Source organism: Pseudomonas sp. 58 R 12 (genome assembly GCF_900005865.1).
Lineage (GTDB): Bacteria > Pseudomonadota > Gammaproteobacteria > Pseudomonadales > Pseudomonadaceae > Aquipseudomonas > Aquipseudomonas tritici.
The window spans coordinates 56,021-113,459 of sequence record NZ_CVTP01000008.1 but is presented as its reverse complement, the minus strand read 5'-3'; the positions used below and the strand labels follow the sequence as shown (position 1 = coordinate 113,459).

General features: G+C 58.3%; 51 protein-coding genes and 2 pseudogenes (2 of these 53 cut by a window edge). 25 read left to right on the top strand and 28 right to left on the bottom strand.

Annotated elements, in window-relative coordinates; genetic code table 11:
- Positions 1–400 carry the 5' portion of an APC family permease gene (locus tag BFP95_RS03955; RefSeq protein WP_065909314.1) on the bottom strand. The gene continues 965 nt to the left of window position 1, outside the view, so 400 of the gene's 1,365 nt are visible here — the first part of the coding sequence; it begins with the start codon at positions 398–400; its stop codon lies off the left edge, out of view.
- A gap of 199 nt (positions 401–599) precedes the next feature.
- Here BFP95_RS03955 and BFP95_RS03950 point away from each other — a divergent pair, with 199 nt between their 5' ends.
- Positions 600–1,385: a helix-turn-helix transcriptional regulator gene (locus BFP95_RS03950; RefSeq protein ID WP_065873146.1), complete on the top strand. Its 786-nt coding sequence runs from the start codon at positions 600–602 to the stop codon at positions 1,383–1,385.
- A 3-nt stretch (positions 1,386–1,388) separates the two neighbouring features.
- Here BFP95_RS03950 and BFP95_RS28745 read toward each other — a convergent pair whose 3' ends face one another.
- The 5 genes from BFP95_RS28745 to BFP95_RS03930 all read right to left on the bottom strand — a co-directional run bounded on the left by BFP95_RS28745 (position 1,389) and on the right by BFP95_RS03930 (position 5,735).
- Positions 1,389–1,871: an REP-associated tyrosine transposase gene (locus BFP95_RS28745; RefSeq protein WP_083224191.1), complete on the bottom strand. Its 483-nt coding sequence runs from the start codon at positions 1,869–1,871 to the stop codon at positions 1,389–1,391.
- A 90-nt stretch (positions 1,872–1,961) separates the two neighbouring features.
- Positions 1,962–3,041 (bottom strand): polyamine ABC transporter substrate-binding protein, encoded by a 1,080-nt coding sequence (locus tag BFP95_RS03945; RefSeq protein ID WP_065873148.1) that lies wholly within the window; start codon positions 3,039–3,041, stop codon positions 1,962–1,964.
- A 60-nt stretch (positions 3,042–3,101) separates the two neighbouring features.
- Positions 3,102–3,443, bottom strand: coding sequence for a cupin domain-containing protein (locus tag BFP95_RS03940; protein WP_065873149.1), 342 nt, complete (start codon positions 3,441–3,443; stop codon positions 3,102–3,104).
- Between the two features lie 26 nt (positions 3,444–3,469).
- Positions 3,470–4,876, bottom strand: coding sequence for an NAD(P)/FAD-dependent oxidoreductase (locus tag BFP95_RS03935; protein WP_065880482.1), 1,407 nt, complete (start codon positions 4,874–4,876; stop codon positions 3,470–3,472).
- Between the two features lie 49 nt (positions 4,877–4,925).
- Positions 4,926–5,735, bottom strand: coding sequence for a helix-turn-helix transcriptional regulator (locus BFP95_RS03930; RefSeq protein ID WP_065873151.1), 810 nt, complete (start codon positions 5,733–5,735; stop codon positions 4,926–4,928).
- A 257-nt stretch (positions 5,736–5,992) separates the two neighbouring features.
- Between BFP95_RS03930 and BFP95_RS03925 the strand changes: the two genes are divergently transcribed.
- Positions 5,993–6,265 carry a DUF1652 domain-containing protein gene (locus tag BFP95_RS03925; RefSeq protein ID WP_049708382.1) on the top strand — a complete coding sequence of 91 codons (273 nt, stop codon included), beginning with the start codon at positions 5,993–5,995 and terminating at the stop codon, positions 6,263–6,265.
- A 69-nt stretch (positions 6,266–6,334) separates the two neighbouring features.
- On the opposite strand, the gene BFP95_RS03920 is transcribed toward BFP95_RS03925, so the two are convergent.
- Positions 6,335–8,782 (bottom strand): UvrD-helicase domain-containing protein, encoded by a 2,448-nt coding sequence (locus BFP95_RS03920; RefSeq protein WP_065873152.1) that lies wholly within the window; start codon positions 8,780–8,782, stop codon positions 6,335–6,337.
- Positions 8,783–9,001: 219 nt separating this feature from the next.
- On the opposite strand from BFP95_RS03920, the gene BFP95_RS03915 reads away from it, so the two are divergent.
- Entirely contained in the window at positions 9,002–9,697 is a 696-nt protein-coding gene (locus BFP95_RS03915; RefSeq protein WP_065873153.1) for a pirin family protein, read from the top strand.
- A 109-nt stretch (positions 9,698–9,806) separates the two neighbouring features.
- Here the strand turns inward: BFP95_RS03915 and pgm are convergent, their stop codons facing one another.
- From pgm to BFP95_RS03895, 4 genes are all read right to left on the bottom strand, one after another.
- Positions 9,807–11,450 carry a phosphoglucomutase (alpha-D-glucose-1,6-bisphosphate-dependent) gene (pgm, locus tag BFP95_RS03910; protein WP_065909312.1) on the bottom strand — a complete coding sequence of 548 codons (1,644 nt, stop codon included), beginning with the start codon at positions 11,448–11,450 and terminating at the stop codon, positions 9,807–9,809.
- 105 nt (positions 11,451–11,555) lie between these two features.
- Positions 11,556–12,962, bottom strand: coding sequence for an aminotransferase-like domain-containing protein (locus BFP95_RS03905; RefSeq protein ID WP_065873155.1), 1,407 nt, complete (start codon positions 12,960–12,962; stop codon positions 11,556–11,558).
- On the bottom strand, positions 12,959–14,383 hold the full coding sequence (locus BFP95_RS03900) for a hypothetical protein (RefSeq protein WP_065873156.1): 1,425 nt from the start codon (positions 14,381–14,383) through the stop codon (positions 12,959–12,961). Before BFP95_RS03900 ends, BFP95_RS03905 begins: the two co-directional genes overlap by 4 nt.
- A gap of 705 nt (positions 14,384–15,088) precedes the next feature.
- Positions 15,089–16,111: a zinc-dependent alcohol dehydrogenase family protein gene (locus BFP95_RS03895; RefSeq protein WP_049708388.1), complete on the bottom strand. Its 1,023-nt coding sequence runs from the start codon at positions 16,109–16,111 to the stop codon at positions 15,089–15,091.
- Between the two features lie 247 nt (positions 16,112–16,358).
- Between BFP95_RS03895 and BFP95_RS03890 the strand changes: the two genes are divergently transcribed.
- From BFP95_RS03890 to BFP95_RS03880, 3 genes are all read left to right on the top strand, one after another.
- A complete protein-coding gene (locus BFP95_RS03890; protein WP_065873157.1) occupies positions 16,359–17,273 on the top strand; it encodes a LysR family transcriptional regulator in 915 nt (304 codons plus the stop codon).
- Positions 17,274–17,446: 173 nt separating this feature from the next.
- Entirely contained in the window at positions 17,447–17,959 is a 513-nt protein-coding gene (locus tag BFP95_RS03885) for a thioesterase II family protein (RefSeq protein ID WP_371914449.1), read from the top strand.
- Positions 17,960–17,962: 3 nt separating this feature from the next.
- A complete protein-coding gene (locus BFP95_RS03880; RefSeq protein WP_083224190.1) occupies positions 17,963–18,355 on the top strand; it encodes a hypothetical protein in 393 nt (130 codons plus the stop codon).
- On the opposite strand, the gene BFP95_RS03875 is transcribed toward BFP95_RS03880, so the two are convergent.
- Positions 18,345–19,433 carry a hypothetical protein gene (locus BFP95_RS03875; RefSeq protein WP_065909310.1) on the bottom strand — a complete coding sequence of 363 codons (1,089 nt, stop codon included), beginning with the start codon at positions 19,431–19,433 and terminating at the stop codon, positions 18,345–18,347. The two genes, BFP95_RS03880 and BFP95_RS03875, sit on opposite strands and share 11 nt — an antisense overlap.
- Positions 19,434–19,624: 191 nt before the next feature.
- Here BFP95_RS03875 and BFP95_RS03870 point away from each other — a divergent pair, with 191 nt between their 5' ends.
- The gene (locus tag BFP95_RS03870) at positions 19,625–19,831 is read left to right on the top strand and encodes a sigma-70 region 4 domain-containing protein (protein WP_057010985.1); all 207 of its coding nucleotides are present in this window, start codon (positions 19,625–19,627) and stop codon (positions 19,829–19,831) included.
- Between the two features lie 85 nt (positions 19,832–19,916).
- On the opposite strand, the gene BFP95_RS03865 is transcribed toward BFP95_RS03870, so the two are convergent.
- From BFP95_RS03865 to BFP95_RS03855, 3 genes are read right to left on the bottom strand one after another with little or no spacing between them, the layout of a single operon-like run.
- Positions 19,917–20,939 carry a hypothetical protein gene (locus BFP95_RS03865; RefSeq protein WP_139115288.1) on the bottom strand — a complete coding sequence of 341 codons (1,023 nt, stop codon included), beginning with the start codon at positions 20,937–20,939 and terminating at the stop codon, positions 19,917–19,919.
- A complete protein-coding gene (locus tag BFP95_RS03860; protein ID WP_065873162.1) occupies positions 20,936–21,958 on the bottom strand; it encodes a hypothetical protein in 1,023 nt (340 codons plus the stop codon). The genes BFP95_RS03865 and BFP95_RS03860 overlap by 4 nt, the downstream gene beginning before the upstream one ends.
- Positions 21,951–27,107: an AAA domain-containing protein gene (locus BFP95_RS03855; protein WP_083207140.1), complete on the bottom strand. Its 5,157-nt coding sequence runs from the start codon at positions 27,105–27,107 to the stop codon at positions 21,951–21,953. The genes BFP95_RS03860 and BFP95_RS03855 overlap by 8 nt, the downstream gene beginning before the upstream one ends.
- Positions 27,108–27,340: 233 nt before the next feature.
- Between BFP95_RS03855 and BFP95_RS03850 the strand changes: the two genes are divergently transcribed.
- On the top strand, positions 27,341–27,658 hold the full coding sequence (locus tag BFP95_RS03850) for a hypothetical protein (protein WP_065873164.1): 318 nt from the start codon (positions 27,341–27,343) through the stop codon (positions 27,656–27,658).
- 9 nt (positions 27,659–27,667) lie between these two features.
- On the opposite strand, the pseudogene BFP95_RS29345 reads toward BFP95_RS03850, so the two are convergent.
- A pseudogene (locus tag BFP95_RS29345) lies at positions 27,668–27,826 on the bottom strand (hypothetical protein); the annotation flags it as partial.
- A 146-nt stretch (positions 27,827–27,972) separates the two neighbouring features.
- Positions 27,973–28,956 (bottom strand): 5'-nucleotidase, encoded by a 984-nt coding sequence (locus BFP95_RS03845; RefSeq protein WP_065873165.1) that lies wholly within the window; start codon positions 28,954–28,956, stop codon positions 27,973–27,975.
- Positions 28,957–29,258: 302 nt separating this feature from the next.
- Here BFP95_RS03845 and BFP95_RS03840 point away from each other — a divergent pair, with 302 nt between their 5' ends.
- The 4 genes from BFP95_RS03840 (at position 29,259) to BFP95_RS03825 (ending at position 32,386) form a co-directional block, all read left to right on the top strand.
- The gene (locus tag BFP95_RS03840; RefSeq protein WP_057010991.1) at positions 29,259–29,549 is read left to right on the top strand and encodes a type II toxin-antitoxin system ParD family antitoxin; all 291 of its coding nucleotides are present in this window, start codon (positions 29,259–29,261) and stop codon (positions 29,547–29,549) included.
- 2 nt (positions 29,550–29,551) lie between these two features.
- Positions 29,552–29,908: a type II toxin-antitoxin system RelE/ParE family toxin gene (locus BFP95_RS03835; protein ID WP_065873166.1), complete on the top strand. Its 357-nt coding sequence runs from the start codon at positions 29,552–29,554 to the stop codon at positions 29,906–29,908.
- 676 nt (positions 29,909–30,584) lie between these two features.
- Positions 30,585–31,418 (top strand): oxidoreductase, encoded by an 834-nt coding sequence (locus BFP95_RS03830; protein WP_065873167.1) that lies wholly within the window; start codon positions 30,585–30,587, stop codon positions 31,416–31,418.
- 26 nt (positions 31,419–31,444) lie between these two features.
- Positions 31,445–32,386 (top strand): AraC family transcriptional regulator, encoded by a 942-nt coding sequence (locus BFP95_RS03825; protein ID WP_065873168.1) that lies wholly within the window; start codon positions 31,445–31,447, stop codon positions 32,384–32,386.
- A 154-nt stretch (positions 32,387–32,540) separates the two neighbouring features.
- On the opposite strand, the gene BFP95_RS03820 is transcribed toward BFP95_RS03825, so the two are convergent.
- The 4 genes from BFP95_RS03820 to BFP95_RS03805 form a co-directional block, all read right to left on the bottom strand.
- Entirely contained in the window at positions 32,541–32,933 is a 393-nt protein-coding gene (locus tag BFP95_RS03820) for a RidA family protein (protein WP_056860328.1), read from the bottom strand.
- 951 nt (positions 32,934–33,884) lie between these two features.
- Positions 33,885–34,655, bottom strand: a complete 771-nt coding sequence (locus BFP95_RS03815; protein WP_056859946.1) for a molybdopterin-dependent oxidoreductase — start codon at positions 34,653–34,655, stop codon at positions 33,885–33,887.
- The gene (locus BFP95_RS03810; protein ID WP_065873170.1) at positions 34,648–35,271 is read right to left on the bottom strand and encodes a cytochrome b/b6 domain-containing protein; all 624 of its coding nucleotides are present in this window, start codon (positions 35,269–35,271) and stop codon (positions 34,648–34,650) included. The genes BFP95_RS03815 and BFP95_RS03810 overlap by 8 nt, the downstream gene beginning before the upstream one ends.
- Positions 35,272–35,342: 71 nt before the next feature.
- A complete protein-coding gene (locus BFP95_RS03805; protein WP_056859944.1) occupies positions 35,343–35,954 on the bottom strand; it encodes a hypothetical protein in 612 nt (203 codons plus the stop codon).
- Between the two features lie 215 nt (positions 35,955–36,169).
- Here BFP95_RS03805 and BFP95_RS03800 point away from each other — a divergent pair, with 215 nt between their 5' ends.
- Both BFP95_RS03800 and BFP95_RS03795 read left to right on the top strand, forming a co-directional pair.
- The gene (locus BFP95_RS03800; RefSeq protein ID WP_056859943.1) at positions 36,170–36,865 is read left to right on the top strand and encodes a heavy metal response regulator transcription factor; all 696 of its coding nucleotides are present in this window, start codon (positions 36,170–36,172) and stop codon (positions 36,863–36,865) included.
- A complete protein-coding gene (locus tag BFP95_RS03795) occupies positions 36,838–38,232 on the top strand; it encodes a heavy metal sensor histidine kinase (RefSeq protein WP_065873171.1) in 1,395 nt (464 codons plus the stop codon). Before BFP95_RS03800 ends, BFP95_RS03795 begins: the two co-directional genes overlap by 28 nt.
- A 60-nt stretch (positions 38,233–38,292) precedes the next feature.
- Here the strand turns inward: BFP95_RS03795 and BFP95_RS03790 are convergent, their stop codons facing one another.
- Both BFP95_RS03790 and BFP95_RS03785 read right to left on the bottom strand, forming a co-directional pair.
- Positions 38,293–38,799 (bottom strand): nuclear transport factor 2 family protein, encoded by a 507-nt coding sequence (locus BFP95_RS03790; RefSeq protein ID WP_083207141.1) that lies wholly within the window; start codon positions 38,797–38,799, stop codon positions 38,293–38,295.
- A gap of 79 nt (positions 38,800–38,878) precedes the next feature.
- Positions 38,879–39,637: an SDR family oxidoreductase gene (locus BFP95_RS03785; protein WP_065909537.1), complete on the bottom strand. Its 759-nt coding sequence runs from the start codon at positions 39,635–39,637 to the stop codon at positions 38,879–38,881.
- 222 nt (positions 39,638–39,859) lie between these two features.
- On the opposite strand from BFP95_RS03785, the gene BFP95_RS03780 reads away from it, so the two are divergent.
- Positions 39,860–41,317 (top strand): MFS transporter, encoded by a 1,458-nt coding sequence (locus BFP95_RS03780; protein ID WP_065873172.1) that lies wholly within the window; start codon positions 39,860–39,862, stop codon positions 41,315–41,317.
- A 1-nt stretch (position 41,318) separates the two neighbouring features.
- On the opposite strand, the gene BFP95_RS03775 is transcribed toward BFP95_RS03780, so the two are convergent.
- Positions 41,319–42,179 carry a LysR family transcriptional regulator gene (locus BFP95_RS03775; RefSeq protein WP_065873173.1) on the bottom strand — a complete coding sequence of 287 codons (861 nt, stop codon included), beginning with the start codon at positions 42,177–42,179 and terminating at the stop codon, positions 41,319–41,321.
- Between the two features lie 119 nt (positions 42,180–42,298).
- On the opposite strand from BFP95_RS03775, the gene BFP95_RS29910 reads away from it, so the two are divergent.
- The 3 genes from BFP95_RS29910 to BFP95_RS03755 all read left to right on the top strand — a co-directional run bounded on the left by BFP95_RS29910 (position 42,299) and on the right by BFP95_RS03755 (position 45,387).
- A complete protein-coding gene (locus BFP95_RS29910; protein WP_256534127.1) occupies positions 42,299–44,161 on the top strand; it encodes an NAD(P)-binding domain-containing protein in 1,863 nt (620 codons plus the stop codon).
- Between the two features lie 88 nt (positions 44,162–44,249).
- Positions 44,250–44,597 carry a chorismate mutase gene (locus BFP95_RS03760; protein WP_065873174.1) on the top strand — a complete coding sequence of 116 codons (348 nt, stop codon included), beginning with the start codon at positions 44,250–44,252 and terminating at the stop codon, positions 44,595–44,597.
- Between the two features lie 136 nt (positions 44,598–44,733).
- A complete protein-coding gene (locus tag BFP95_RS03755) occupies positions 44,734–45,387 on the top strand; it encodes a hypothetical protein (RefSeq protein ID WP_127927330.1) in 654 nt (217 codons plus the stop codon).
- A 488-nt stretch (positions 45,388–45,875) separates the two neighbouring features.
- Here BFP95_RS03755 and BFP95_RS03750 read toward each other — a convergent pair whose 3' ends face one another.
- Positions 45,876–46,769 (bottom strand): DMT family transporter, encoded by an 894-nt coding sequence (locus BFP95_RS03750; protein ID WP_065873176.1) that lies wholly within the window; start codon positions 46,767–46,769, stop codon positions 45,876–45,878.
- Positions 46,770–46,922: 153 nt separating this feature from the next.
- Between BFP95_RS03750 and BFP95_RS03745 the strand changes: the two genes are divergently transcribed.
- On the top strand, positions 46,923–47,504 hold the full coding sequence (locus BFP95_RS03745; RefSeq protein WP_065880471.1) for a helix-turn-helix domain-containing protein: 582 nt from the start codon (positions 46,923–46,925) through the stop codon (positions 47,502–47,504).
- A 147-nt stretch (positions 47,505–47,651) separates the two neighbouring features.
- A pseudogene (locus BFP95_RS03740) lies at positions 47,652–48,110 on the top strand (transketolase C-terminal domain-containing protein); the annotation flags it as partial.
- Between the two features lie 18 nt (positions 48,111–48,128).
- On the opposite strand, the gene BFP95_RS03735 reads toward BFP95_RS03740, so the two are convergent.
- Entirely contained in the window at positions 48,129–48,524 is a 396-nt protein-coding gene (locus BFP95_RS03735; RefSeq protein ID WP_065873178.1) for a RidA family protein, read from the bottom strand.
- A 117-nt stretch (positions 48,525–48,641) separates the two neighbouring features.
- On the opposite strand from BFP95_RS03735, the gene BFP95_RS03730 reads away from it, so the two are divergent.
- Positions 48,642–49,574, top strand: a complete 933-nt coding sequence (locus BFP95_RS03730; RefSeq protein ID WP_065891013.1) for a LysR family transcriptional regulator — start codon at positions 48,642–48,644, stop codon at positions 49,572–49,574.
- A gap of 9 nt (positions 49,575–49,583) precedes the next feature.
- Here BFP95_RS03730 and BFP95_RS03725 read toward each other — a convergent pair whose 3' ends face one another.
- Positions 49,584–50,585, bottom strand: coding sequence for an NADP-dependent oxidoreductase (locus tag BFP95_RS03725; RefSeq protein ID WP_065909307.1), 1,002 nt, complete (start codon positions 50,583–50,585; stop codon positions 49,584–49,586).
- 29 nt (positions 50,586–50,614) lie between these two features.
- Positions 50,615–51,403 carry an SDR family NAD(P)-dependent oxidoreductase gene (locus tag BFP95_RS03720; RefSeq protein WP_065909305.1) on the bottom strand — a complete coding sequence of 263 codons (789 nt, stop codon included), beginning with the start codon at positions 51,401–51,403 and terminating at the stop codon, positions 50,615–50,617.
- Positions 51,404–51,595: 192 nt separating this feature from the next.
- On the opposite strand from BFP95_RS03720, the gene BFP95_RS03715 reads away from it, so the two are divergent.
- The 4 genes from BFP95_RS03715 to BFP95_RS03700 form a co-directional block, all read left to right on the top strand.
- Positions 51,596–52,183 carry a TetR family transcriptional regulator gene (locus BFP95_RS03715; protein ID WP_065909303.1) on the top strand — a complete coding sequence of 196 codons (588 nt, stop codon included), beginning with the start codon at positions 51,596–51,598 and terminating at the stop codon, positions 52,181–52,183.
- A 121-nt stretch (positions 52,184–52,304) separates the two neighbouring features.
- Complete coding sequence (locus BFP95_RS03710) at positions 52,305–52,829, top strand: sterol desaturase family protein (RefSeq protein WP_065880466.1); 525 nt, start codon at positions 52,305–52,307, stop codon at positions 52,827–52,829.
- Positions 52,830–53,091: 262 nt separating this feature from the next.
- Positions 53,092–54,330: a multidrug efflux RND transporter periplasmic adaptor subunit MexE gene (gene mexE / locus BFP95_RS03705; RefSeq protein ID WP_065873183.1), complete on the top strand. Its 1,239-nt coding sequence runs from the start codon at positions 53,092–53,094 to the stop codon at positions 54,328–54,330.
- Between the two features lie 15 nt (positions 54,331–54,345).
- Positions 54,346–57,439 carry the 5' portion of an efflux RND transporter permease subunit gene (locus BFP95_RS03700; protein ID WP_065909299.1) on the top strand. Its footprint extends 86 nt past the window's final position, so 3,094 of the gene's 3,180 nt are visible here — the first part of the coding sequence; it begins with the start codon at positions 54,346–54,348; the stop codon falls past the right edge of the window.

The following is a 57,439-nucleotide window of genomic DNA, read 5'->3' as shown; positions in this document are numbered from 1 at the left end:
GGGCGACGGTTTGGGAATCGAACGTCGTACCCAGAGCGTTATTCAGGTAAGTCGCCGCGCCCGTGGCGAGCACCGGCGGGATAAACAGCAACATCACCAGCACGGTCAAGAACGTCGCATAGCCCGCCATGCCACCGAACACACGCTTGGCGTACACATATTCACCTCCAGCACTGTTGTGGGCGCGGCCCAGTTCGGCGTAGCAAAAGGCGAACATCAGCGCGAGCAACCCGGCCATCACAAACGCCGGGAACACGCCACTGCCGGCTTGCTGGATGGCAAAGGGCGCGATCACAAACACGGAACTGGCCGGGGTCACCGCAGATACGGTGATGGCGACCACATCGAAGACACTCAAGGTGGGTTTCAACACGCCGTCGGGCGCGGGGGAAGTGCTCATATCGTTATCCTCTGTCGTTGTTCTTGGTGTGAGGCAGAAACGAAAAATGATGTTTTTTCGGGATATCTTTCCCGTTGAATGATCACGAACATAAACATTGCGCTTATGTCAGCCAATTCCCCTATTGGCGTACTCCCCTTGACGACACCCGGCAAAAGCCGAACCCTTGGCCGATCTTTTGCTGGTGGGAGCCATTGATATGAGCCTGTTCCGGGAAGTCGGCATGCACGCAGGCCTGGGCCGCACTGTCGCGCACATCGGCACCGAACGCTTTTGGAAACAACTGGTGCTGTTGTTGCACCAGTGCCTGCCCTTCGATAACGCCCTGGCGATCTTCTATCCGCTGGATGGCGCACCCCAGGCCCTGGAGGAATACGACGCCCAGCCCAGCAGCAAACCGGCGTCGATGCTGGTGTACCTCAATGGTTTGTATCTGCTCGACCCGTTTTTCCAGGCCTGTCGCGAGGGGTATGCCAGCGGCGTGTACCGCCTGGAGGAAGTGGCGCCGGATCATTTTCGCCAGAGCGAATACTTCCTCAATTACTTCCACGACAACGTGCTGGAAGACGAGGTGCAGTTCATCCTGCAATTGCCGGGCGCGGGGACGTTATCGCTGTCGCTGGGCATGCAGCGGCCCTTCAGTTTTGAGGAAACCGGGCTGATGACGACAGTAGCGGCGTGGGTATTGCCGTTGATGCAACAGCACTGGCAACAAAGCAACCGGCGGGCGCCGGCGATGGACAGCCAGATCAAGGATGCATTGAGCCAATTTGGCTGCGGCGTGCTGTCAGACCGCGAACTGGAAATCGCCCGCCTGGTGCTGCGCGGGTTTTCCTCCAAGGCCATGGCCGAACGCCTGAAGATATCGCCGGACACGGTGAAGGTGCACCGTCGGCATTTGTACGCCAAGCTGGATATCTCGTCACAACCGGAGCTGTTTTCGTTGTTTATCCAGTCGTTGGGGCATGATTTGGAAAACCCTTAGCTGTCAGTGAGATCGGCGGTGCGGCCGACGCAGCCACCAAACATCCCAAAGCGGATAATCATGAACGCGTTTCACCAATCCCGCGCGAATCGGATTACACACCACGTAACGCGCAAAGTCTTTCAAGTCTTCCTCACGCCGAACGCCACGATCATGATAGCCCTTCTGCCATAGCCGACCTTTGCGGCCTAAGGCACGGTTAACCGTCAAACTGCTGCGCGATTTAATTCGGCACATGAGTTCCGACAACGTCTTGTCCTGAAGCTGAACAAGCCAATGAATATGGTCTGGCATCACTACAAATGCCAACGAATCCACCCACTCATCTTCATGTGCCTCGCGCAGTTGCCGTACCACTAGGCGCCCCAACCACCAATCATCGAAGATGGGCTCTCGCCGGTCCACCACGGCTGTCAGCAGGTACACGCCACCCTCCGCTGAAGCTCTGCCTAGGCGCAAACGTCCAGACCTGTTTGATATGAGCATTCCTTGCTCCCTGTTCAATCAAAGGAGTCAAGGAAGCTACAGGCAAAAACGACTTAACAGCGAACCCAAGGCGCGACCAAATATTACCAATCAGCGCCCGGTACGAATGGTGTTCCACACCCGCGTACGCACCCGGTCGATATTCAACGGCATCGCCTCCAGCGCAAACAACTTGCCCATCATGTCCGGGCTCGGGTACACCTTGGTATCCGCCTTGATCGCCGGGTCTACCAGGCTGTCTGCCGCGCTGTTGCCATTGGCGTAATGCACATAGTTGGTGATGCTGGCCATCACTTCCGGGCGCAGCAGGTAGTTCATGAACGCGTAACCGGCTTTTTCGTTCGGGGCATCGGCGGGCATGGCGACCATGTCGAACCAGATCGCGGCGCCTTCCTTTGGAATGTTGTAGCCGATATTCACGCCGTTCTTGGCTTCCTTGGCACGGCTTTCCGCCTGCAGGATGTCGCCGGAGAAGCCGACCGCCACGCAGATATCGCCGTTGGCCAGGTCGGCGGTGTATTTCGAGGAGTGGAAGTACGCCACATAAGGTCGCACTTTCATCAGCAGCGCTTCAGCCTTCTTGTAGTCTTCGGCTTTCTTGCTGTGGTGCGGCAAGCCCAAGTAATTGAGCGCGGCCGGCAACAGCTCCGGGCCGTTATCCAGAATCGCCACCCCGCATTTCTGCAGCTTGGCCATGTTTTCCGGCTTGAAGATCAAGTCCCAGGAATCGACCGGCGCGTTGTCGCCCAGCACGGCCTTGACCTTGTCGATGTTGTAGCCAATACCGGTGCTGCCCCATAGGTAAGGAAAGCCATGGGCGTTGCCCGGGTCGTTGTTTTCCACAGCCTTGAGCAACACCGGGTTAAGGTTTTTCCAGTTGGGCAACTGACTCTTGTCGAGCTTCTTCAACGCGCCGCCCTGGATCTGCCGGGCCATGAAGTGGTTGGACGGGAACACCACGTCGTAGCCGGATTTACCGGTCATCAACTTGCCGTCGAGGGTTTCGTTGCTGTCGTACACGTCGTAAGTGAAACCGATGCCGGTTTCTTTCTGGAAGTTCTTGGTGGTGTCCGGCGCGATGTAGTCCGACCAGTTGTAGATTTTCACCGTCTCGGCGGCCTGGCTGATAGAGGCCACCAACATCAAGGGCAACAGGGCAATGGCTTTCATGGTTCGATTTCCTGGCGGTTTTAGGGCTGTTGTTATGGCAGGCGATCAAGGATCAAAGCGTTACAGGATCAATACATAGGTCTTGCGCACGGTTTTCTGGATATCCCAGATGCCCGTGCTGTTGGCCGGCAACATCAGTGCATCACCAGCTTGTATGTGGACGATTTCACCGTTATCAGGGGTGAAGGTGCAGCGGCCCTGGATGAAGTGGCAAAACTCCTGGGATTTGATCTGTCGACGCCACACGCCTGGGGTGCATTCCCAGATGCCGGTTTCGACGCCATCGCTGCGCTCAACGCTCAGGGTCGAGGCCACGGCGATGGGCTCGCCCAAGGGCACGGCCACCGGTGACGAGTCCGGCAAGTGGGCGTTCAGCGTGTCTTTGAATTGAGTGATGCTCATGGGTTTTCCCGTGTGAGTGAAACGACTTAGTGCATGAAACCTTCCATGAACCCGGCCACGCCGGTGGCCAGCTTGCGGCGCCAAGGGGCGGTATTGGGGTTGGCCAGCACCTGGTCTTCATGGACGAAACTGCGAATGATCGCGTTATAACCCAACCAGCGGCAGGGCTCGGGCTCCCAGGGCTTGAGCGCATCCAGGCCGCGTTCGCGGATCACCCAGGGTTGGTGGACTAACGGAGTGTCCCGGCCCAGGATCAGGTCGGCCAACGTGCGGCCACCCAGGTTGGTAGCGCCGACGCCCTCCCCGCCATAACCGCCAGACAGCGCGATGCCGGTCTTGGGGTCACAGAGCATGTGCGGACGGAAGTTGCGCGACATACCCAGGTTGCCGCCCCAGGAATGGGTAATCCTTACGTTCTTGAGCTGTGGGAAAAGCTCACCGAACAGATAGCGACGCAGCTCCACTTCGCTGTCGGTCAAATCAAAGTCATGCCGCAGTTTGCCGGCGAATTGATAACCGCCCCGCGCGCCGAACACCAAGCGGTTATCCGCCGTGCGCTGTCCGTAGGTGACTTGGCGGCTGCTTTCGCCAAAGGCTTGGCCATGGCGCAGGCCGATTTCGTCCCAGGTACTGGCCGGCAACGGTTCAGTGGCGACGATCAGGCTTTGCACCGGCAATTGGTAACGGCCCAGTGGCGGCAAGGTCGTGGCATAACCTTCTACCGCTGGCACCACCCAGGCCGCCCGAACAGCCGCCTTGGCGGTGCGCAGGCTGCCGGACTGCCAGTGAGTGACCGGGCTGTTTTCGTAGATCGTCACGCCCATGCTTTCAACCACCCGCGCCAGGCCGCGCACCAGCTTCGCGGGGTTGATGGTCGCGACGTGAGGTGCATAGATACCGCCATAGGGCTTGGCGATGCGGATTTGCTCGGCCAGTTGTTGCGGGCTGAGCCAGCGGTAGTCGGCTTCGGTCAGGCCCTGGGCGTGAAGTTTGTCCAGGTAACGGCGCAGGCTGCCTTCCTGCTCGGGGTAACGCGCAGCGCAGTACAGGGCGCCGCCCTTGCGGTAGTCGCAGTCGATACCTTCACGCGCCAGCACCTGGGCCACTTCATCCGGGATGGCGTGTAACAGGTCAAAGGAGGCACGGCGCTGTTCGGGATCGAGGCCGGCCAACAAACGGTCTTCACCCAGCAGGTTGCCCATCAGCCAACCGCCATTGCGACCGGAGGCGCCGAACCCAGCGGTTTGCGCCTCGATGATAGCGATGTTCAGCTCGGGCGCCTGGCGTTTCAGGTAATACGCGGTCCACAGCCCGGTGTAACCGGCGCCGATAATGGCCACGTTGACGTCCAGGTCATGCGCCAGCGCCGGCCGCGCTTGCAGCGGGTCGTCCAACTGGTCCATCCATAAGCTGATAGTGCGCCATGCCGGCATGCCAGGTTCCCCTACCTCGTTTCGATAGGGTGGATCCTAGAGCGCGCTGTCAGGGGCTGTCTTGCGCGCGTGCACGCAGGGAAATTTGTTTGACGTAGGCTTTGGGCGACTGGCCCGTGTGCTGGCGGAACGCGCTGTAGAACGCCGACAGTGAGTTGAAACCGGCGGCAAATGCCAGGTCGTCGACCTTGATCGGCGGTACGGCCTTATCCAGCGCGGCCAGCAAATGCTGGAGCCTGGCCTGGTTGACGTAGCGGTAGAAGCTCTGCCCCAGCACTTGGTTCAGCAGGTAGGAAATCTGATTGCGGCTGTAGCCACACTCCTTGGCAACCCGTTGCAGGTCCAGCTCCGGGTCCAGGTAGGGTTGCTTGCGCTCAAAATAGTGCTGCAGGTCATTGGCCATGTGCCCCAATTGCTGCGGCGACAGGCCCAGACGGCTGACCGACGGCCGCGCGGCTTGGGCCGGCTGCTCATGCACCAGGGACGCGTACTCGTTAACCCGCCAGATCAATCCATCCCGTACGGTGATGGCCTCGCTGGTGCGAAACGACACCAGCCCCTGGCCGCCACGCAGGGTGATGCGGTACTGGATGAACGCGGTGTCACCCTCGGCGCGAATGCGGTCGGTATGCTCAATCGCCTCGTCAGCCTCGCGGGGCATGCTGGCTTGCAGGTATTCGCGTAATTCAGCGAAACCGACGACACGGTTCTGGAAAAAATCGTGGTACTGGATGTCCGGGTGGTAGTAGGACATCACGCCCTCCAGATCCCGATGGCGCCAACACAGGTGGTGGCGCGTCACCAGTTCACGTGTGACCTGGGATTGCTGGGTGTCATCGTCAGCAGCGATGTCAGGCATGGCAGGCTCGGCGGCGGGTAAACCGTGGAGAGTGCCGAATTTCGCTGGGGCCTTCAATGGTCAATTGGAACTTCTGACTAGTGGCCTTTCGCCTACTTTCAAGCAGGACATGACCCACATCAACCGAATGGAAAACAACTGCCGAACGGGACCAAAAAAGTCACCTTGCGATTGCGAACGAATGCTATTTTTAGTGCTTCGACGCCATGACCAGTGAAGGTCCTGGCCCCCCTGCCACGAGCTAAAGGAAGCGCTCAATGAACAAGGTGGGCAATATGAACAAAGTGACGTTCCCCAACGCCTGCCAGCTGATGCGCTGGCATTTTCATCCGATGGGCTTTGAGGGCAGCATGGACGCGCCCGGCAGCATGATCGTCCGCCTGTTCGACCGCGCCAGCGGCGAGACGCTGATTGCCATCGCCGGAATCCCTTGTGCAACGGTGATGAATGCGGCGGATGTGGAGCGGATTATTGAAGCGGTGGAGGATGAGCTGGAGTCGTTTGTGCCGCCGCAGTCATTGCGGGCCTGACCCACCTCTATCGGACATTGAATTACCCATGTGGGAGCGGGCTTGCTCCCACATTTAGTCCGGTGTGTCTCAGCTGCGTTGATCGTCAAAAAACGCTTTCTTGCCATCCACCCGCTCCGATGCCTTCGGCATATTCACCGCCTGTGCTTCGGGCTTTTCCACATACCAATAGCAGTGGCTCACCGCCCGGGTAATGCCCACGTAGGCCAAGCGCAGCACCTCGTCTTTTTGCGCATTGTCATACGGCTCGCTATCACCGTCCTTACCCAGGCCCGCCATGCGGTACACCTGGTTCTTGTAAGGCGAGCTCGTGACATGCTGGCAATCACCAAGCAGAAATACCGCATCAGCCTGCAAGCCTTTGGCACTGTGATAGGTCAGTTGCTTTAACCTGCGCATCGGCGGCGGCAAGCTAGAATCCACATTAATTACAGACTGAATATGCTCTTGAATCAACAGCTTATCGCTACTTTTTCGATACAGCATCAACACTGACTCACCCTTCTGGTAGTGCTCCAGCAACAGCCGCCCCAATGCCGCGTCGTCCCGTTCCAGCACCTTGACCGGCACCAACGCCTTGGGCGCGCCACTGGCCTTGGCCTTCTTGCCGGGGATCGCCGGCGCGGCACGCACAATATGCTCGGCCGCGTCGATGATGTGTTGATGACTGCGGTAGTTCTCGCCCAGCATCACGCGGGTGGTGGCCGGTGAAGGGAATTCGTTGTTGAACGCCATAAAGTATTTTGGCGAACTCCCGCGCCAACCGTAGATTGACTGCCAATCATCCCCCACGCACAGCAGCGATGAACGCTGGGCGCCACGCCCGACGTGCATGGCCGGGCCACGGCTGCGGATCTCGCGCAGGCTGGCGCGGATCCACGAGACAATTTGCGGCGAAACGTCCTGGAACTCATCGATCATCAAATGCGACAAGGGCCGCAACAGCGTGTCGCTGAGCAGCTTGAGGTTTTCCGGCGTATTTTCGCCAAACAGCGAGAACATGCGGTTGTAGGTCATGATCGGTGGCGACTGGTCCAGCAGGTGATCTTCCAGGGCTTTCCAGAAGATGCTCAGGGCTTCGAAGAAAAAGCGGTCCGGGTCATCCTTGGCGAAGCTCATCTTCCCAACCGCAGTCGGTACGTCCAGGCCAAGGTTCTCGATAAACCCGGCAGCCATCACGAAACTGTCCAGCAACGGCGCCGAAGCCAATTCACCTTTAACCTTGTAATCAAAACCTGGCCCTGCCGTGGCATCACCGGCCAAGCTGCTTAAAAGACGCCTTGATGATTCATAACTATCAAGCCATATCAAAGGCTTACGGCAGAAAGCTTGAAAAAGGGTGCGCTTTACGGCCCATTCTGCGCGTAGCGACAGCTTTGCGTTGGGCCGGCTGATCTGGGCGTTTTCCCGTGAATCAAAGCCCAGCACCACCCAGGCGTCCAGCTCGCGGATATAGCCATGGCAGTGAAATTGCGCGCCGTTAATCTCCACAGGCTGCCGATTGGGCTCAATGCCTTTGATCGGCCAGGCGCCCGCACGGAACCACAGGTCCTCGATCGCATCGCAGAGTTCTTCATCGCGCTTGGCCGCCAACTCGGTCACGGCCATGCGCTTTTGCACATCCGGATGATCCCGCTCCAACGCTTTGAGCTGCAGCCCGTGGCGCGCGAGTGGCGCAATCAGCTCACGAAAACGCGCGTGCTGCCCGTGCAGGCGGTGATAGCAGGCATTCATCTGCTGGCGCTGGGCTTCGTTGATACGCAGGTCGAATGGGTTGCTGTCAGCGTCTTCGACGCCCGAGTTCAGGTTCTCGAACGCCTGCAGGCGCTCGAAGCCCGGCAGGCTGCGCACCATTGGCAGGATGCGCGAGTGAAAAGTGCGCACCACGGCCTGAGCTTCTTTCATACCAAGGGGTTGGCCCCACAGGCTAAGAATTTCCATGAGCTTGTTGATGAAGTCTTTGCGTGACTCGCGGGTGAAGGTCACCACCGTCATTGAGCTCAGCTCAAAGCCTAGGTAATAGGTGAGCAGCAAAATACGCAGTACCAAGGAGGTGGATTTGCCGGCACCGGCACCGGCAATCACCGAGGTAGACGGTGTATCGCTGAAAATCATCTTCCATTGCGCGGCGCTGGGCTGGGCGTGAGCCGGCAGCAATCGCGCAACATCCGCTTTGATGCGCTTTTTCAACTCGGCGGTGAGCGGCAGGCGCCAGTCATCAAACAGACTGTCATCAACTCCCGGCGCACGGTGCTCGTCCGGGCGGAAGTCGCGAATCAGCAGCACTTGCCGACCTTCCTCAAGGCCGTCAGCCTTGCCCTCGCGATAGCCATATTCCACACCCGCTTCATGCCCGCTGCGAAAACCGTCGGCCTGACCGTGCAGCCATGAAAACCGGTGCTGGGCGCGCAGGCGAGTCAGACCATGGCCAAACAGGCGCGCGGCCAGGCGCTTCAACCAAGGCATTTCAGCCAGAGGGCGCAGTTCGGGGGGCAAATCAGGCGGTTGTTGCGACACGCGGACTCCTGCGGTGAACAAGGTGTTTACATAGGGCCCCATGGTCGCCGGAATCGACGTTCAGTTCCAGCCAATTGCTTTGCAGTCATGCAGTTAGGCGATGAACTGAAAGTCAAAACGTCACTAACCAATCAAGTAAATCGATAGGAATCAGGCATTTTTTACGCTTTTTATCGATCATGGGCTGCAGGATCATAAGCGCATCCACAGGAGACGATCATGCTTGAACTTCGACCTTTCACTTCCTTGGGCGGCGCCCACCACGGCTGGCTTGACGCTCATCACCACTTTTCATTTGCCGAGTACCACGACCCCAACCGCATGCACTGGGGCAACCTGCGCGTTTGGAACGACGACATCATCGCGCCGGGGACCGGGTTCCCGCAGCACCCACACCGCGATATGGAAATCATCACCTATGTGCGTGAAGGTGCGATCAGCCATGCCGACAACCTCGGCAACAAAGGCCGCACCGAAGCGGGAGATGTACAGGTCATGAGTGCAGGCACCGGGATCGCTCACAGCGAGTACAACCTGGAAGATACGCCGACCCAGATTTTCCAGATCTGGATTATCCCGAATGAAGCCGGATTGCCGCCTTCCTGGGGAGCCAAGCCGTTTCCGAAAGGTGATCGCGAAGGATTTGTAACACTGGCCAGTGGCAAGGCAGGCGATAGCGAAAGCCTGCGGATCCGGGCGGATGCGCGGCTGGTTGCGGCAAATCTGAAGGCTGGGGAAAGTGCTGAGTACCGGCTGGACAGCGGTCGACGGGCTTATCTGGTGCCTGCGACCGGCGTGATTGAAGTCAATGGCTTGCGTGCGCAAGCTCGAGACGGCATTGCGGTAGAGGATGAGCAGGTGTTGCGGGTGACTGCGATTGAAGACAGCGAAATTGTCTTGGTCGACCTGGCCTGACGCTGTCCCAATAGCGGGCTTGCTCGCGAATGCGGAGTGTCAGTCGCCAATGTGCTGACTGATCTACCGCATTCGCGAGCAAGCCCGCTCCCACACTGGTTTTGGGGTGTTACTGAGAAATGGCGCCGTCTACCAACACCTGCGCTTCTTCCACCAATTGCTTGAGGTGATCTTCGCCAATAAAGCTCTCGGCGTAGATCTTGTAAATGTCCTCAGTACCCGATGGCCGTGCAGCAAACCAGCCGTTTTCGGTCATCACCTTCAAGCCGCCGATCGCCTGGTTGTTACCCGGTGCGTGGGTAAGGATCTGCTGGATGCTTTCCCCGGCCAATTCAGTGGACGTCACTTGGTCCGGTGACAGCTTGCCGAGCAAGGCTTTCTGCGCCGGCGTGGCCTTGGCATCCACGCGAATCGCAAATGGCTCGCCCAGGGCGTCGGTCAGGCCGCGGTAGATCTGGCTTGGGTCCTGGCCTTTGCGCGAGGTCATCTCCGCTGCCAGCAGCGCCGGGATCAAACCGTCTTTGTCAGTGCTCCATACGCTGCCATCCTTGCGCAGGAACGAGGCGCCGGCGCTTTCTTCGCCGCCAAAGCCCAACGAACCGTCGAACAGTCCATCGGCAAACCACTTGAAGCCGACCGGCACTTCGTACAGGCGACGGCCAATACGTCCAGCCACGCGATCAATCAGCCCGCTGCTGACCACGGTCTTGCCCACGGCGGCGTCAGCGCGCCAGTCAGGACGGTTCTGGAACAGGTAATCGATGGACACTGCCAGGTAATTGTTCGGTGCCAACAGGCCACCGGACGGCGTGACGATGCCATGGCGGTCGTGGTCCGGGTCGCAGGCGAAGGCCACGTCAAAGCGATCCTTGAGACCGATCAGGCCCTGCATCGCGTAGCTGGAGGACGGGTCCATGCGGATCTGACCGTCCCAGTCAACGCTCATGAAGCGGAACGTCGAGTCGACTTCCGTGTTCACCACGTCCAGGTTCAGGCGGTAGTGCTCGGCAATCGCCGACCAGTAGCGCACCCCTGCTCCGCCCAGCGGGTCCACACCCAGGCGCAGATCGGCGCTGCGGATGGCGTCCATGTCGATCACATTGACCAGGTCAGCCACATAGCTGTTGAGGTAATCATGGCGATGGGTGGTGTCGGCCTTGAGCGCCTGTGCATGGGTGATGCGCTTGACCCCGGCCAGTTTGTTGGCCAACAGTTCATTGGCCTTGGCTTCGATCCACTTGGTGACGTGCGTATCTGCCGGGCCGCCGTTGGGTGGGTTGTACTTATAGCCGCCACTCTGCGGCGGGTTGTGCGACGGCGTGATGACGATGCCGTCGGCCAGGCCGCTGGTGCGGCCACGGTTGTAGCAGATGATCGCGTGGGAAATTGCCGGGGTCGGCGTGTACTCATCGCCTTCGGCCAGCATCACGTGCACGCCATTGGCAGCCAGCACTTCCAGCGCGCTGGCACCGGCGGGCGTGGACAGCGCGTGGGTGTCGAGGCCGACAAACAGTGGGCCGTTGATGCCCTGGGCTTCACGATACAGGCAGATGGCTTGGCTGATGGCGAGCACATGCCATTCGTTGAAGCTCAATTCGAATGAGCTGCCCCGGTGCCCGGAGGTACCAAAAGCCACACGTTGGGTGGAGATTGCTGCATCAGGCTGGCCGGTGTAATAGGCCGTGACCAGTCGCGGGATATCCACCAGCAACTGGGCTGGCGCCGGCTTGCCCGCAAAAGGACTGATTGTCATGCATAAACCTCGGAAAGAAGAATTTGGAAAAAATGGCAGTTTACTGAGAGTTGGACTGCTGCGCGACGTTATCGATCCTACAACAGTAAGAGAAACTTCACGCGATCATCCGGTCTGCGCCTGATGCAATGCTTCGCTTATAGCAGCCAGGGCGATATCCAGGTCGGGTTGCCCGTGAAAGGCGTAGCTCAGGCGCAGGTTCTGTTGATGCAGGCCACTGACACTAAACAGCTCGCCGGGTGCAATCACTATCTGCTGGGCGAGCAGGCGCTGGAACACCTGGCGCATATCCACGGGCTTTGTGGCGCCCAACCAAAACGTCGCCCCGGCAGTCGGCACGCGGTAGGCCACTTGGTCCCCCAGATGCTGATCCAGGCGGTGACGCATTTCCTCTGCCTGCTGGCGTAACTGCAGGTGCAGTGTGCGCAGGTGCTGGTCGATGCGCCCGCTTTGATAAAGGCGGGCAATCGCTCGCTGGCGAATCGACGACAACCGAAAGGAACGCAGCAGGAACTGGCGCTGCAATTCACTGCTCATGCGCCGAGACAGCAGATAACCATAAGGGGCTTCCGACCCAAGGACTTTCTCGAAAGAGGAAAACACCATCAGTCGCTCGGGGTTCACCAGTTCGCGCAAGGCTGCCTGCGGTTCTGTGAACCCCAATTCGCCATAGGTGTCGTTTTCCAATAGCCAGCAACCGTACTGATCGAGCATTTGCGCAACGGCCAGGCGGTCCTGGGTCGGCATAGCCACACCTGCCGGCAGGCTGACGGCCGACGACAGCAACACCAGGTGCACCGGCTCATCGCACAACAATTGGTCAAGAGTCACCAGGTCCAGGCGCCCCTGCAGCGTCCAGGGCAACTCGATAATACGTACCCCGGCATCTTGGAGCAGGCGCAAGACCAGCCAGTCGCAGGGTGATTCCACAATTACCGTCGTCCCCCTCAGGCCCAAGACTTCGACAAGGATGTCCAGCACACCGCGCAGGTCGGCGCCGATGTAGACGTCATCGGCATGCCAACAGCGAGTGGGCGAAGAGGTATAACGCGCGGCCAGCGCTGCGCGCAGTTCCCAGACACCGCAGGGCTGGGCCCAGGGTTGCAGATGTTGCGGGTATTGGCGCACCAACTCCCGCTCCAGGCGCAACAGGTTGCTATCCAGTGACACCAGCAACGCAGGTTCATCGCCACTGAGCACCACCATGCCCGGGCGGCGCGCCGCTGCGTAAAGCCGATCGAGCAGGTCGCCAGCCGCCCACGCCAGCGGGTTTGCCGACATAGGCCAGGCGTAATAGCCCGACTTGGCCACCGAATAGACCCTGCCCTCCTTCTCAAGCAGCGAGTACGCGTACTGGACCGTCGAGATCGACACGTTCAGCCGCCCCGCCAATTGCCGCAGGGACGGCAGCTTTACCCGCGCGTCAGTACTGACGTCGTTGATCAGGTTGATCATGTAGCGGTAAACCGCCTGATACGCGAAATCCGCCCGCCGTTCGCCGCGCAGTATCATTGCCCGGACAATTGACAGGCCTGCGCGCTGTCATGGGCCGTGGCACCCGCACTGCGCAATTTGCCGCCCGCATTGACCAACGGACGTTTGCGATAGAGCTGCTGCAGCAAGGGCATTGGCAAGCCGCTGGTGTCAGTGATCCATTGTTGCAACATCTCAGCGGACGGCTTGCCCTGCAGGACCTTGTGCAGCTCGGGCAAAGCAACCAGCATGCCCGGATGGCACTGGCGCAAATAGCCTTCCAGGCGTTCACCATGATGGATAAACGGCGAGAACAGCAGGCAAATCAATTGAGTCTCGTCCAGACCGAAGAACTGCTGGGCGTGGGTGCTCGCCTGGCTGCGCCCTTCACGGGTCCCCGCCTGCGTGAGTAACTCTTCGGGCATGTGCATGCGCCTCAAAAAGTGTCCTGCCTGTTGGATAAAGCCTTGCACCCCTTCTTCATAGTCCATATCTCGCAGGCATTGAGCCTGCAACCCGCGCAGATGGGCCATCAGCAGCGGGATGGAATAGCTTGGATGGCTGAAATGAAACCCCAGCGGATCAGGGGCAAAGGCCATGAACTCGGTGAGCATGGGCGAGGATGAGAGGTCTACGTTGTCCAGCAAATCGGCAACGCCGATGTAGGACAGGTTACGGTGGCCGGTCTTGCTGGGGTTGTCACTGGCGACATAATGCTCCCCGTATGCATCACGGTAATAACCGGTACTCCATTCATCCATACGTGCGAACAGCGCGGTAAGCGACGACGGCCAGGCCTCAGGCATCGCCATCCCAGCGCCCACAGCCGTGTTCTTGAGCCAGGCAATAAACTGACTCTGCTTGCGCGGGGAGTCCCCGCTGACCAGTGCGTGTACCCCGCCATTCCAAGAGGTAACGCGCTGGTAAAAATCCCCCAACGCCAGGTAGGTGTCACTGCACACCGTGGCGCGGCAGTCACCGGAACTCAGATGGCCGACAATCAACCTGTTGCGCTGGCTGCTTTCTCGCCCAACGACAGAGGCGGGTCGCAGGTGGTTGAAGGGCAATACTTCCTCACGATCCACCATCAGTAGATCAACCCGTGGATCATCGTGCAGAAACAGGCGGCCATAGCCTTGATTGAGGCTGTCGAGCCTGCCCTCGGTCATGCCAGCATGCCGCAGCGTCGCAACCCGCAAGTGAAAGGTATGCGGGGCGCGGCCAGCGATCGTCAACTGCGCGGCACGCAACAACGCCAAGGTGTAGCTGCTCACTTCGCCACCACCATGCGCCACCAGCACCTTGTAACCTCCCACTTGCTCCATGCCGCCGGCTGCCACGACGATTCGCTGGACCAGCAATTGGAGTGCCGTGCGTTCTGCGCGAGTAAAGTGCCCGATCAAACGCTGCAGAACTTGCTGGTAAACATAGTTCATAGCCTGTTCATGGATAGTGCTCATCGTTTTACTACCTGAGTTGAAATATTAGTTTCAAGCAACTGCTGACAGTGTTTGCTCGACCGATTGCGCATGTAAGAAATTCGCGCAGAGCCTTGTGCGCCGATGACTAGACACTATCACCGCGCAACACAACGACACGAATGTCCGAGGGCAAAGCCAAAAGCCCTGCAAGCGCGCAAACCTCTGGATCTATTGGGCCAAAACAAATCCGATCACAGTCCTAGGAACTTTCCGACAAACTCTTACACACCGTTAACCGACTATTAAAAGAAGTGTCCGACACGCGTACCCACCAACTTTCCCACTCATGGGCACGAAACTTTTCATGAGCGCACCTATTTCCTTCAGGCCACGCGAACGCCGCGACATTAGTTTCAGACGCTCGCAACAGTAGTGTCAGATATTCAATCATTGCTCAGTCCTTGAGATGAAAGTGAAGACGCAATTATCAATGCTGGAATAATGATTAATAGATACAGAACCCTGGCGAAAACCAGTGCAGATGAGCAACGGCCAGCGCATAAATCACGCGCACACAAAGACGCCGCACTGGAATTCAGGGCGGCGTCAGCGAAAAAGTCAGGATTCAGGGGTTAAAGTGCCAGCCAGGCACCTGAAGCGGGGTACAGTTTAAGCCCTGTCAAATGGCGCATTTGCCCCATGCGCCAGGTGCCAGGAAGACTCGTTTGAGAACCTTCCTACGTACTAAACAGCCTCAACCTGCAACGCAACACGCTCGCGGCACGGGCATTCGTCCATATATCGGTGCGCTTCCACGAACTGATTGAACGGAAACACGGTGGTTTTCAACGGCACCAGCACGCGGTCAGCTGTCAGTTGGTTGATATCGCGCAACGCCCGTTGCAAGGCTACGTGGTCCTGAATGATGCCCAGCTCCGGTTTGCCAGTGAAGTTACCGATGCAGTGCACAAAAAACTGAATGTTCTTCTGGAACGCCGCACACGCCGGGAAGGGCGTCTGGTTACCGCCCTGCAAGCCATACAGCACCAGGCTGCCACGCGGTGCCAGTACGTCACCGAGCAAGGACATCTGCGGGCCACCCAAACCGTCGAACACCACGTCGACACCGCGGTTGTCGGTGAACTTGTTGATTTGCATCAGCAGGTCTTGCTCTTCGGTGACGATGACCTTTTCCGCACCGAGCGACAGCAGATACTCACGCTCCGCGCTGTCCTTGGTGGCGGCAATCACCCGCACACCCAGGGCCTTGCCCAGCTGTACAAAGGACGGACCGGCGCAGTGGCTGGCGTCAGTCACCAGGGCAAATTGCCCGGGCTTGACCCGTGCCAAGTCCACGTAGGCGAAGTAGGCGATCAACAGCGGCGTGTAATGCACGCTCGCTTCAATAGGGCTCAAGACATCCGGGTACCGGGTCAGGGCAGAACGGGGCAGGACGATCTGCTCGCCATACACCGGGTAGTCATTGGGGCTCTCGGCCGGAAAACTGGCCACTTTATCGCCCACTGCCAAGTCATCCACGCCATCGCCTACGGCGACGACCACCCCGGCCATTTCATGGCCAAGACCGGACGGTAATCTTGCATGGGAAGACGCCAGGTTCTGGCGCCACAAAATGTCATACCAGCTGATGCCAATCGCTTCGACACGCACCTGCACTTCGCCCGGTGCGGGCTGCGCGGCTGCATGCTCTTCGCATTTGAGCACCTCGGCCGGACCAAACTTGTGAAAACGGATCGTGCGGGACATCGCAAACCTCGTCAAAGTAACCTCTAATGCCATGAACTTTATCTGGGCTTTACGGGTAAGACCACCGGTCGCCATTAATAGTCGACATGTCTGTCATTGATTCCGCGTCTGAGGAATAGACCTCAGCTCTTGTAAGAAAACTCAATTTTCCTGTGCAGAGTAACAGCCTTTCCCCGTAAGATTCGTGCTGGCCATTGTTGTTATATGCCCGCTCTCGTCAAGTCAGCTGACTCTTCCAGGACACAAGATGAACCGTAACGACCTGCGTCGTGTCGACCTTAACCTCTTGATCGTATTCGAAACCTTGATGCATGAGCGCAGTGTGACCCGCGCCGCCGAGAAACTGTTCCTCGGCCAGCCAGCCATCAGCGCGGCGTTGTCACGCCTGCGCGGGCTGTTTGATGACCCGTTGTTCGTGCGCACCGGCCGCAGCATGGAACCTTCGGCCCGGGCGGTAGAAATCTTCGCCCTGCTCTCCCCGGCGCTGGACTCGATTTCCACCGCGGTCAGCCGCGCCGCTGAATTCGACCCGGCCACCAGCACCGCGGTATTCCGCATCGGCCTGTCCGACGACGTCGAGTTCGCCCTGCTGCCCCAACTGCTCAAACGCCTGCGCGCCGAGTCACCCGGTATCGTGCTGGTCGTGCGTCGCGTCAATTACATCCTGATGCCCGGCTTGCTGGCCTCCGGCGAAATCTCCATCGGTGTCAGCTACACCGCGGACTTGCCGGCCAACGCCAAGCGCAAAGTGCTGCGCCGCAGCCTGCCAAAACTGCTGCGCGCCGACAGCGTGCCGGGCTCGCTGAGCCTGGACGACTTCTGCGCCCGCCCCCACGCGCTGGTGTCATTTGCCGGCGACTTGAGCGGGTTCATTGATGAAGAACTGGAAAAACTCGACCGCAAACGCCACGTGGTATTGGCCGTACCGCAATTCAACGGCCTGGGCACCTTGCTCGCGGGCACGGACATCCTCGCGACCGTGCCGGACTACGCGGCCGAGGCGTTGACCTCGGCGGGTGGGTTGCGTGCGGAAGACCCGCCATTGCCCGTGCGCAGCTTTGAGTTGCATATGGCGTGGCGTGGATCACAGGATAATGACCCGGGCGAGCGCTGGTTGCGGTCGCGGATTCAGATGTTTTTTGGCGATCCTGAGAGTCTTTAGAGGCTTCGCGCATGCTTGTTAGCTGATCATTTCTACGTTTTTCTAGTCTCGAATAGCCATTTACTTCCAGCGAATTGCTACATTTGGGGCAAATTTGAGGACATGCTTTGGATGGTTTGAAAAGGATGCCCCCAGCCTTAGGCCAAGTGGGCTATTGATTCAGCGAAAGCCGCATCGCCGAACCGAGCATTCAGGACATGACGGAACTGATGCGCCAGCTCATGGACGCGATCCGGCCCTACACCGACAAACCCTGGGCATTGCTGGGTTGCAGCCTGGGGTGCAAGATCGCCCTCGAAGTGGCGCGGACCTTGGCCAGCGAGGGTCGCCACCCGCAGTTGCTGTTCCTGATGGCGTGCCCGGCGCCGAGTTTTCCGATCCAGCGCAAAGTGTCGGACTACAGCGAGGAGGATTCGCCCTCGAAGTCCGACACCTGGGCGGCACGCGACAGTGCCTTGTCGGAAGGCTACTGCGTAGCAACCGATACGACCCTGGCGGTGCCGATGGTGATGATTGCCGCCAGCGATGATCACCTGGTCACGGTGGAAGCCGCGCGCCGCTGGAAACGGCACGCAGCAGCCGGTTTCGACTGGCGCCTGGTGGACGGCGGGCACTTTTTCCTGCGTCAGCAACGCACGCAGCTATTGGGCTGGCTGTCTGAAGCCCTGCAACACCCGCCGCGCTGAATAGTGCGCAACGACGTGGTCGTACCGGGCTACGGTGCACAGTGGCAAGCCGAAATCGAGGCCGTCATGGCCCATGGCGTACCCTTTGTGTTGATCTACCTGGAACCTGGGGACGACGAGGCCCACGCCGACCGCAAGCTGCGCAGCCTGTGGTTGAAGACGCACAAGGAGGCCTTTGGCCATTTGTGTATCAGCTTGATCAGCGTGCTTGCCGATGAGGCGCGTCGTGCGCATTTCGATGCCATGGGCAGATTGGCGAACAAGCCTCTGGCATTCGTTATGAAACCGCGGCGACGCAGGCCGAGGGCGAAGCGCTGGCACAACGGCGTATCGCCCAATACGGCGCTGCCTAGCTCAACGCGACCGGGTTCCGGCGACGGAACCCTCAATCGCTAAAGCGTTGAAAAATCCAAGGCAATTGCTCGGGTTGGTAGCCGTTGATCTTTTCTCCCACTGATATAAGCGCATTGTTGACGCTGCGTGGGGTAGTGCCCATTCCAGGTAGTTTTTCCGCCGTAACTCGGCAGGCCTGCGCTTTGCTGAGTCCCTGGTCATGGTGAAGATCCCAGGCGAATAGCCCTCGAATCAACGGCGCAACGCTGGTGAGTGTCTTGAACAATTTATGCGCCTGTACAGGCTCGAATAAGTCGACAAAATCCGTGGTCGGCGACGGTTCGTCGAGCAAGCGTTGCAGTCTGGCGTAATCGCCTTTTGCACGGGCATCCGCTAAACGCCGTGCCCGAATCATTCCTCTGCCGGAATAAGCGGCGTTCACGATTTCCCTTCTGGATGGCGCTGGAGTTTCGGAGTCAAACACCACAATTACACTATCGGTGACCCGTTTGCCGTTGATGATCACTTCATCCATGTCAGTGGTGAAGCTCCTGACACTGCGATTGGAAACAGGGATGGGAGACTGCCCGGGGCGGTTATAGAACGTATGGACCTCAATCATCCGTGGCGGCTCATGGTCCTCGTCCATTCGGCTCTGCTTGCCATGGTATGAGAACTTTCCGGTGGTGATACCCATTTCCTCACGCCCGGCTGAAGAGTTGATGAATACCCACCAACCCCACATCAGCTCAAGTTCGTTTTCTACGGCTAGGTCGGCAAGTCGGAAGCCCCGCGTGAACTGCAACCTTGACCAAACTTCATCAATCTGGCTTCCGAAGCGATTCATCGTGTCCCGCAACAACTGAGCCTGGTGTTCGTCATCAGCCTCATCAGCCGGGTCGTACTGCCACTGAAACGCGTCCAAAAGGACCGCAGCCCCCCTTATGCCTTCGATGGGCTCATCCATCACTTGGCCGGGTGTATCGATGGCCTGGGCTATTTGATCATGCAATTGAACAAGCATCAGGTGTGCATCCCCGGTTACCAAACGCTCTTTGCGCTTAGCGAGCTCAATCCAGAACAGTTTGTCCCACTTGTCCTTTGTCTCGACTTCGTCATCCGTGTATTCGTCTGTTCGCATAAATCACACCATGCTGGGTGCTACCCAGGTTGGGATGGCCGATAAGCAGCAGAGTGAATAACCTGCAACCGGCTAGCTCACTCAGACTCCAAATCCGGGGTTTACAAGGGGCTTGCATACAGAAGGAGCGGCCCAAGCCACGCCTTCTCCTCCCACCATCAACATGACGCGAGTCGAATACAGAGGTCCCTATGTTTGGTTTTTTCTCAGGCATCCAGAAAGAAATAAATCGCGGCTTTTACGGCCAGCTTGCCCGGCGTGACCAAGACGCTTTCTTGCAACATCTCTATGACAAAGGCTACTCAGTCCCGGAGATCAGCAAAGAAATGGCGGTCACGGCACCCAACATTTACAACCGCATCACCGCGCATCGCGGGCGCGGCCCACAAACCAATTGAGCCTGCCTGGCCGACCAGGTGAAACCACGGGCTTGGGCCTCGAAAGCAAGCCCGTATCCCGCGCGCTTGCGCCTTAACGCCTCAATCAGGCCCGGCAAATGATTGGGCGCAGCCAAGCATCGCGGTTTCTGGTGCGCAACCACAGGTGGACCTGCGCGTGATCGGCGTGTTGTGGCTCGGCATCGACGGCAATCAGGCAGTTCCCGGCATCAATCGATTTACCCATCAAAATATCGCGTTTGATCAGGACCGTGTCACCATCCCCCGGTAGTTCGTAGCAACCGTCGAGGGTCGACACGAACCACTGGCGCTGGAACCGGGTGATGCCCAGAGGCTCACCGGGTACTTGTGCAATGGTGCGGGTCACATCACCCGCAACGCTGACGACCGAACCGCCCGCCGCAATGGCCCACAATTCCCCTCTCGGACCTTCGACACCGGCAATCATATTGATGAACGCGCCGGCCTCAGTCGGCCATGGTCCATCAATTCGCTGCCAGGTCCCGCCCACCGGCCGACGCAGGATCAGGCCCGCATACCCCAGCGCGTATATTGCGTCTTGCGTCTGGACAATGTTGTTGACACCACCCAGCGTTCCGACAATGTGATCGTCGTGTTCAAGGCGAGCAACATCGCCCGATGTCCAACGATACAACCGGCGGCTGAACGTACCGATCAACAAGCCATCGCTCGCCCAACACAGGCATTCAGCAAGCTCGACGTTCTGGCCATCCGTGGCCACATAACCCAGTGTGCGGGAGTACCACTCATCGCGCGCGTTGAGCTGTGGATGGGGCGTAACCTGCCGCCATCCAGCCACCTGTCCAAGGACGGTGTTGGTGATCAGTTCATCTTCGCTAGTGATCGCCCAGACTTGGCCGTCGCTATCATTGACGATGGCCTGGATGGCATCTGGCACCCAAACCTGTGGTTGCAGGCGTAAATGCTCACCGTCCAGTTCCCCCCTGATAATCCAGGACGATGTATGACCGCTTTCGTCCGACACGTGCACGGCAAACCAGGGCACACCGACGGCCATTGTCAGGTCGGCAAGCTGGTAGCGCCGGACGCCATGGGCGGGTGTTGATGGGTTTATGTTGTCGCTCATGTCACAGGCACCGGTTGTTGGGTCACTGTAGAAGGTACGTCGTAGAACAAAGGCAACTCCCTGTCCATGGGCCAGCCGACCGCCGTGTAGAACTCTCGCGCCTCAATCAGGAGCACCATGGCGACAGCGCGGCCGACACTTTTGCGTTCATTCCACGTCATGAACCCTGCCTGCGCCAAGGCAAAACCTTTGACGTTGAAACGTTTGAATTCATCCGAGTTGGCAAGGCCACTGTTCCTGACGGCCACATCCACACCCAGATCCGCGGTGGTATAGACATGGGTCATCCACTCAAGCACATGCTCCAGGTACTCGCCAGTCGTTGGGTTTTTCGCGAGCAGTGTCGGATTGCCGCGCAGCCGTTTGCGTGTGTGTTTCTGGGCGTCCGTCACAAATTTATGCTGCGATCCTCTGTTCTGTGAATCCTGCATAAACGTCGCGTAGCTCTGGTCAAGGCTGAAAGACTGCCCCCTGTGCAGTGACCCTCGCAGTGCCTTGTCGGGGATCAAGTGATCGGCATCGTAGCCACGGTAGATATTCAACACCTGGGCGTTGGCCGCGGACTTGACCTGGGAAATGATTTTGTAGCCGCCCGCCAAGGTGGGCATGCGTAGCAGTTCACGCATCGCTTGCTTGGTGCTGGCATCGAGCGCGTCGGTTCGCCAGTCGAGCCCATTGATTTTATTGGCCCGCGCGACCGTGGCTTCGATTTCCACACGCAGCACGTCTGCCTGTAGCGGGTAGGCCGCTTCAATGACGCTGGGCCGCAGGTCCGATACGCTGTACGCCGGGTTGGACAGGATTCTGGAAATCACCTCGCGCGCTTCACGCTCACTCAGTGTGTGCCCATCAGTACGCGGGTAGGTAATGCCCGCGACGTCGAATGAATCAACAAACGTGTGCTGTTGCGCTTGGTGCGCAGCGACGAACGCTGCCTGGGCAACTGCGTCCGAGGGGTCGCGCAATGCGGCCTCATAGGCGTTTCGCATCAGGGTCATGGCGGCAAAACTGCTATTCATCGGCAGTGCCCTCCGCGCGCGCGTTCGACGTATTGCCACGTACGAGATCATCGATGTGCTTGCCGAATGTCGAGGGCCTACCGTGTCCACGCGCTTGCATCCACGCCAATAAATGATCGACTGTCGGCTCAAGCAGCGAGCGGGTGCGTATGCCGTGGTCTTGCACTATCACTTGCAAGCGAGGGCTTTGCTCATCGAGCACTGCCTCCATCTCTGCCGACGCCCAATTGCGCGTGTGCTGGTGCAGGCCATCGGGGTCCAGCGTAAACCAGCCTGGGTAGCTGCCCGGCTTGCCTGTTATCACCTCGACACCAATTTCAACCTGCCGGACAGCCGGTTTACCCGGCCACGTCAGGGTGTAAATCCGGCGTACAGTCTGAAACTGTCCATCTCGCAGGGAAGAGGCCAACATCAGTTTGGAGATCAGGTCGTAAAGTTGCCGCTGCCTCGGGGTAAGCGCGGCCATCTTGGGGTTGTCGGCCTCCAGGCTGATGTCCAGAGGCACCAGTGCTCCGTGGGCACCGCTGCGGCCGCCGTCCGAAACCGGGTGGGTTTGCGCACCAGGCGCGGGATCATCGTCGTGCTGCTCGGCCTCAGCGGGTGAAGGCGAACCGGCAGGCGCGCCCCACGTATTCAGCTCGACGGCGGGCTGCAGGGAAAACAGCGCGACCTCAGCGCCTTGCGCATCGACCGTTGGTGCATGGGGGCCCGCAACCGGCTGCGCGCCGCACTGATCATCAAACTGCGCCGCCCAGGTGTGCACGAACGCAAGGTAGTCCGCCTCCCCTGCATCCGGCAATTGGGACAGGTGAGTCAGCGCATCGTCGAAGGCCATCAACAACGCATTGGCGCTGATTGTGTTCAGCCAAGGGTTGTTCAGCACCTTATCTGCCTGGCGCCGTCCGGACTCGGTCAGGAACAGGCGCCCCTGCGCATCCAATGCAGCCCAACCATTGTCGTTCGGTGCTGACTCGGGCTCGTCCTGCCCCTCGCGCATCTCATACAGTTTTTGCAACGTGCTCATGGTGCTCGACGGCATCCAGCCAAATCGCCTGAACGCCTCTTGCAGGACCAGGTTAGTGCCCAGGCTTTGAGCAGGTGCCAGCAGCAAGTCCTCATGCTCGAGCAGGCAAGGTGTCGGTGAAACCACCGCGTCGCTCAGTTGGTCGATCAAGGTGTGAACGCTCTCTGTGCGGTCACTGCCCCACGCGCGCCAGGCTTCGCTGCCGCGCCGCACCATCAAGCGAGCCGGCACGAGGGTATCGTTCACTTTCAGGCTTATCGCGACACCCAACCGTTTACCGGGTAACCCCGGGGAGTCACCATGGCCCGCCAGTACCCTGAGCAAGGGCCCCTTGACCCGTCCGCCCCCGACAATACCGTGACGCATGTAGACCGAGCCGATGAGGTTGTCCAGCACCCGCTGGGCAATGGCTCCATATGCCAAGCCCATATTCAAGGCCCGGCAAGCGCTGCCAGCTCGCTCGTCGGCGGTAGCGCCCTCGACCTGTACACACCGACCCTCCTCAAATGATCGGGCCATTTCGAGGGTGGTCAATGCATGAAACCTTACCCGACGCACCCTCTGGATATGCATGAACCACGGTGCTTCCTTGAGTACCTGGATCATGTGCCAGGCGATAGCTTCGCCTTGGGCATCATCGTCCGTCCCCAACACCAGCTCAGTGCATTGCAGTAAACGGCTGCCGGTATTGCGTAGGGACGCCGCCAGGTCACTGCCTTCGCGCTCGCTCAATTGCCAGTGCGGTTTGAACCCATCACGCCAACTGATCGCACCGGGGCCTGGGAGGTCACGAATATGACCGCCACAGCCGAACACCTGAGTACCGCCAGGTACCAGTTCTTGAATGATTTTCGCCTTGTGCAAGGATTCGACAACCATCAGCGTGGCGGGACCGAGCTTGCACGCTGGCACCCGCGGGGCGCAGGTGAGCCGCTCATGCTCTGGCTCACGCACACCGGCCAAGCATCGTCCTACCACAGCCGAAGGCAAATCGTTGTTCGGGTCCATCGCCTGCTGGGAAAAAAACAGATCGGAATGGCCAAACATAATGAAGCTTTTCTGCGCACGACTGATCGCTACGTTGAGCAGGCGCCCATCGTCACGATCGATAAACACCCGCTCACGATGATTGGTATCGGTTCGACGGCTGGCGCGGCTTTCCCGATTCACGGCACTGAACAACACCACAGGTTTCTCCGCCCCTTGAAGGGTATGAACCGTGCCGATGGTCAAACGCTCACTCAGGTCAGCGTCATCAGGGTCGAGTTCTTCGCGCACCCGACGCTTTATCGCTTCGACCTGGCCTCGAAATGGCGTGACGACCGCGACAAGTTTTTCCAACCCTATCGGCTGCTCCGGGTGGCCTTCGACCCTGGCGACCCACTTCGCCAGACGCGGTCCGTGCTCTTTAAGCCAGTCCACGATGGCCTTGGCTTCTCCAGGGTTGGACCATGAGTCGCCTTTGCAGGGCTCATCGTTCGGGCCTCCGGTCTGATAGAACCCGAGCGGCGGTAGCGGGAACGTTGCCTTCATGCGTTTGCGCAACTGCATTTCAGCTTCGCCCTCGAGCAAGGGCAACTCGGCATCCGCGAACAGCCCTGCCAGCGGGTTGGGCACTTTGGGTTCCAACTCTTTGCTGAGCAACCCGCCCTCGGCATCACGGTCGTGATCGTGGTACAGCAAATCGATACACACATTGATGATCGACTCTGCACAACGGTAGTGCTCCCGCAGGAGCAGTCCGTCCCGTAGCCGTCCGTCCGGCATGGCCTCGGCAAACGATGCCCCGGTTCCGGCAAGCTTCATGATTGAACCCGTGGCGGAGTCCGCGCCACGCACGAGCAAGGCGCCCAAAGACGACGGATCGGCCCAACGGTCCTGCACCTGGCGCGCGTCGACCTCGGGTGTTACCGAAGACACGGGGGAGAGCTGCTTCATATCGCCGACCACCACGGCTTTTTTAGCCAGGCTAAGCACCGGCACACCCAGCTCCGGCGCAGCTTGCCCCGCCTCATCGATAATCAGCAAATCCAGGAACGCGAACAGCGGCCTACGGCCCTCTCCCAGTAACCGTGGGGCGCTATGCAAGGTGGCGACAATGCACGGAAACAGCATGGCTGCGTGCCTGAGTGCGTTCTTTCGGCTGCCAGGCTCGGGGGTTGCGATCACACTGGCCAGCCAACGCGTCTCCCAGTAACGCGCGGCCAACTGGAAAATAATCGGCCGCCACACCACGTCCAGCAATTTCTGCTGCTGCGCCTGGCGCGCCTCGGGGGTTGCGGCCACACGCAAATCCGCGAGGATGTCGATGGCCCAGGAAGATGCCCATGCCTCACTGGGAAAGCGCGCAGCCAGTTCACCGGGCTCGATCAACGCGTCGATGTCAGCCTGGCGCTCGATTGCTGAGGCCAACCCACTGCGCAATACCTGGCTCAGCGTATTCAAGTGCTCGCAGAGGGTCGACGCCGTAGGCGTTGTCGAAGCACTCTTCTGCATGAGATAGATAAAACGCGTGGCATCACTGACCTGATGTTTCTGCTCAACGCTAAACAAAGCATTGAACAACTCTGGCAGCTCGCGGAAGGCATCTTCAAAGTGCCGCGCCAAAGCAAGGGCTGCCGCAACACCGTCTTCGTACGATTGCTTGAGGCTGGAGGACCCGACGCCCAAGATGCGCAACTGCTTTTGCCGGATCTCAAGCGTGGTGAACTTGCTGCGATGGGTTTTTCCCTTGGCCTTGGACGGTGCGCTGGCGGTGAAACCCAATAGTGGCTTGCCCGTAGGGTCCAACCAACGACGTGCCAGGGCATGCTTCCTGCCTACGGCACCATTGAACGTGCCCATCACATTCTCGACACTCTGGTTGGTCGCCCCGCACACAAACGTGACGGGGCAATGTTCGCGGTTATCGTAAGCCGCCAACACCCATTGGTTGGCGATCATCGCACGCAGCATGGCCGTCTTCCCGGTGCCCGGCGGCCCACTGACCGCAACCACCCCGACCTGCTCACCCAACCGGCCGAGGGCGTGCAATGCGCGGCGCTGCGATTCGTTCAAGGGGTCTGCGCCGCGATTGACGTCTGGCTTGTCGAGGTGTGTGGCCTTATCGACCATGGCCACGTGCCGGATCGTCACCTGCGGCGCTGCCATGCCGCCTGCCTGGACAGCCGAACGGTGTCGTCCGGCGCCTATGAGCTGCTCCAGTGCGCCGATGGACGGCGCATTGGGGATCGCTTCATACACGTTGGCGAGCGCACGTGTTGCATAGCCAGGCTGTCGCGGCACCGCAACCCATTGCCCCGTGATCGGGGCCATTCCCGTCTCAACCCCATCCGCTTGAACGCGGGCGAACAAGGCAAAACAGGCGTCGACATAACCGCTCAAATTGGCGCTTTGGCTCAACGTCGCGAGAAATAGCTTGAGCTCGTCGCGATAGCAATCGAAGTGGCCAATGGCCGGCGGCAGGTCGTTGGCCGCCATCAATGGCTGCGGTTCAAGCCATTGGCGGACCACACGCGGCCGGCAATCGTTGGGGTCGCGTGGTAGGCATATTTGGTTTTTGTCGTTCAGGTCGAAAGGAAACCAGAACGCGATATTCAGCCGGTCGGGCTTGAGGCGTTTTTTTTTCGCGCCCGGCGCAGGCTTTTTATCCGGGTCGGGCCACGTGACCTGGACCTCATCGCTTGATGAGGTGGTTTGATGGAACACCAGCGCCATGGGAATACGCGGATCGTCATCCGGCTCGTCCGCCTCCTGCGCCCCCTCTGCGTCGTCCTCTGAGGCCTCAAGCGCCTGCGCTTGCTGTTTTCGCCGGGCCTCTGCGGCACGCTCAGTGAGAATGCCCAGTGCCAGCGCCCGACGCTTGCCGAAACCGAGATTGAAGTTGGGCCAGGCCAGCCCCGCGAAATTTGTCACCGGGATGCGGACATCGGTGGCTTGCAGGCCACCCAAGTCATCGGCAATCAGCGCTCTGTGCCAGTAGTCCAGCACATTCACGGGCAAACTCCCGACGGGTCCTGCCTGAGGGTCCACCTCCATCGAGTGCAGAACCTGTTCCTTGGAAACCGCTACAGCAGCAAAATCCTTGCGCAACCGCTTGCTCAAGTCCATGAGACGCCTAAACATTTCTTACACCCTATAAATCCGAACGGCATACGAAGAATGGCTCGTAGCGGCCAACAATGACGGCCCATTGCCTTGGTCGCTGCAATTCAAACCGGGCACGCATAGTTAACGAGTGGCCTGTTCAATGCTATACAACTCGTGTTCAGGTCAAACGCACCGTCAACCACCCGAGACTTTCCCCGCCCATGCACGGACGCCCCCTCCTCATCGCCCTATTCCTCACCGGTACTGCCATGGCCGCAGAACTCTCCCGCTACACCTACGACGAAGCCCCCACCGATGGCTTCATGTACGCCGTGCGCTATCAGCAAGCCAAACTGGCCTGTGGTTCGCTGCCCGAAGATCTCGAGGCGGACTATGCTAAAGCGATGCGGCTGACTGGCGAGGCCAGCCCTGCGTTTAAAGCTAGCTATGCACAGCGCTTGGCAACCCAGCCAAAGTGGAGCAAACCGGCGTCGCCTGAAGAACAGGCGCTTGCGTGCGAACAAAGCCAGCACACCTTGCGCGTAACGGTGCAGCTCGCCCGGCAATGGTTTCCCGGTGGCTGGTAGCCACGTGTTTTAACCCATTGATCGGCCCATTGATCGGCATAGGTATCTACACAACGATTGGACCTGACCAATCCAGCGGCGCAGAGCCGTAGGCCCAACGTCCATAGATGCACAGACGTCGGGAACTGAGCAGCTATCAAGAACCATGCTTGCAGCACGTTGCTTGAACTCGCGGGTGTAGGTCTATCGCTCTTGCATGGAACCTCCTGATTGGGCGAATCATATCGCCCTTAAGAGGTGTCCGGGATCATTAGGCCAGTTCAAGCACAGAACCGATACGAATTCCTGTGGTACTACGCGCTCAAGCCATCGTGTTACATCACCTGCTGGACCTGATCCGCTTCAGGCTCTAGCGCATCCACAGTAGCGACATGGTTGGTGATGCCGAAAGGAATGTGCACGGATGGAGCAACTGCGCTAGTCGATTTAAGGTGCCCTGATTGGTCATCGAAAAAGATGTGTGGTTTCAATACACCTAAAATTTTTCCTTTCTCGATGCCGCCTAGGAAGAATGCGTCATTGGCCATGACACCCCAACTCTTGAGTGTATTCATCGCACGCTCATGAGACGGAGCATTGCGGGCTGTGACGATCGAGACGCGTATGCGGTTTTCGTATTCAGGATTGAGCTTTTTGTGCTTCTCCTCGACCGACTGGATTTTGGATATCCGCACCATGAATTCCTTCAGCGGCCCAGGGTTATGGGGCTGCATGACATTCTTCACTTCGTGCGCATGGAATTCAGACAATCCAGAGGCCTGCATGATTGTTTCGGACTCATCGCCAGCGAGCACGCCGTCAAAGTCGAATGCGATGCGTAGGGTTTTATCAGTTTCGTCGTCTTCAAATTTTGAATCGAGAACCTGGCCAGCCGGGTACCCGGCCCTGATAGCCGCTTCCACGTCTTTTTTGTCACCCGACAAAAATAAAGCGATATTCAGTGCTGGTATATATTCATAAGGAGATTTTCCCTGCATGAAAATCGCCCTTGTCATTCCAAGCCCGTAGTGCTCGATAGTCTTCAGTACGCGCAGCCCAGTGTCGGGATCATTGCGCGAAAGAAGTATCACCTCTACGAGCGGATCCGTAGGATCGACGCTCAGGTCATTCACTGACAGTAAACGCTTGATGAAGGGGAACGCTATCCCCTTAGGAAGCGGGACGTGCAGATTGTTTTGCTGAAACTTGCGGTATTCCTCCTCCCCCTGACTCTGAAACACTGCGTCCGATGCCAGCAAATCAAACACAGCGCTGGAAGCGACGCCGATCACTAGGCGATTTTCTAACTCGTAGGGCATTGGAACCTCTCTTGATGCCTCTAAACGCAAATATTGATGGGCATCGAACATGCCGATCGATTTCAGGGCGGATCGAGAAGCACACATCGCGCGCCTCCTCCCACGCACAGTCAGGCATATCAATCTTCAAATCAATCTGCCGGTTGCTTTCATTATGTGAGGATGACTTTGAACCTTGCTGATTGGCGCCGAGTCAGCCGTCACCTGATCGCCGGATTTCGGCCCCAAGCTATTCTCCTGAGCGAAATTGGCATAATATGCCAACATCAAAAGTACCTGTCTGCATAGAACTGGAGCTAGTTATGGCGACGCGAAACGTTGTGCTCACCCCTCACCAGGACCAGGTTATCCATGACTTGGTGCAGTCCGGCCGTTATCAGAATGCCAGCGAAGTGATGCGAGAAGGTTTACGTTTATTGGAGCAGCGCGTCGCCGAAGACACCGCCAAAATTGAGGCACTGCGTCAGGCGACCTCGATCGGTATCATGGATCTTGAGCACGGGCGCTTTACTCAGGTGAACGAGGGTGATCTGGAGCACTACCTCGAGAGCTTGAGCCTGGAGGCAACCCTCCCTGCGAGAGAGAAACACTGAGTATGCCGCAGTATCGGATCTCCAACCCGGCCCGTGCCGACATTGTTGACATCCTCAGGCTCTCCCAGACGCAGTTCGGCGATCAAGCACGCCAGCGCTACCAGGCGCTGATCCTCGCGGCGCTGCAAGCGCTTGCCGACACGCCTTATCGCATTGGCAGCCACGACCGCGATGAACTTGCACCGGGCCTTCGCAGCTATCACCTCATTTATTCACGCCAGCAGGCCAAACACACCCATGGAACGGTCAAAAGCCCACGCCATATAGTGTTCTATCGTGTGACAAACGACGACGTGATCGAGGTCGTCAGACTCCTTCATGACGCCATGGAAGTGCAGTTGCACTTGCCTAACGACTGATCAGCGACCTGGCCCAACGGCTTAACTGGCCGGGAATAGCGAAGTCCGTCGGAGATCGCCATTTGCGATCACTCGCACACTCGGTATGAATGGGGGCAAAAGTGGGGGCAAACAAAAGTGTTATCGACCTGAAAACATTGTCCCAGAGCCTAGTCAAAATGTTTTTTGGCGCCCCTGAGAGCCTTTAGGCTTCGTCTGGCAGGCTGTTTAGCTGAGCATTTCTGGCTTTTCATGGGCATGGAGATCCATTCATTTGCAAGCCCGCCAGTCCCGTTGCCTCACCGAAATCGCCATCAATTTATTCTGGCCCAGCAAATACAACCGCGCCCCGTCAATAAATGGTTCAGGCACCTGATGTTCGATCTGTTCGGCGATTAACTGCGCGCGCAGCCTTTACTGCAAATGCGAAAACCTTGGAGCGCAGGTGCGACACCTTCGGCCAGACCGCATGCACATCAGCGTTACCGAAAAACGACTTGCGACACGAAGCAGACATTAGAGCAGGTAAATAAGCCCGTCGTTTTTCTTCCTTTGGCCTCGTTTTTTGCCAGCAGATTTCAAGTTGCTCACCGAGCACTCCGATAGAATCAGGCAATACTAAAATCGAATCAGGCACAGTTCCCAACCACTCTCCGCCCTAGCATAGCCTGACCTTATATATTCAGGAGTGCGCCCCATGCGTGCAGAAAAAACCATTTTTATCACGGGCGTTAGTAGCGGCTTTGGCCAGGCCCTGGCTAAGGAAGCTCTCGCTCAGGGCCATCGAGTGATCGGCACTGTTCGCAGCGAATCCTCTCTGGCAACGTTCCAAACGCTCTTGCCTGAGAGAGCCCATGGCGTGGTGCTGGACGTTACCCACTTTAATGCCATCGACGCCGTCGTCGTCGCTGTTGAGGATCAGTATGGCCCAGTGGATGTGCTGGTTAACAACGCGGGTTATGGCCACGAAGGGGTTTTCGAGGAGTCGTCGTTGGAGGAAATGCGCCGTCAGTTCGACGTCAATGTATTCGGCGCGGTGGCGATGACCAAGGCGTTTGTGCCCTTTTTTCGCCAGCGACGGGCGGGGCATATCCTCAATATCACGTCCATGGGTGGTTATATCACCATGCCAGGTATTGCTTACTACTGCGGTAGCAAATTTGCCCTGGAGGGCATCTCTGATACGTTGAACAAGGAACTTGCACCCTTCAATATTTTTGTAACGGCCGTGGCGCCGGGGTCTTTCCGAACGGACTGGGCAGGTCGTTCGATGCAGCGTACGCCGCGCAGCATCAGTGACTACGATGCGACCTTCGACCCGGTGCGAAAAGCCCGTGAGGAAAAAAGCGGCCTTCAACTGGGCGACCCGCAGAAAGCCGCACGCGCCATGATGACTATTATCAACAGCCCTAACCCGCCGGCTCAACTGCTGCTGGGCAGTGACGCCCTGGCTCTGGTGCGTGACAAGCTGCACCGGACGGCGGAGAGTATTGAGCAATGGGAAGCGCTTAGCTGTTCCACGGATGGCTGAGCATAACAGTGGAGAACGGGCAATCGATGCCGAAACCCAAGAACCTGAGCACTGCGCGTATGGTGCAGTTGATGGACCAGCTTGCACCGCTGGAGGGTTACAACCTGAGTCCGCTGGATGATGTGCGTTTTCTGCGTTCCAACCGGCCGCTGACGCGCACGCCGGTTTTATATGAACCGGGCATTGTCATCCTCTGTCAGGGGCAGAAACGCGGCTATCTGGGTGATGAAGTTTACATCTATGACGCCCAGCATTATCTGGTGGTGTCAGTGCCAGTGCCTTTTACAATGGAGACCGACGCTAGCGAGGCGGAGCCAATGCTGGCGGTGTACATACGTCTGGATTTCAATCTGGCCGGCGAGCTGATTCAGCAGGTAGATGAGGTATGGAACATCCGCGTGGCTCAGCCTATGGGTATGTACGCCTCGCCCATGGACGAACCGCTGCGCCAGTCGACCCTGCGTTTTCTGGAAGTCATGGGCGACTGCGCCGACGCGCAAATCCTCGGACCAGCAATGTTGCGCGAACTCTACTACCGCATCCTCACTGGCGAACAAGGCGGTACCCTACGCGCGGCTATCGCCCAGCAGGGTCAGTTCGGCAAGGTGACGCGCGCCATTCACAAAATCCACCGCTGTTACCACGAGCATCTGGATGTAGAAATCCTCGCCCAGGAAGCGCAGATGAGCGTGCCTAACTTTCATCTGCATTTTCGCAAGGTGACCGATTCCTCGCCTATGCAGTACCTCAAGTCGACGCGGTTGCATCAAGCGCGATTACTGATGCTGCGTAACGACCTGACAGCGGCCAAGTCGGCATTTCTGGTGGGTTATGAAAGTGCTTCGCAATTTAGCCGCGATTTCAAGCGCCTCTTCGGACGCACGCCAATAGCGGAGGTGGCGCGGATGAAGCAGGCTTATGCGTTGCCGGCACCGACAACCCCGTCGCCCTTCGTGTCATCACACTGAGCTTCAAACAATCCTGTCTTGCCCGTCGCCAGTAGGCGTGGGAACGTGCGGATGGCGTGCCTGCCGACACAACGGGCGAGTGAAGTGTCACATCTGCTGCCGCATAGATAAACACCCATCCAGGATTTGTATATTCAGGTGCCTATCAGAAAAGTTATCGTTCTACGGCGATACATTTGATCTCCACGAGAAGGCCGGGGCGAGCCAGTTCACCGACACCTATGCACGTCCATGCACAAGTACTCCGAGGAAAGACTTTATCCTTCACTCGTCTAAAAATTGGCATGTGGCGGTGCATATCGACGTGATAAGTTGTCATTTCGACGACATCTTCAAATTCGCACCCGCCGGCTTCCAAGACGAGCCGGAGATTGTCCCAAGCTGCCAAAAACTGCTGCTCTGGGTCTTCGATAACTGATAATTCCGGCGTCCGGCCTACCTGACCAGCGCAGTAAAGAGTCTTTCCTACCTTTACAGCTGGTGCATAACCAGCATGCTCGCAGAGCAATCTCATGCCATCTGGAACAATGATCTGACGATCAGTCATGGTTGTGGAGCCCAAAATATAAACGGATACGAAAGCTAACTCACGTGCCAGAACGGCGTCCAATCGGGTCACTGGGACTCAGCCTCATAAAACCGCATTCGCCACTCTAGAAACCCCGGCCAGTAAGCGAACGACAGACCACTAATAAATAAAGACGCGCATTGGCGTAGCTGCTTTCTCGATAGAAATACTAGCCCCGCGGCGAAAGAGCTATCGAGATCCGCCCGTTTAACGCCCTTACTCTGAAATTGACTTGTCGAGAAGGTGGCTCTCGACTGAAGAGGACTTGCGACGGCGAAAAATCCGTACGCCAGGCGACCGTAGCGGTGCTCTAACAATCTCAATCGGTAACCAGGTGAGGGTTATCGGGGAAAGAGCCACTGCGGTAGCGAACGCATTCAATCCCTCTTTGCAGATCACATCAGAAGAGAATTCGCTTTCCTCGCCATTGAAAGTACACACGATTCGCTCATCAAAGGACTTTGAGTAGGGCCGTCTACCCTCCTCATTTCCGCAGGTGTGTTTGATAATCTCACTGCTATCCAGAATGTTTCGATCAGGGAAGTTGAAGTCCGCAATATCCAAGCCACTGGCTCGCGTACCTGGCACTGATCGGCCCGGTCTGCTGAAAGAACCGTCGGCGTTCCTTCGCCATGGCAACAATTGAAGCAGCGCTCGCATCTCCGGCCGGCATGACAGGTTTGTGGTCGATTCCGATAACAGATGAGCGCGGGTTGTATCCGGCTCCTGCACAGGTGATCTGGACTGAGCCTGCAATTGGGATTGGAAATCTGCACTATGGGTCGTTGCCCGCTTCTTGTTTTCTGAAGTCGGTAACACTGATGAAGCTGGTGGTACCGCAGATATATAGGTCATGGGGACGCCTCATATCAGGTCTGGTGTCATGAGTCTCGCCAGCATTCCTGGCGTGGCTGTTCAGTTTTTGCGCTATCAGATCCCGCTGAACCAGTTGTATCCCTGGTCTTCCCAATACCCGCCCGGGTTGTCGTTGCTCACGAAAATCTCGACAACATGCTTGGGGTTTTTGAAGCCCAATTTGGTGGGTACTCGAACCCGCAGCGGATAGCCGTACTCGGGCGGCAACGCGACATCAGCGTAATCCAGCGCCAGCAGTGTCTGTGGGTGCAAGGCCGTCGGCATGTCCAGACTGGAGTAATAGCGATCAGCACATTTGAAACCGACGAATTTCGCTGTGGTATCGGCACCGATGTGTTCCAGAAAGGTTTTGAGCGGTACACCTCCCCATTGTCCTATGGCGCTCCAACCTTCAACACAGATCAAACGGGTGATATCGCTACGTTGCGGCAGTTTGCGCAAGCTTTCGAGTGTCCATGGAGCCTTGTCCCTGACCCGACCGGAGACGGCGAGCGAGTAACTGGCGAGGTCCACTTCAGGGATATCGTCCTGGCCATAGAATGCGTTGAACGGAAATGGCGTAGTGATCTGCGCGCGGGTGAAGGTCGGCGCCAGTTTCTGTCCGCTGAACAGCCATGCCTGGACCCTATCGTTCCAGCGCGACATGGCCCAAAGGACCTTGTCAACCTGATCGCCGTCCTGCAGGTTGCAGCCGGTCAGCATCGACATCGCACCCACGGTCAAGCCGGCACGAAGGAAATGCCGGCGCTGGATATTCTCCAACTCAAGCTGTTGCGCAGGTTCAAGCCTGACGCGCTGAACAGTTCCTTTTCTGGATTCAGTCATGGCCATTTCTCCTGATATCAAGCGACCGCACCCCACCTGAAATCATTGGCAGCAGGGTTTTGGGTACCAGCATTACCAACCCAAGATGAATCACGACGAATGCAGCAATTACCGCCATCGCCGCAAAATGTACGTAGCGAGCGACGTCATAGCCGCCCAGTAGCGCGACCAGCTCTTGAAGTTGAATGGGTTTCCAGATCGCCACACCCGAAATGACGACGAGTGCGCCTGCTGCCAGCACCATCCAGTACATCAGGCGCTGCACAGCGTTATAGACACCCTTTTCATGCACGAGCCGGAAGCGCAAAGCGTCCGTAAAATCACGCTTCAATGCGACAAGCCCAATGGGCAGCAACTCACGTTTGAAATGGCGACTGACGACGCCATACAGCGCATAGATTGCGCCGTTGATCAGCAGCAGCCACATGAATGCAAAGTGCCAGGCCAGCGCCCCACCCAACCACCCGCCCACGGTTACCGACACTGGAAACCTGAAGCCGAACAGTGGCGAGGCGTTGTAAATGGCCCAACCGCTCATGAACATGCAGACCATGCAGGCGGCGTTGAGCCAGTGGGTGAGGCGAACCGGCCAGGGATGAAGCTTTTTCTGTCTCACGTGTTTCCCCCTCGAAACCAGCCATGTAGCGGAGCGTTGCCAAGCGGCAGCGCCCCTGCCTTTTCAGGTGATTACATCGGTGGCTGGAAGCCATCCTTGCCAACTGCAATGCCGCGCGCGGTGGTTCCATCTGCGGCGGGGAACACGACAATTTTCGTACCTTTGACCAGTTCATCGGCTTTGCCTGGCTCGACGTAGGCAATTGGCACATCGTCCGGTACGACGATTTGTTTCTCGCCACCCTTGTAGTTGACGGTCAATGTGCGGCCGTCAGCTTTGGACAGTTTCCCCACGGTACCGTTGGTCATGGTGCCTGTGCTGCCATCCGCGTTCTGCCAGCCATAATGACCTTCGCCGCTGCCCTTCAGGCTGGCGTCAAAAACCGTCACCTCCAGCGCCTTCAATGTTCCGTTGGCCTGCGGGATGGCCGCCGAGCCAATGAAGCTGTCGGATTTGATCGATTCGATATTGGCCTTCGATACCCGGTTGATACCGGTCTTGTCAGTCAGTCCGATAGTCTGCTGGGCGCCGGAGCGGACAGTGAATGTCAGCGTATTGTTGCTGACGCTTTCCACCGTGCCACGCAGCGGTTTGATCACCGGCATGTCAGCCGCGGTAGCAATGACGGCAGCACTGAGCATCAACAAACCGAATGTGGTAGACAAGGCGTTTTTTAGTTGCATGGTGACGATTCCTCATGGGGTGATGTGCCGCCATCCTCGACCGCAGACCGGGACGTCACGATGACCGCCGAATGACATTTTTGTCATTCGTCAGCCCTGCCCATGAATGACAGAAATGTAACCGACTGCGCCCGCTCATCCCGTTACACTGCACAGCCGAGATACCGATGTCGCGGGCTGAATCCTGTCATGAAGAGACCCGAGCGCGCCTCACGATGCATATCCTGCTGATCGAAGATGACACCAAAACAGGTGAGTACCTCAAAAAGGGGCTCGGCGAGTCCGGTTACAACGTCGACTGGACCCAGCACGGCGCCGACGGCCTGCACATGGCCTTGCATACGACCTACGATCTGATCGTGCTGGACGTGATGTTGCCCGGGATTGACGGGTTTCAGATCATCGAGCTTTTGCGCGCCAGACAAGACGTCCCCGTGCTGTTCCTGACCGCGCGCGACCAGTTGCAGGACCGCATTCGCGGCCTGGAACTGGGCGCCGATGACTACTTGGTCAAACCTTTTTCGTTTACTGAACTGCTGTTACGCATCCGCACCATCTTGCGTCGCGGTGTCGTGCGCGAAGCCGACCATTTCCACCTCGCCGACCTCGAGCTGGATCTGGTCCGGCGCCGCGTTACACGCCAGCAGCAGGTGATCGTGCTGACCAACAAGGAGTTCGCCCTGCTGCATCTGTTTCTGCGCCGGGCAGGCGATGTGCTGTCCAGGACACAGATCGCTTCGGAAGTCTGGGACATGAATTTTGACAGCGATACCAACGTGGTGGACGTAGCGGTCAAGCGCCTGCGCAGCAAGGTCGATCAGCCCTACCCTATCAAGCTGATCCATACCATTCGCGGTATCGGCTATGTCTGCGAGGTGAGGCCATGCGGTCCCGACGCCAACCCTCTCTGACCCTGCGATCGACCGTGGCGTTTTCCATGGTAGCGATGCTGGCCGTGGCCGGTGCAGGCGTTTATCTGTATCAGACGATGAAAGCCTCGGTATTGGTGTACAGCGATCATGCGGTCATGGGCCGCCTGGAACATTTTCGCAAGCTGCTGCACTACGAACTCGCCATCGAAAAGCTGCGCGACAGCCCGCAGATTTTCAAGAACATGCTCGACAGCGAAGACGACATCTTCATCATTGAAGAGCCCGGACAGCAACCGGTAATCCAGGTAAATCCACTGAACGTCACGTTGCCTGAACTGCCCGTGATCGGCCAGGATACAAAGCTGAGCGTCAGTGACCTGCGTAGCGGCGTGACCGACTCGGGAACAATGCTGCGCGCCGCCTCCGTCGTCACGACGTCGGGGGGACGTGAAGTGCGCCTGACCGCCGCGCACCTCATGGGCAAGGAAATGGCTATGCTCGCGGCGTATCGCGAACGTATCTACCTGGCCGTTGCCCTTGCGTTTCTGGCCACCGCGTTGCTGGGTTACCTGGTACTGCGTCGAGGGCTGCGTCCGTTACGCAAGATGGCCGCGCATGCGGCAGCGATAACACCCGAGCGTCTGCACAGCCGTATGGACAGCTCCGATACGCCGGTTGAACTGCAACAGCTGAGTGACGCCTATAACGCGATGCTCGATCGTCTTGCCCGGGGTTATCAACGATTGACGCAATTTTCCGCTGACCTTGCCCATGAAATCCGCACGCCGGTGGGGTCGCTGATGGGGCATTGCCAGGTCGCCCTTCGCCAGCGCCGCAGCGAGGATGACTATCAGGCACTGATCGCTTCGAACCTTGAAGAGCTCGAACGGATCTCGCGCATCGTCGAAAGCATTCTGTTCCTTGCGCGCGCCGATGAAGCGCACGCACTGGTGGAGCGCCAGCAACTATCGCTGCATGACGAATCGCAGCGCATTGCCGACTATTTTGAAGGCTTGGCTGAAGAGCGGCGAATGACCGTACAGATAACAGGCGATGGAAACGTGCTCGCTGACCCTTTGCTGCTGCGCAGAGCCTTGAGCAACCTGGTGGCAAACGCCGTTCGCTATGCCTACGAGGGCACCGAGATTCAGATCCGGGTGATGGAAACCCCCGGCGGAGCCCGCATTGAAGTGGAGAACCAAGGGCCTGTGCTGAGTGACGAAACCGTGGGCAAACTCTTCGACCGCTTTTACCGCGGCGATGCGTCTCGCCACCAGAACTCTGACTCCTACGGCCTTGGCCTCGCCATCGTCGTGGCAATCATGCAACTGCATGAAGGTCACGTGCGTGTCGAACAGCCAAAGCCCGGGGTTATCTGTTTTTCGCTGTCATTCCCTGGAGCTTGAACGACGTCGGCGGACAGTGCTTGTCGTTCGCTGCCCCCAACTGAAACTCATGCGCGCAGGTCAACTGTCTGAGGGCTTGCCCAGGCTCTGGTGCTCGACCGGCGCATACTTTTCTTCGCCAGCAACGGGTACCCAGTCCTTCAAAGGTGTAAGAAAGTGCAGTTCAAAACGACGTGACAAGAACGCCCATCTTCCGTCCCGACGTTCAAACCTGTCGTGGTACAGCCCGCTGACTTGCACCGGGCCTTTTTCAATGTCGTGAAACAGGCAATCCGCAGCCACCGTACCCACCGCGCTGTCACCCTTAATATCGATCAGCGGGTTGGCCATCCAGTGATGCATATGTGGCATCTGGCGCCAGCTGTTTTGCGCCATCGCGAGGATTTCGTCACGGTTTCCGGCTTGGCCAAAACCCGGTAGATCCAGTGCTGATTCTTCGTGCCAGATACCGCTCAGGAGCGAGGCGTCGATGCGGTCGAAGGCATTGGCGTAGGCGTTTATCAGCGACTCGATGGCGGCGCGACTTTCCAGGGCGTCCAGTCGGGCGGTCAGTTGTTCCATGTTCATGATGGGGTTTCCTGCTGAGGCTTCGCATAAGCGACGAAGGCAGCCCTCCGCGAGGGCTGCGCTACGGTTGAGCACGTGTTCAGATCTGCGACAGGCCGCCGTCGACCATCAGCTCCACACCGTTGACATATTTCGCATCGGCAGATGCAAGGAACAGCGCCGACGAGGCGATTTCTTCAGGTTGGGCCATATACCCCAGCGGAGTGATCTGCTCGACGTGTTGGCGCAGCGCGGCAATGTCGCTCTCGCTCATCTTCAAGCCGTTATCCATCAGAGGCCTGCGGGTGAAGCCAGGGCTCAGGACATTCGCTCGAATCTTGCGACCTTTGAGTTCGTTGGCCCAAGTCCTGGCGAAGGACCGTACTGCGGCCTTGGATGCGTTGTAGAGGCTCAGTCCTTCCATCCCATTGCTGGAACAGATAGAGGCCGTCAACACGATCGACGCACCGTTTTTCAACAATGGCATCAACGTTTGAACGGTAAAAAAAACCCCCTTCACGTTAATGTCGAACATGTTGAAATAAGCCGCCTCGGTGGTCTCGCCCAGCGGGTTCTTTTCGCAAATACCCGCGTTGGCAAACACTGAGTCCAGCTGATCGTCGCGCGCCTCAATTGTAGCTTTGAGTTTATCGAGATCAGCCTGGCTGGCGACATCGGAAATGACCGCTACGACTCTGTCGCCTAGCTTCGCCACCGCCGCCTCTAGCGTGGCTGCAGAACGACCCGTGATGTAAACACGCTTGGCTCCCTCGGCAATCAAACCTTGCGCAATTGCAAACCCGATCCCTGTGGATGCCCCGGTGACGACTGCAACCTGATTAGCGAATTTGCCTGACATATCTGACTCCTCAGTCTCGATTATGTGGCTCGACTGGAACCACAGTGCGGCCATTTTGAGAGGAGTCAGGGGCTGAGCGGCACTGCCATAAATGAACATTGGCCGTTCATTTATGTGAGGCGTAAGGGAAGGTTTGATCGTTTAGATTGGAGTCAGCTGATTCAGAGCATGACCTGCAATCGAGAATATTCTGGAACCGAAGGGTTCCAGGAAGGAGACCTTATGCCTAAGACAAAAGTCGCCCCCCCGGAACCGCGGCGTTGGTTGATGTTCACCATCTTGTTGGTCGGTGCATTTTTACCGCCGCTGGATTTTTTCATCGTCAACGTAGCGCTGCCTTCAATTCAGCAATCGCTAGGCACGGCCTCCTCCGCCGAACAGTTGATCATCTCCTCGTATGCGGCGCTTTATGCCGTGACACTGATTACCGGTGGACGGCTGGGTGACATCTATGGCCGCATGAGAATGTTCTTCGTTGGTCTGGTTGGCTTTGCCGTTGCCTCACTGATCTGCGGTGTAGCCGAGTCACCCTGGGTGTTGATCGCCGGACGTTCGCTGCAAGGCGTGACGGCAGCCATCATGGCACCTCAGGCACTCGCATCAGTGCAGGCGATATTCCCCGACTCCGAAAAGCCCTTGGCACTGAGCCTGTATGGCGCGGTCTTTGGTCTGGCTTCGGTAGTCGGCCAGGCACTTGGCGGAATATTGATATCGCTCAACCTGATGAACCTGGGCTGGCGGGCGATATTTCTGGTGAATTTACCGATTTCGTTACTGGTCATCCTTGTCGCCATTCCAGTGGTCAAGGAAACCCACGCACCACAGACAAGCAAGCTGGATCTGGGCGGAACGCTATTGTCGATGGTGACGCTTGCGGCTCTGATCATTCCTCTGATCGAGGGGCGTGAATCGGGTTGGCCTTTGTGGGCCTGGCTGTCGCTTGCAGCGGTGCCGCTGCTGGCCTGGCTGTTCTGGCGCTACGAAGCCCGCCTGCATCAAGCGCAAGGTGCTCCGTTGCTGAATCCTGCCGCACTGCGCGCGCCCGGTCTTGCCCGGGCACTGCTCGTCGCCCTCACCTTTTACGCGATCGGCGTGTTTTTCCTGCTGCTTTCCATTTATCTACAGGGAGCGCTGCACACGAGCCCACTCAATGCAGGCCTCGTCTTCCTTCCTTTCGGCGCGGGATTTTTGCTGGGACCGCTTTCCACCCCTCAGTTCAGGCGTTTTCTGGGGGCATACGTCAATCCCGTCGGAATGGGGCTTGAAGTGTTGGGATTTGTGCTCTTGGCCTGGCTCGTGGCGCACACGCCGATGTCCGCCAGCCCCGCTGCGCTGCCCCTTGCCGTCATTCTGTTTCTGATCGGTTTCGGACAAGGATTAGCCCTTCCGACATTGATGCGCATGATCACAGGACGTGTGGCACCCGCATACTCCGGCATGATTGCAGGCATTACCAGCTCCACCCTGCAAATCAGCACGTCACTGAGCGTGGCAATAATAGGCGGCATTTTCTACACCCTTCTAGGCACGGATACGGACGCGGCTGCCATCACCCACGCTTTCACCGTCTCCATACTCTGCATCGCAGCATGCCTGGCGGTAGGCGCGGGATTGAGCCTTACCCTGACGCGCCAACCTGCTACTGATCCGCAAACGGCGGCCATGCACCCAGCAGAGTGAGTCAACCGCATGCCTGATTGCCGATCATGATGGAAGCAAGATCGGCAAGAGCACGAAGGCTGTCCATCTGGCGCATGTCCTGGTGGTAGCCCATCCATATGTCGCGACCCGGTGGCGGCTCGTGCGGATCAATCAACCGCAGCGCCGTTAATTGGTCACCCAAGGCGCGGGGCAATACGGCAACGCCCTGCCCCTGCGTGCACATTTGCGCCTGGACTGTGCGGCTGCTACTGGTGAACACGGTACGCGCCAGAGGGTAACGCTGCTGCAGCCACTGCACATCGGGATAATGAGACTGGGCAACACTCATGGTAATCAAACCAACCCCCTCGCCCTGTGGCTCGGGATCAGCAGATCCGACGGCCGTGTATAACCCATAGCTCAGGGAGATCAGCTTGCGGTGAACAATATCGGGTTCGGTGAAAGGGACGATTCGAAACGCGATATCGGCGTCGCGACGAGCCAGGTCAAACAATCGATGCCCGGCGATAACCTCAGGCACAATCAGAGGGTAACGTCGCCCCAGTTCACTGAGGACGGGGGCCAGCACATAACAGGCAAACCAGTCAGCGCAAGAAATGCGCAACACACCTTCTGGCTGGGCGCTGTCGCCCGCCAGGCGCCTTTCGATGGCCAACGCACTCTGCTCCATTTCCTGCGCTAGGCTGAGCAGCTTCTCTCCGCTGTCGGTCAGTACCAAACCTTGGGTGGTACGCAGGAAAATGGGCTGGCCACTGGACTGCTCAAGCACCTGCAAGCGCCGCCCCACGGTCGGATGGCTAACACCCAACAGCTTGGCGGCAGCGCCCAATGACCCACTGCGGGCAATCGCGAGAAAGATCCGCACATCACTCCAGTCCATACTCTACCCCGTACAAAAATGAACAGTGAGAGTGCAGTAATGGCAGTGCCGTAGCAATCCCAGGCTCGACATACTTCTCTGCATACACCTTCGTCGAAACACCAACCGAGGGACTGCAAATGAAGATTGGCTTTATCGGTGTGGGAAGCATGACCAGAGCGATCATTCCGTTGCTCATCCGGGCCGGCCATCACGTATCGGCATGGAACCGTAGTCACGCTGCGATTATGGATCTCGAAGGAGTAAGCGTTCTCGAATCCCCGTCCTCGGCCTTTCAGCAAGAGGTCGTCATCAGCCTGCTGGCCGATGATGCCGCCGTCAGGGAAGTGCTGCTGTCCAGCGCTGCTCTGGAAAATGCAGACAAGGCCTGCGTGCATGTCGTGATGTCGACTTTGTCGCCTTCACTCATGGTCGAGTTGCAGGGCATGCATGATGCAATCGGCATGGCATTGGTCGCGGCACCGGTTTTCGGCGTGCCCGCCGTGGCCGCGAGCGGCGAGTTGAACATCCTGGCGGCCGGATCGCAGCTAGCTGTCTCGACGGTTCAACCGCTGTTTGACCTGCTCGGGAAAAAAACCTGGTATCTGGGCGATCAGCCTGAACACGCGTGTATCGCGAAAATCGCCGGCAACATGATGATCACTCAAGCCATCCAGTCGCTGGGCGAAGCAAGCGGACTCGTTCAACGCCACGGACTGACCCCTTCGATTTTCGTCAACCTCATGACCCAGACCCTGTTCGCCTGCCCCAGTTATCAACGGTATGGGCAGAACATCGCCAACAACAGCTTTGAACCGGGTTTCAAACTGTCTCTTGGCCTCAAGGATATAAATCTGGCTATTGATGCGGGCCGTCTCAAGGACCTGGAACTGCCTGCTGCGGATGCAGTGCGATCGAAAATGACGTCGGCAGTAGCCCGGGGAGACGGGCACAAGGACTGGTCGGTCTTCGCTACACAGACACTTACCCAATCAGCCGTTCATGCCCAGCAACCCTGGCGAAGCGCACCGATAAAACGTACGCGGCGTGGCAACTTCTGGGTGACCGGCGCCCGTGTTACCCAGAACGGTAAAAATTTCCAGAAGGGTCCGATGTACGTAGCCTGGGAATCCCCTGAGCACATCACTCAAGCCTATCCCGTGGTGCTGGTGCACGGCGGCACGCTGCAGGGCACCGAATGGCTGGATACACCCGATGGTCGCCCGGGATGGGCGCAGCGGTTCCTCGAAGCGGGCTTCGTAGTCTTTCGCGTCGACAGACCCGGCCACGGGCGATCGCCGTATCACCCCGACATCATGGGACCGATGGGGCCAGCGTTCTCCTATGAACGCGCCCGCGAAGTTTACTTTCCAGAGGGAGGTGGAGAAACGCAGTGGCCGTTTGAGTCGGATGACGAAGCAGCGTTTGACGCCTTCATTGCAGCTTACGGCCCCATGCCGGCTGACCTTGCGGCCTCGCAGACCCTGGACGCGGACCGACTGGCCGAACTGCTCGACAGAATCGGTAAGGCCATCATCGTTACGCATTCCGCTTCCGGGCCCAGTGGCTGGTTGGTCGCCGATCGTCGACCCGACCTGATCGCAGGGATTGTGGCAGTGGAGCCTATGGGGCCGGTATTTGGCCATACGCCGGGTATAGGCAGCCTCGAATGGGGACTGACCGCCGCCCCTTTGACCTTTGATCCGCCTCGCGAGACGGCGGAGCAAGTCCGCGCAGCAGAACCATCAACCCTGAAAATTCCCGGATTGCAGGGCGTTCCGGTAGCGCTGATGACAGGTGAGACATCAGCGTTTGCTTCTTACGCATCCAGCATTGTCCCTTTCCTGCGAAATGCCGGTGCCAACATTCACCACCTGGATCTACCGGCACTGGGTATTCACGGCAACGGCCACGGATTGATCTATGAACGCAATTCAGACTCGGCTTTCAAGGTAGTCATGCAGTGGCTGGAGGAATCGTTGAACATGCCCGATCCCGCGTAAAGCGCCTGCTCAGGTTCTCCGTCCAATCATGGAAGGACCAAGGAAGGGTACAGACAAGCCCCTTAGAACAACTGCCACGAGGTTATCCATGGACAATTCCGACATCACGCGTCAACTCTCGGCATTCAGACAAACCATCGACAATATCGACGCCGCGCTCATCCACATGCTTGCTGAACGGTTCCGCTGTACTGATGAGGTCGGCTTGCTTAAAGCCCGACATCAATTGCCAGCGGTGGACAAGAAGAGAGAGCAGCATCAATACGAACGTCTGACAGCCCTCGCCCAGGAGGCCAACCTCGATACGGCCTTCGTCCAGAAGCTGATGCAGTTTGTCATCGGTGAAGTGGTCGACCGCCACAGACAATTTGCGACCAGGCATAACCCAGGACTCTGCGAGGGCGCTGTCCTCAAACCTGAAAACACCGCCGTCTAACCCGCCGCCTCCCCTCACTAGACGCCCGGGAATTGCTGATAGATCGCAGACAACTCGATAGAGAAGCGACTGAATAAGCCCCTTTCTCCGACCGATTCCTGAAAGGCAATTAGACTATCAAGACGAGCAGAACCGCATGAAATGGCCAATGATCGATCAGATTCGCAGTTTCACTGTTTTACCCTCTGGCTACACATGGGATTACCTGAAACGCGAGGAGATCGATGTAGCGATAATTTTTTTCCAGACGTGGTTTCCCTCCATTACGGTGGGGTTAGGGAGCCCTTTTCTGAACCAGCAATTTTATGAAGACAACGTGGTGCTCGAAGACGATCTGGAGCGGGCGATGTTCGCTATAGTGGTCCGCCGAAATCATGAAATCGTCGCGATAGCAACGTGGGAAAAAATTGACGGCGCTGATGTCATCTTCGGGCGAGTGGGCGCGGTAGCCAAACATCATAGACAAACCAAACTGGCCGTAGCTGCCCAAGACCTCGGAGAAAAAATGGGAAGGTTCATGGGAGCGGGCTTGATCTATGGTATGGCGACAACCAGCGCTCCGTATATGCAACAAGCATTGGAGCATGCGGGTTACAAAGCCGTAGGAATAATGCCTGGCTTCGACCAAGAGGAAACAGAGCCAGGAATCGTTCGCAGGGTTTACGAAGTCATCTACGCAAAACGACTCGCCCCCAACTCAAATTTTCTGATTCCTTCAGTACACAACCTCACACCGACCGTCGCTCGGCTTTATGCAGAAATATTTCACGAAACAATCAGGGCTGAATGAGAGGCAAGCATAAAACCAGTGTGTTTCGGATCAAATAAAGATCCTCGCTCACGCTGATTGCGTTGCTCGGGAGCGCCGCTTTAGCTTGCGTGCCAAAAGAACGCGAAGGCGCACCGAATACCAGGTACTGCCATACTGGAGTCAGTCGCAGGTCACCATTCAAGATCACTCGCACACTCAATGCGATTGGGGGCAAAAGGGGGGGCAAATAACAGCATTATCGACCTGAAAACGCCTTCCTAGAGCCTAGTCAAAATGTTTTTTGGTGATCCGGACAGCCTGTAACAGAACTCCACTAGATTATATAAAGACCTTTCATAATTGGTTCTTTAAAAGGTGCGGGTGACTCATGGCAGTCCCTCAAAACAAACAAGAACTGCTCAGCGTCATCAAGCAGGTGCCTGCGCATCGGGTCAACGAACGCAGCCTACATGAAGCCGCTGCCGGCAGCGGTGATGTCATAGGCGACGGCGACATCGCGACAGGCTCTACGTCATTTCCTGGCGCGGCGCGCAGCCCAGCGACCAACCGAAGTTCATGCCCGCAGCCGCCAGCAGAATGGCGCCCGCCCCGATCACCTGCAGGCCTCCAAGCGGATGCGCGAAGGCAACCCAGTCAACCAGGATGGCCACGATCGGATAGATGAATGACAGTGCGCCGACCAGCGTCGTGGGGATTTTCTGGATGGCGCTGTACAAAAGGGTCGACATCAGACCGGTATGGACCACGCCGATAATGATCAGGTAAGCCCAGGCACCCTCGATCATAGTGACTCTGGTGAAGTCGACGAACGGTGCCAGGGCCAGCACGCCTACCACCATCTGGATCAGCACGATCAGGTGCGCGGGCAAGTCCTTGAGGCGCTTGGTGATCGCCGCCGCGACAGCGTAGAAAAAGGCTGAAGCCAAGGCCAGGCAAACGCCCAGCAGGTAGTCGGCGCCTGCGGCCTGTCCATTGCCTTTGGCGGACACGATCAGCATCAGACCGGCGAAGGCCAGCAGCAGCCAGCCGACCTTGGCGAGGTTGAGGCGTTCCGCGAAGAACAGCACACCCAGACCAACCAGCATGAACGGCTGAACGTGGTAGACCACCGTTGCAATGGCGATAGTGGAATGTTTGTAGGCACTGAATAGCAGCACCCAGTTCAGAATCAGCGCCACACCGCCCAGGCATACCAGCAAGAACTGCCGAGCGTTGATGCGGCAACGGCGCAGCACACCGAGCATCAGGCACGCGATCAGCATCGCCATTGCGCCAAAAAGGCACCGCCAGAACACCACCGCCTCAGGACTCTGTCCCGACATGATGACGAACCAGCCCACCGTGCCGGAGATCACCATGGCCGAAATCATTTCCAGCGTCCCACGGGTTTTCGACTTCATCACTCACTGCTTCCCTGCTGTTGGCATTGCCGCACCCTGACCCGCCATTCGCGGGCCTGGCTCAAAAATAGAACTTTATAATGAATTAATGGCCGTTATACTGAACAGCGCACGGGTAAGCGTCAACCCATTTCAGGATGATATGCAGAACAAATGAACAGCAAAACGAACGAAACGTTGAGGAATAACGCCAGCCGAATTGAGTTACTGGCCCTTTCAATCAAACGCGAGCGCCTGGCCGCCGGGCTTTCCTTGACCGAGCTGGCGAAGCGCGCCGGGGTGGCAAAGTCGACGTTGTCTCAGCTGGAGTCAGGCATCGGTAATCCCAGCATCGAAACCTTGTGGTCACTGGCGATTGCAATGGGCTTGCAAGTCACCCGGTTCTTCGAACAACCCCAGCAGGCACTGAGGATAATTCGCGCCAATGAGGGCATGACGGCCTATGCCGAGACTGCCCATTATGCAGCGACACTGCTCGCTGATTGCCCGGCGGGCGTGCAGCGCGATATCTACCGGCTCAACGTGCAACCCGGCGAAGTTCGGCGGTCTCAGCCCCACCCACAGGGCACCGTAGAGCACGTGGTGCTGTGCAGCGGCAGTGCCCATGTCGGCCCGGCGACGGGACCTGTGTTGCTGAATGCTGGCGACTACATCAGCTACCTGGCGAATGTGCCTCACGTGTTCGAAGCACTCGAGGCGGACACCACTGCGGTGATGGTGATAGAACATCCCTGAGGGTGCGAAAGGCTTCAGCGGCCTCCGAGCGCGGCCTAACCGGTGCGCTGTCGGCGGATAAACCTGCGGGCTAAAACACGAAACTGTGCCCGAGTTCTCCCTCCATCCACTCCAGGAAACGCCTGACCCTGGGAAAGCTCGAGTGCGATGCGCTTGCTGCGTGGCAACGTACCGTTGGTGCTCGACGAATACGGCTATAAATTCGAGATTGGCAAAGCCAAGACCCTGCGCACGGGCAACGATGTCCTGATCATTTCCACCGGGCTGATGACCATGCGCGCACTGGAAGCGGCCAAGGAACTCCAGGCGGAAGGCGTGGATGTCGCGGTGTTGCACGTACCGACCATCAAGCCTCTGGATGAGCAGACTATTCTGGCCGAGGCCAGAAAGTCGGGGCGCCTGGTCGTGACGGCGGAAAACCACTCCATTATCGGCGGCTTGGGCGAAGCCGTGGCGACCGTGCTGTTGCGCAACGGGGTGACGCCGACCTTCCGGCAAATCGCTCTGCCGGATGCGTTTCTCGATGCCGGCGCACTCCCGACGTTGCACGATCGCTACGGTATTTCTATCCAGGCGGTGTGCGCGCAGATCAAGGACTGGCTATAAGGGCTATCGGCCGCAGCTTCAGGCCTGCGGCAACCGCGCAACGACCTTGATCTCGAAATCAAAACCATACAGCCAGGTCACGCCGACCGCCGTGATCGTTGGAAAAGGCGCTTGCCCCCAGTAATGCGGTACCACTTCCCATACGTCTTCGAAGATTTTTTGCGGATCGACCATGAAGACGGTCACGTCCTGCACATCATCAAAGGTGCAACCGGCAGCAGCCAATACGGCATTGAGATTGTTGAAGGCACGGTGAACCTGAGCCTTGAGCTCCGGTTCGGGCGATCCGTCTTCACGGCTGCCGACTTGTCCTGAAACAAACAGCAGGCCATTACTGCGCACCGCAGCCGAGTAACGATTGCGCTCGTAAAGGTCCTGGCGTGCGGCGGGAAATACTGCGTCTCGAGTGTTCATCAGCAAAACTCCAGTGGTTGGTCAGCGACATCAACACTGTAGGGCGCTTGCCCAGGGCGGATAAACCAGCAATGCTGGCCATCACTGTTTGCGATTCCCAAACAATCTGGAGCGTCCATGGACCGTTTCGACGCCATGCAAGCCTTTGCGCGAGTGGTAGAGACAGGCAGCTTCACCCGCGCCGCCCGCACCTTGCACATGAGTAAAACCACCGTCACCCAGTTGATCCAACAATTGGAAGCGCGCTTGCGCGTGAAGCTGCTCAACCGCACCACACGCACGGTAAAAGTCACCGCTGATGGCCTCGCCTACTACGAGCGGGTGCAATTACTGCTGGCCGCCCTGGATGATGCCGACACCGCGCTGTCCGGGGCCGCAGCCGCGCCGCGCGGACGCCTGCGGGTCGACGTGCCCAGCCCACTGGCCCGTTTGATCCTGATCCCGGCCTTGCCGGCGTTTCATGAGCACTACCCGGATATCCAGCTGGACCTGGGCGTAAGCGACCGGAATATCAGCCTGATCGATGACAGCGTTGATTGCGTGATTCGCGGTGGAGAAATCACCGATATTTCGCTAGTGGCACGGCACATCGCGGACTTGCCGCTGGGCGTGTACGCGGCGCCCGGTTACCTGGCACTGCATGGCACGCCCGCTCACCCGCGAGAATTGCAGGAAGGTACGCACCGTGTCGTCGGTTATCGCCAGGCGCGTACCGGCAAGGCGCTGCCCTACACGCTGCGACGCACAGAAGAAACCGTGGTAGTGCACGGCCGGCACGCGCTGACAGTCGACGATGGCAATGCCTACCTGGCCGCCGGCCAGGCCGGGCTGGGCGTGCTATGGCTGCCGCACTACATGGCGATGCAACCCGTGGCGAATGGCGAACTGGTCCGGCTGTTCGAAGACTGGACCATCGCGCCGATGCCGCTGCATATCGCCTACACGCCGAACCGCCATGTAAGCCGCAAGTTACGGGTGTTCATGGACTGGGTGATGGAGTTGATGGCAGAGCATGTACCGCAGATTGCCCCGCCCTCGCCCGGCAGATGATGTTCCGTTTCATTTGATCTTGATCACCACTTTGCCTTTGGCACGGCCTTGTGCCAGATAGTCGAGCGCTTCCTTGGCCTGCTCGAACGCAAACACCTTGTCGATCACCGGCTGGATTTGGCCCGACTCAAGCAGCTTGCCAATTTCAGTCAGTTGGGCGCCTTCAGGACGCGCAAACAGGAAGGAATACGCCACGCCGTTTTTTCTCGCCAGCCGCACGATCTTGCGACTCATCAGCCCGAAGACGAACTCGAGGAAGACATTCAACCCACGAGCGCGAGCAAACGCTTTATCCAACGGCCCGACGAGGGAAATGATCTTGCCGCCAGGCTTGAGGATCTCGACGGCCTTCTCGATGGCATCTCCTCTGATCGTACCGAGCACCAGGTCATAGCCGTGCAGCACGTTCTCGAACGCTTGCTGCTTGTAATCGATCACCTCATCGGCGCCCAGGATGCCGACCATCTGGACATTGGCGGTACTGGTGTTGGTTGCCACCTTGGCACCGAGGTACTTGGCCAGCTGGATCGCAAACGTCCCAATGCCGCCGGAACCCGCAGGAATGAAGACTTTCTGGCCGGGTTGCAGATCGGCGCGCTCTTTCAGGGCTTGCCACGAGGTGAGCCCGACCATCGGAATCGAAGCGGCTTGCACAAAGTCCAGGTTGGCAGGCTTTGGCGCAGCGACAGCCTCGGGCACCGCCACATATTCAGCGATTGACCCGGTGCCCAGGTCGAACACATTGGCAAACACGGCATCGCCCACCTTGAAGCGGGTCACATTGCTCCCCACCTCGGCCACCACGCCGGCCAGGTCGCTGCCCATGACGGCCGGCAATTGGAACTTCAAGACCGGCTTGAACACCCCTGCGGTGATCATGTTGTCGACCGGGTTAACGGCTGCGGCATGCACTTCGACCAGCATTTCGTTGGGTTTCAACACTGGACGAGGCACTTGGGCAAATTCGATGCCTGGAGATTTACCATAGCGTTTGAAGGTGAGCGCTTTCATGGTGCTGTGATTCCGTAGAGGGATGGATATCAGGCTTGCGCTTGATAACGCTCGGCGGCATGGGCTTGGCGAATGTCGCTCAACAACCCTTGGCGCGCCTGATCCAGCGCATCCCAACGACCCGCCGCGTGCAGTGGCGGAATAGTGACGAGCTCGCGACGGTCAAAGCCGACCAATGCAGCGTCTACCAGCTCTTCAACATCCATGACGTCGGAAAGCGTGTTGAGGTCGATCCCGGCGCGCTCCCAGATTTCGGTGCGGGTTGCCGCTGGCAGCACGGCCTGCACATACACGCCTTTGGGCGACAACTCCACGTTCAGGCCTTGGGACAGGAACAGCACGTAAGCCTTGGTGGCGCCATAAATCGTCATGCCGAACTCGGGTGCGAACCCCACCACTGATCCAAGATTGACGATCGAGCCTGTACCGGCCTGCGCGAAGCGTGGCGCGACTGCTGCTGCAAGGCGTGTCACCGCGGTGATGTTCAGTGAGATAAGCCCTTCGATCGCCTCGGTGCTTTGCTGGACCATACTGCCGGACTGAGCCAGGCCGGCATTGTTGATCAGAATGCCGATACGGGAGTCGACGCGCAGGCGGGTTTCGACGGCGGTGAGATCAGCGCTACGGGTCAGGTCGGCTTGCAGCACGTCGACCGCCACGCCGGTGTCTTTACGTAGACGTTCGGCCAGGGTCTCAAGGCGTGCCTTGTCACGTGCAACAAGCACCAGGTCGTGGCCACGACGAGCAAAGCGTTCGGCGTAGGTGGCGCCAATCCCGGAGGAGGCGCCAGTGATCAGCACAGTAGCAGGCGTTGTCATGCGATGAATTCCTTCATAAGGGTTTTTGGCACGGGCTGAAACGGTGTGAGCTTCAGCCGCAGATTCAAGGATTCTGCTGTTGGAACGCACTTATGATTACGGCCATAATCTAAAATGTCAACGGTTTGATGTCGATCAACATCAATGTATGATGAAGCACTCACACTTGAACAAAACGTTGTTGGGTATTCGATGAAGGTCACTAAACAGCAAGCACAGGCCAACCGGGCGCACATCGTTGAAACCGCCTCCGCGCTTTTTCGCGAGCGCGGTTATGACGGCGTCGGTATTGCCGATCTGATGGCGGCGGCGGGCTTTACCCAGGGAGGCTTTTACAAGCACTTCCGGTCCAAAGCCGATCTGATGGCAGAATCGGCCACTTGCGGCTTGATGCAGTCCACCGCATTGACGGCTGAGGGTTCAGCGTCCGAATTCTTGAAGGTGTATCTCTCTCGTGAGCATCGCGACAACCGCGCCACCGGCTGCACGATGGCGGCGTTGTGCGGGGATGCGGCGCGCAAAAAAGAGGACGACGTGCGGGCCACATTTGCTGCTGGCATCGAGGCTCAATTAGCAGCGTTACGAGGCAAGTCCGACAGTGCGGACTCTGCCGAGGCTCGGGCAAAGCGCCTCGCCACAATGGCGCATGCATTGGGCGCCATCGTCATGTCGCGCGCCTGCCCTGACGACTCGCCGCTGGCTGATGAGATTCTGCAGGTTTGTCGCGAAGCAATCTTCGCGTCGTTGACGCCAGATGACACCCGTGAATTGATTGACTGAACGTCACAGCAACCGCAGCCTGAGACGTGTGTCGCAGTGCCGTGTGAAACAGTTGTCGGCGACGGCGCGATCACCCAGAATCGCGCCCCCGACCATCGGGCACTACAGGGATATTCTGCACATGGCTGCTTCAAATAAATGGCTGATGTCTTCAGTCGCTTATTACCTCGACTTTTTCACCGTCCCCCTCTTCGTCATCCTCGCCCTCTGCCTCGCTCCCTTTGACCTCGGCGTGGCGCTCGTGGGCCTGTTGGTATGGACGCTGGTGGAGTACTCGGCACACCGCTTCCTATTCCACTCGCTGTACCGCCGCGAGCATTGGACCCACCATGTCGATGTGCTCGCCTTTATCGGTGTGTCCAGCTGGAAAACCAGCTCGACCTTTGCCGCGCTACTGCTGTTCGCCTGGTACACCGAGCTGACGTCGGCCTTTATCGGCGCCGTGGTGGGCTACCTCTATTACATCTCGGTGCACTACGTGATGCACCGCCCGCAGCACTGGGCCTATGCCTTTATTCCAGGGCTCGTGGCCAATCATGATCTGCACCATCGCCAGGGTATCGAGAAGAACTTCGGCGTGTCTTCGCCGCTGTGGGACCATGTGTTTCGTACTTACATTCGGGCTGAGGTCGCCCGGGCACGCTAGCCGGGTAGCCATTCAGGGTCATGCCGTCAATGTGCAGTGACACACAACGTCATCCGCTTAGTGGCAACCTTCCTTGCAGCTCCCGTAAAAGACCTTTGCTATCACGGCCATTGATAGCTCCCTAACGAAAGCCCCATGCTAGAGGGCTAAACTCGCGCTTATATCATTCCGAATGATAGTTACCTTTGCTTCATTCGATTCGTGACATAGCACATCGCCGCGCATGATCCGCCCATCTCAAATACATTGGCGGATGCACCTCATGGAACAGTCACTCAAACATTTGCGCTTCCCCTTGGCGATTTTGGCCGTAGTGGTGATGAGCGCGTGCGGCAAGACCCCGGAACAAGCGGCCGCCATGCCTGCTGCCAAAGTCAGCGTGGCGAAGGTGCTGGAACAACCAGTCAACGAGTGGGATGAATTCACCGGTCGCCTGGAAGCCCCAGAAACCGTGCAGATTCGTCCACGGGTCTCTGGCCAGATTGACCAAGTCGCTTTCACCGAAGGCGCTTTGGTCAAGAAAGGCGACCTGCTGTTCCAGATCGACCCGCGTCCGTTCCAGGCTGAAGTGCGCCGCCTTGAAGCCCAGTTGCAACAAACCCGCGCCGCCGCCACCCGCAGCGATAACGAAGCGCAACGTGGCGAGCGCCTGCGCCAGAGTAATGCGATTTCCGCCGAACTGGCCGACTCGCGCACCACCGCTGCCCAGGAAGCCCGCGCGGCCGTCGCCGGGATCCAGGCGCAGTTGGACCTGGCCAAGCTGAACCTGAGCTTTACCCGTGTGACCTCGCCGATCAGCGGCCGCGTCAGCCGTGCCGAAATCACTGCCGGCAACCTGGTGACCGCTGACACCACCGCGCTGACCAGTGTGGTCTCCACCGACAAGGTCTACGCCTACTTCGACGCCGATGAGCGCGTGTTCCTCAAGTACACCGAGCTGGCTCGCCAAGGCCGCCGTGGTGCAACCACGCCGGTGTACCTGGGCCTGTCCAACGAAACCGGCAACCCGCACTTGGGCCAGATGAACTTCGTCGACAACCAGGTCAACCCGGCCACCGGCACCATCCGGGGTCGCGCTGTGTTCGATAACAGCAAAGGCGAATACACCCCCGGCCTGTATGCACGCCTGAAACTGGTCGGCAGCGGCACCTACTCTGCCGTGTTGATCACTGACGAAGCCGTCGGCACCGACCTGGGCAAGAAATTCGTGCTGGTGATGGAAGGCGACAAGCCGGCCTATCGCTCGGTGGAACTGGGGCCGAAGATCGAAGGTTTGCGCATCGTGCGCAGCGGCCTGAACAAGGACGACACCATTATCGTCAAGGGCCTGCAGCGCGTGCGCCCAGGGTCGCCGGTGGCCCCGGAAACCATTCCGATGGCCAGCCAGGAAACCCTCGCCGCCTTGGCCAAACAACGACAAGCGCTTGAAGCCAGCAACCTGGAACAAGTGGCGCCGGATAAAGCCGCGCCCAAACTTGCCAGCGCGACTCCACGCGGTTAAGGGATACGACTCAAGATGAATTTTTCCAAGTTCTTCATTTCGCGGCCGATCTTCGCAGCAGTGCTCTCGCTGTTGATCCTGATCGCCGGTGCGATCTCGCTGTTCCAATTGCCGATCAGCGAATACCCGGAAGTGGTGCCGCCGACTGTGGTGGTCCGCGCCAACTTCCCGGGCGCCAACCCCAAGGTCATCGGTGAAACCGTCGCCGCTCCGCTGGAGCAGGCGATCACCGGCGTCGAGAACATGCTGTACATGTCCTCGCAGTCGACCGCCGACGGCAAGCTGACCCTGACCATCACCTTCGCCCTGGGCACCGACCTGGACAACGCGCAGGTGCAAGTGCAAAACCGTGTGACGCGGACTCAGCCGAAACTGCCTGAGGAAGTGACGCGCATCGGTATTACCGTGGACAAGGCCTCCCCCGACCTGACCATGGTGGTGCACTTGACCTCCCCGGATCAGCGCTACGACATGCTCTACCTGTCCAACTACGCGTTGCTCAATGTGAAGGATGAGCTGGCGCGTCTGGGCGGTGTGGGTGACGTGCAACTGTTCGGCATGGGCGATTACTCCCTGCGTGTGTGGCTGGACCCGAACAAGACCGCTTCGCGCAACCTGACCGCCACCGATGTGGTGACCGCGATCCGTGAGCAGAACCGTCAAGTGGCTGCCGGTGCCCTGGGTGCGCAACCCGCGCCGACTGCCACCGCCTTCCAGTTGTCGGTGAACACCCAAGGTCGCCTGGTGACTGAGGAAGAGTTCGAAAACATCGTGATTCGCTCAGGCGACGACGGTGAAATCACCCGCCTCAAAGACATCGCACGGATTGAGCTGGGCTCCAGCCAATACGCCCTGCGCTCGTTGCTCAACAACCAACCGGCCGTGGCGATCCCGATCTTCCAGCGCCCTGGCTCCAACGCCATCGAGATTTCCAACGAAGTGCGCGGCAAAATGGACGAGCTGAAAAAGAGCTTCCCGCAAGGGATGGACTACAGCATCGTCTATGACCCGACCATCTTTGTGCGCGGCTCCATCGAAGCGGTGGTGCACACCCTGTTCGAAGCGCTGATCCTGGTTGTCTTGGTAGTGATCCTGTTCCTGCAGACCTGGCGCGCGTCGATCATTCCTTTGGTGGCGGTGCCGGTATCGTTGATCGGTACGTTTGCGGTAATGCACCTGTTTGGCTTCTCGCTCAACGCGTTGTCGCTGTTCGGCCTGGTATTGGCCATCGGTATCGTGGTGGACGACGCCATCGTGGTGGTGGAAAACGTCGAGCGCAACATTGAGCTTGGCCTGGAACCGTTTGCGGCGACTGAAAAAGCCATGAGCGAAGTGACCGGCCCGATTGTTGCCACCGCGTTGGTGCTGTGTGCGGTGTTCATTCCGGCGGCATTCATCAGCGGCTTGACCGGGCAGTTCTATAAACAGTTCGCCTTGACCATTGCGATCTCGACGGTGATCTCGGCCTTCAACTCGCTGACCTTGTCCCCAGCCCTGGCCGCCGTGTTGCTGCGCAGCCATGACGCGCCAAAGGATCGTTTCTCGAAGGTTCTCGACAAGCTGTTCGGCGGCTGGTTGTTCAAACCGTTCAACCGCTTCTTTGACAAAGCCAGCCACGGCTACGTCGGCACCGTACGCCGGGTGATTCGCGGTAGCGGTATCGCGCTGTTCCTGTATGCCGGCTTGATGGTGCTGACCTGGTTCGGTTTTGCCCACACCCCGACCGGTTTCGTACCGGCCCAGGACAAGCAATACTTGGTGGCCTTCGCCCAATTGCCGGACGCCGCGAGCCTGGACCGCACTGAAGACGTGATCAAGCGCATGTCTGACATCGCGCTGAAACAACCGGGTGTGGAGGCCGCCGTGGCCTTCCCGGGCCTGTCGATCAACGGTTTCACCAACAGCCCGAACAGCGGCATCGTGTTCGTGACCTTGAAACCGTTCGACGAACGTAAAGACCCGAGCATGTCCGCCGGTGCGATTGCCGGCGCGTTGAACGGTAAATACAGCGACATCCAGGAAGCCTACATGGCGATCTTCCCACCGCCGCCGGTACAGGGCCTGGGTACGATTGGTGGCTTCCGCCTGCAGATCGAAGACCGTGGCAACCTGGGTTACGACGAGCTGTACAAAGAAGTGCAGAACATCATCACCAAGAGCCGCACCACGCCGGAGCTGTTCGGCCTGTTCACCAGCTACACGGTCAACGTGCCCCAGGTCGATGCGGCTATCGACCGTGAAAAGGCCAAGACCCACGGCGTGGCGATCAGCGACATCTTCGACACCCTGCAGATCTACCTGGGTTCGTTGTATGCCAACGACTTCAACCGCTTCGGTCGCACCTACCAGGTCAACGTGCAGGCTGAACAACAGTTCCGCCTGGATGAAGACCAGATCGGCCAGCTGAAAGTGCGCAACAACAAAGGCGAGATGATCCCGTTGGCGACCTTCATCAAGGTAAGCGACACCTCGGGCCCGGACCGCGTGATGCACTACAACGGCTTTATCACGGCTGAAATCAACGGCAACGCTGCACCGGGCTACAGCTCGGGCCAGGCAGAAGCTGCGATTGAAAAACTGCTGAAAGACGAACTGCCCAACGGCATGACCTATGAGTGGACCGACCTGACTTATCAGCAAATCCTTTCGGGCAACACCGCACTGTTCGTGTTCCCGCTCTGCGTGCTGCTGGCGTTCCTGGTACTCGCCGCTCAATACGAAAGCTGGAGCCTGCCGCTGGCGGTGATCCTGATCGTACCAATGACGCTGCTGTCGGCCATTACCGGGGTGATCATCTCGGGTGGCGACAACAACATCTTCACCCAGATCGGCCTGATCGTATTGGTAGGCCTGGCGTGTAAGAACGCGATTCTGATCGTCGAGTTCGCCAAGGATAAACAGGCAGAAGGCCTCGACCCGCTCGCTGCGGTGCTGGAAGCCTGCCGCCTGCGTCTGCGGCCGATCCTGATGACCTCGTTCGCTTTCATCATGGGTGTGGTGCCACTGGTGTTGTCCAGCGGTGCAGGTGCCGAGATGCGTCACGCAATGGGCGTGGCGGTGTTCTCCGGGATGATCGGTGTGACCTTCTTCGGTCTGTTGCTGACGCCAG

Coding starts and splice junctions, on each gene's coding strand:
- BFP95_RS03950 (WP_065873146.1), top strand. CDS start 600: ATGAGCCTGTTCCGGGAAGTCGGCATGCACGCAGGCCTGGGCCGCACT.
- BFP95_RS28745 (WP_083224191.1), bottom strand. CDS start 1,871: ATGCTCATATCAAACAGGTCTGGACGTTTGCGCCTAGGCAGAGCTTCA.
- BFP95_RS03945 (WP_065873148.1), bottom strand. CDS start 3,041: ATGAAAGCCATTGCCCTGTTGCCCTTGATGTTGGTGGCCTCTATCAGC.
- BFP95_RS03940 (WP_065873149.1), bottom strand. CDS start 3,443: ATGAGCATCACTCAATTCAAAGACACGCTGAACGCCCACTTGCCGGAC.
- BFP95_RS03935 (WP_065880482.1), bottom strand. CDS start 4,876: ATGCCGGCATGGCGCACTATCAGCTTATGGATGGACCAGTTGGACGAC.
- BFP95_RS03930 (WP_065873151.1), bottom strand. CDS start 5,735: ATGCCTGACATCGCTGCTGACGATGACACCCAGCAATCCCAGGTCACA.
- BFP95_RS03925 (WP_049708382.1), top strand. CDS start 5,993: ATGAACAAGGTGGGCAATATGAACAAAGTGACGTTCCCCAACGCCTGC.
- BFP95_RS03915 (WP_065873153.1), top strand. CDS start 9,002: ATGCTTGAACTTCGACCTTTCACTTCCTTGGGCGGCGCCCACCACGGC.
- pgm (WP_065909312.1), bottom strand. CDS start 11,450: ATGACAATCAGTCCTTTTGCGGGCAAGCCGGCGCCAGCCCAGTTGCTG.
- BFP95_RS03905 (WP_065873155.1), bottom strand. CDS start 12,962: ATGATACTGCGCGGCGAACGGCGGGCGGATTTCGCGTATCAGGCGGTT.
- BFP95_RS03900 (WP_065873156.1), bottom strand. CDS start 14,383: ATGAGCACTATCCATGAACAGGCTATGAACTATGTTTACCAGCAAGTT.
- BFP95_RS03895 (WP_049708388.1), bottom strand. CDS start 16,111: ATGTCCCGCACGATCCGTTTTCACAAGTTTGGTCCGGCCGAGGTGCTC.
- BFP95_RS03890 (WP_065873157.1), top strand. CDS start 16,359: ATGAACCGTAACGACCTGCGTCGTGTCGACCTTAACCTCTTGATCGTA.
- BFP95_RS03875 (WP_065909310.1), bottom strand. CDS start 19,433: ATGCGAACAGACGAATACACGGATGACGAAGTCGAGACAAAGGACAAG.
- BFP95_RS03870 (WP_057010985.1), top strand. CDS start 19,625: ATGTTTGGTTTTTTCTCAGGCATCCAGAAAGAAATAAATCGCGGCTTT.
- BFP95_RS03865 (WP_139115288.1), bottom strand. CDS start 20,939: ATGAGCGACAACATAAACCCATCAACACCCGCCCATGGCGTCCGGCGC.
- BFP95_RS03860 (WP_065873162.1), bottom strand. CDS start 21,958: ATGAATAGCAGTTTTGCCGCCATGACCCTGATGCGAAACGCCTATGAG.
- BFP95_RS03855 (WP_083207140.1), bottom strand. CDS start 27,107: ATGTTTAGGCGTCTCATGGACTTGAGCAAGCGGTTGCGCAAGGATTTT.
- BFP95_RS03850 (WP_065873164.1), top strand. CDS start 27,341: ATGGCCGCAGAACTCTCCCGCTACACCTACGACGAAGCCCCCACCGAT.
- BFP95_RS03845 (WP_065873165.1), bottom strand. CDS start 28,956: ATGCCCTACGAGTTAGAAAATCGCCTAGTGATCGGCGTCGCTTCCAGC.
- BFP95_RS03840 (WP_057010991.1), top strand. CDS start 29,259: ATGGCGACGCGAAACGTTGTGCTCACCCCTCACCAGGACCAGGTTATC.
- BFP95_RS03835 (WP_065873166.1), top strand. CDS start 29,552: ATGCCGCAGTATCGGATCTCCAACCCGGCCCGTGCCGACATTGTTGAC.
- BFP95_RS03830 (WP_065873167.1), top strand. CDS start 30,585: ATGCGTGCAGAAAAAACCATTTTTATCACGGGCGTTAGTAGCGGCTTT.
- BFP95_RS03825 (WP_065873168.1), top strand. CDS start 31,445: ATGCCGAAACCCAAGAACCTGAGCACTGCGCGTATGGTGCAGTTGATG.
- BFP95_RS03820 (WP_056860328.1), bottom strand. CDS start 32,933: ATGACTGATCGTCAGATCATTGTTCCAGATGGCATGAGATTGCTCTGC.
- BFP95_RS03815 (WP_056859946.1), bottom strand. CDS start 34,655: ATGACTGAATCCAGAAAAGGAACTGTTCAGCGCGTCAGGCTTGAACCT.
- BFP95_RS03805 (WP_056859944.1), bottom strand. CDS start 35,954: ATGCAACTAAAAAACGCCTTGTCTACCACATTCGGTTTGTTGATGCTC.
- BFP95_RS03800 (WP_056859943.1), top strand. CDS start 36,170: ATGCATATCCTGCTGATCGAAGATGACACCAAAACAGGTGAGTACCTC.
- BFP95_RS03795 (WP_065873171.1), top strand. CDS start 36,838: ATGCGGTCCCGACGCCAACCCTCTCTGACCCTGCGATCGACCGTGGCG.
- BFP95_RS03790 (WP_083207141.1), bottom strand. CDS start 38,799: ATGAACATGGAACAACTGACCGCCCGACTGGACGCCCTGGAAAGTCGC.
- BFP95_RS03785 (WP_065909537.1), bottom strand. CDS start 39,637: ATGTCAGGCAAATTCGCTAATCAGGTTGCAGTCGTCACCGGGGCATCC.
- BFP95_RS03780 (WP_065873172.1), top strand. CDS start 39,860: ATGCCTAAGACAAAAGTCGCCCCCCCGGAACCGCGGCGTTGGTTGATG.
- BFP95_RS03775 (WP_065873173.1), bottom strand. CDS start 42,179: ATGGACTGGAGTGATGTGCGGATCTTTCTCGCGATTGCCCGCAGTGGG.
- BFP95_RS29910 (WP_256534127.1), top strand. CDS start 42,299: ATGAAGATTGGCTTTATCGGTGTGGGAAGCATGACCAGAGCGATCATT.
- BFP95_RS03760 (WP_065873174.1), top strand. CDS start 44,250: ATGGACAATTCCGACATCACGCGTCAACTCTCGGCATTCAGACAAACC.
- BFP95_RS03755 (WP_127927330.1), top strand. CDS start 44,734: ATGAAATGGCCAATGATCGATCAGATTCGCAGTTTCACTGTTTTACCC.
- BFP95_RS03750 (WP_065873176.1), bottom strand. CDS start 46,769: ATGAAGTCGAAAACCCGTGGGACGCTGGAAATGATTTCGGCCATGGTG.
- BFP95_RS03745 (WP_065880471.1), top strand. CDS start 46,923: ATGAACAGCAAAACGAACGAAACGTTGAGGAATAACGCCAGCCGAATT.
- BFP95_RS03735 (WP_065873178.1), bottom strand. CDS start 48,524: ATGAACACTCGAGACGCAGTATTTCCCGCCGCACGCCAGGACCTTTAC.
- BFP95_RS03730 (WP_065891013.1), top strand. CDS start 48,642: ATGGACCGTTTCGACGCCATGCAAGCCTTTGCGCGAGTGGTAGAGACA.
- BFP95_RS03725 (WP_065909307.1), bottom strand. CDS start 50,585: ATGAAAGCGCTCACCTTCAAACGCTATGGTAAATCTCCAGGCATCGAA.
- BFP95_RS03720 (WP_065909305.1), bottom strand. CDS start 51,403: ATGACAACGCCTGCTACTGTGCTGATCACTGGCGCCTCCTCCGGGATT.
- BFP95_RS03715 (WP_065909303.1), top strand. CDS start 51,596: ATGAAGGTCACTAAACAGCAAGCACAGGCCAACCGGGCGCACATCGTT.
- BFP95_RS03710 (WP_065880466.1), top strand. CDS start 52,305: ATGGCTGCTTCAAATAAATGGCTGATGTCTTCAGTCGCTTATTACCTC.
- mexE (WP_065873183.1), top strand. CDS start 53,092: ATGGAACAGTCACTCAAACATTTGCGCTTCCCCTTGGCGATTTTGGCC.